The sequence below is a fragment of the Flavobacterium erigeronis genome (assembly GCF_054075165.1).
On the sequence record NZ_JBSKGP010000007.1, the window covers coordinates 115,343 to 173,013 of the forward strand.

Genomic DNA, 57,671 nt, shown 5'->3' on the forward strand with positions numbered 1-57,671 from the left:
TCGAACTTTCGAGAATAATCGGCATTTTGGCTTTTAAATGATAACCATAATTTAGTCCATAAACAAAACTATATTCCCAGCCCGCATTGGCATTCAAAATATGTTTTTCTTCACTTTTCAAATTTTCCCAATTAATGGTTTGCGATTGTAAAATGTTAGAGTAAAGAAGTGAAAAGAGAAATGTGATTATTGCTAGTATTGCTTTCATGTCAGTTATTTTAGATTATTCAAATAATTCAATACCAAAGGCTCGACATTTTCCCATTTGAAATAAATCATTTCGTGGCCAGTTCCTTTCACTTCTTCAATTTCAGAAAGAGGAAAATAAGCGGCTTCTTTTTGTGCAAAACTCAATCCGTAAGATTCATTTAATTCGCCATATAAAAACAAAACATTAGTCTGATATTGATCGAGATTTGTAGTAAAATCAAAACCTTCATTTTCTGAAATATCTATAAAGCTTTCTAAAACCGTGGTTCCGATTCTCCAAAACGGAGAAGGTCCTGGAATTCCCTCTGTATTTCCTTTTGCATAAGAAAAACTCGATGAGATTCCGTATTTATAATCTAAAATAGCATGCTGGTTTTCTTTCCCAGTTATAAATTGATCGACATACAAAAGATTGCTCGTCACCTCAGAAAAAAAATTGATTTTGCGGCTCATTTCGCCATATTCGTCTAGTAGATTTTTGTTGAGTCCGCCTGGTTCTGCCAAGATTAAGCCACCAATTTTATCAGGATATGAATTCACATACGCTGTTCCGAGCATGGCGCCCCAAGAATGTCCAAACAGAAATACTTTTTGATTGGGAGAAGTTCTATAATATTCAATAACCGATGTTAAATCATCTAAAACCAGTTGAATCGAATAGCTTTTTTTGTCATGACGTTTGGATAATCCCGAACCACGCTGATCGTAAAAAATGACGTAATAACCGTCATCGGCAAGTTCTTGTACGTTTAATCCGTTTCGGTAATCAGAACCTGGACCGCCGTGTAAAAATACAAGCATCGGATCGTTTGGATTCCCAAAGGTTTCAGCATGCAGTTGTGTTCCGTTTACAAAAATCGAAGGAAGTGATGAATCTTCATCGACGGTTTTCGGAACTAAATATCCAGATTCATTAATGTTATTTTCATTTTCACATCCAATAAAAAAGAAAATTAAAACAGCTGTTACGGCTGAGTAAAGTAAGTTGGTTTTCATTGCAAGAATTGATTAAAATTTCTGCAAAGATGCGCTCCAGTACTATGCTGGTCGCCCCAACTTGTAAGGTGGGGCTTTTTTTAAGTGCAGAAAATTGCCACAAAGGCGCGAAGGCACAAAGATTTTTTGTTTCAAGCAGATTGAGCAGATTTAAACAGATTTTTTTAATCTTTTTTCTAGGAGTGTTAGAAAAAAAACTTTGCACCTTCGTGCCTTTGTGGCATTAAAAAACTTATTTTAAATATTCAGAAGGAGAAAGTCCAGTTACTTTTTTGAAGTTTCGGTTAAAAGCTGTTTTTGAATTGAAGCCACATTCAAAAGCAACCGAAAGTAGAGTATATTTTTCGTTTTCAGGAAGAAGTATTAATTTTTTAAATTCTTCAACTCGTTGTGAATTGATGTAATCATAAAAGTTTTTTCCCTCCGCCGAATTGATAACCTGTGACAAAATGTTAGGGTGAATGTCTAGTTTTTGAGATAATTCCGCTAAAGTCAGATCAGGGTTTTTATAGAGTTTTTCATCCTTCATAATCTGCGTTAATTTTTGATGAATGGATTGAAGTTCAACGTTGCTTAAACCTGACCTCTCGTATTTTATTTTTTCTGAAACAGTTTCAATTTCGATATTTTCATTAAAAGAAACATTCAAAACTAAATTTTGGGCGATTGTTTGATTGGTAAAAATCCCAACCTGTTTGATTCCGAAATAGCCAATAAACATCAGATAAAAAACGACGAAAGAAAAGATATATTCGTCTTCAAAAAAAATGACGACGCACCAAATAATACTCGAACCTAAAATTAAGTACTGTAACCAGCGAAGATTGATTTTTTCGCTTGACGAAAATTGATCAGAAATATTTTTCTGGTGTTTGGAAAGTTTTCTTAGCGAGAGCAAAGCATACGTTATTCCAGAAAGTAGAATGAAACCGTATAAAACCAAAATCAGATTTTCGTAGCCTTTGCCTTCATTTTCGAAGACCTTTAATTTTTCAGAAAAGGGAAGTGAAAAAAACGGCATCAGAAATAAAACCGCAATTATAAAAGGCAGAAAATGCAAAAGATTGTATTTTTTGTACTGATTCTGATTCGTTAAAGCAGAAGTATACAAATACAAAAATGGGCCTTGTAGCAACGGCATTGGAAGTTCAAAACCTAAAAGAAAAGGAAACGAAGCAAAATCTTTTTGATAATGCAGGTAATACAAAAACAAATGAAAACCGGTGCAAAATAACCAAAGCGCCAAAATTTTATCGGCTTGACTTTTGTTTCGTTTGCTTGCGAGAATAACAACCAGAAAAAAGGTAATTATAATGCCCGTTAAATACAACATATTGGTTTTTGATTTTAGTTAAATCGGTTGTTGGAAATACGGAGCAAGATAAAATATTTCTTGCAAATATTTGAAGATGAAATGTTTTGGATTTGTTATTTTAGAAATCTTGGTAGAATCAAGATAAAAATGCTTCGGAGAAGCAAAATATTTATAGAAATGAAATCATCTAACACAAAAAAGCTCCAGCGGAGCGACATATTTACATTTTTACAAGATTTAGCCGTCGCTCCGCGGGAGCTCTTATACATCTGAATGATTAACATTTCTATAAATATTTTGCTCCGCTGGAGCTCTCTTTCGTTTACGTAATTAATTTCTATAAACATTTAACCCCGTTGGGGTTTTATTCGTTCTCAGAATTTTCTTTTTCTTCCGATTTCTGAGAATGCTCTTTTTTAAAACTTTCGTACCATTTTTCAATCGACGGATAAACAAAAGCGGCCACTTTTTTCACGGGATTATAAAAAACGTATGAATCCAGGGTTTCCTTTTTGGCAAAAGTGTTATTGAAGTTTATTTTTTCGAATAAAGCAATGAAAATACTCAAGATCAGAATCGTTTTTAAAACCCTGAAAAATCCGCCTCCAAGTTTGTTCATCCAGCCTAACATGGCAAAATCGGCTATTCCGGTTAAGATTTTGGCTAAAAAATAAACGCCGATCACGACCAGAATAAAAGTCAGGATAAATGCTGTGATTTGAATATTAGTCGGATTCCAAGACACGTGTTTTGAAATCATTTCCGTCATTAAAGAAGAAAATTTAATGGCAAGGTAAATTCCTAAAAGCAACGAAATAAAAGAAGCGACTTCTACAAAAAGTCCGTTTTTGATGCCTTTATATAAACTATAACATAAAAGAACGGCAACGATAATATCAAAAAAACTCATGTTCTGGTTTGGTGTTTAATGTGGTGCAAAGATAGATTTTTTTAGTGACAGAGGTTCATAGGTGCAAAGTGACAAAGGTTTTCTTTGGGATGGAATTTTAAACACATAGCTATGTTTGTTTAAAATAAGTGAAACGCCTTTTTGTGTATGCTAAATCCTATGATTCTATGTGTTTAAAAACAACTACAACGCATATATATGCATTATATGTAAAGAGTATGTATCTTTGCGACTTCATATTTTAGAGTTCAGATTGCAGTTTCGATATTTTTAGAAATATTCAAATCACTTCGCAATTTAAAATCTACAATCATAAATCATAAATTAAAATGTCCAGAGATACACAATTAAAAGAGCGATGGGAAAAGCTCGTTGATATACTTTCTAATCAATTTTCGCAAGGCGAAGATTTAGATTTAGATGCCATAATTTACCTAATCGGCGTTCAGGAATACGGAAAAGTACACCGTGAATACAAAAAAGACGAAAAACTGAATTTAATGCACATCGCAATCTGTCGATTATTAGAGCCATACGGATTTTACGAATTCGAATATTTTGACGAAGAAGGATGGCCACATTATAAAGTTAAAGAAGAATTACCGCCTTTAAAAGCGGGAGAACAATCGGTTTTGATGAAAGAAGCGATTGTAAATTATTTTTTAGAAAGAAAATTGATAGAATAGAATTATAGATTTTAGATTTCAGAGTGTAGATTTTAGATTTTGGGTTGAAGTTTCAAAATACTTATTACTTCTAGCTTTTCACATCTCACTTTTTTATTTAAATTTGTATTCTCAAGCATTGGAGGAAAATGATAGACAAGATAAAACAACACATAGAGGAAGCAAAAGCCTTTAATGAAAAAAACAAAGAATCTTTAGAGAAGTTCCGTATTAAATATTTAGGAAGTAAAGGTTTAGTAAAAGAACTTTTCAATGAGTTTAAAAATATTCCGAACGACCAGAAAAAAGATTTTGGACAAGTAATGAATACTTTGAAAGCGGTTGCTGAAGAAAGAGTAAAATCGATTCAGGAAGAGCTTGAAAGTAAAGAAGAATCAAAAGGAATTTTTGGTGATTTAACACGTGCGGCAGAACCAGTAATTATTGGTTCTCGTCACCCAATTTCAATTGTTAAAAATCAGATTATTGATATTTTTGCGAATATCGGATTCAACGTTTCTGAAGGTCCAGAAATAGAAGACGACTGGCATAACTTTACGGCATTAAACTTACCAGAATATCACCCAGCGCGTGATATGCAGGATACGTTTTTTATTCAGACAAACCCAGATGTGTTGTTGCGTACGCATACATCCTCTGTTCAGGTGCGTTATATGGAAAATCACAAACCGCCGATTCGTACCATTTCTCCAGGACGTGTTTTCCGTAACGAAGCGATTTCGTCTCGTTCGCACTGTATTTTCCATCAAGTGGAAGGATTGTACATTGACAAAGATGTTTCTTTCGCAGATTTGAAACAAACGTTGCTTTATTTCACTAAAGAAATGTTCGGAAAATCTAAGATTCGTCTTCGTCCGTCTTATTTCCCGTTTACAGAACCAAGTGCCGAAATTGATATTTATTGGGGACTAAAAACAGAAACCGATTATAGAATCACTAAAGGAACGGGCTGGTTGGAAATTGGAGGTTGCGGAATGGTAGATCCAAACGTTTTGAAAAACTGTGACATTAATCCAGACGAATACAACGGATTTGCTTTCGGAATGGGTGTAGAGCGTATCGCAATGCTTTTATACCAAATTGGCGATATCCGTATGTTCTACGAAAATGATGTTCGTTTCTTAGAGCAGTTTAAAGCCAACATATAATTTTAGATTTCTGATTTTAGATTTTAGATTATTCTAAATCTTTAATCATTTATAATAACAAACCTTTGTTGAAGTCTAGGCTTTGACAAAGGTTTTTAAAATTTAATAAAAATGAAAAAAGATATAATTATTCCAGAAGTTGAAAACGTATTTCTTGCAGCAGTGCAGGAATGGAGCGACGATTTTATGGAAAAAGTGTGGTATGCATATTTAGTAAACGACAGCGACTTTAATCTAGACAGCGTAATGGTGGTTTCGAAAGCTTTTGGAACTATCGACGGCGAAATGAAAAAAACATCGATTCTGCGTCACGCTTTTGTTGAGGTTCCGTCTGTTTCGGTTGTAAAAATCGAACTGGTGGAGAAAAGCCTTTTAGCATTAAATAACGAATTCATGGTGACTTTCTTTATCGGAAATACTTTGTACGACAAGAAGTTTACTTTTAAAGCCAATTCGCTTGACGAAAACAATACAGAAGAAGTGCCGATTTTGTTTGTTGAAGGAGTGATGGTTAAGTAGTGTTCAGTGTTCAGATTTTTAGTGTTCAGCTGTAACTTGAAATAAAAAAAAGTCAGAAATAAGATTATTTCTGACTTTTTTTATTATTATTTTAGAGATAACTGATCACTAAAAATCTGAACACTGAATACTAATCTAGAGACTCCGTTAATTTTCTAAAGACAGACTTAGCATCTTTTCCTTCGTATAAAACGGCATAAACAGCATCGATAATTGGCGTTTTGGCACCGTAACCCTGATTTAGTTTATAAGCACTTTTTGTTGCATAATAACCTTCGGCAACCATGCTCATCTCCATCATTGCAGATTTTACGGTGTAGCCTTTTCCAATCATATTTCCGAACATTCTGTTTCTAGAGAAAACGGAATATCCTGTAACCAATAAATCTCCCAAATAAGCTGAATCATTGATGTTACGTTTCATTTTATGCACTTTTCTAATGAATTTCTTCATTTCGCGAATAGCATTACTCATCAAAACAGACTGAAAGTTATCTCCATAACCCAAACCGTGAGCAATTCCTGCCGCAATAGAGTAGATGTTTTTTAGCATTGCTGCATATTCAGTACCGATAATATCGTCTGAAATTTTAGCTTTAATGTAGTTTCCAGAAAGTGTTTTAGCGACCGTTTTAGCTTTGTCAGGATCACCGCAGGCAATTGTTAAGTACGATAGTCTCTCTAAAGCAACTTCCTCTGCATGACAAGGCCCTGTAATTACGCCAATATTGTAATAAGGAATGTCGTATTGAATGTGGAAATGTTCGCCGACAATTAAACTTGTTTCAGGAACAATTCCTTTAATAGCAGAAAAAATGATTTTATCAGCCAAAGAAACCGTCATGTTTTTTAATTCGGCATCAAGGAAAGCTGACGGAATTGCAAAGATGATATAATCTGCATATTCTATCGCCTCGTTTATATTGTTGGTTAATTTGAGTTTTTTAGTATCAAATTCAACAGAACTTAAGTAGTTTGGATTGTGTTTGTACTTCTGAAGGTGCTCTATAGCAGCATCATTGCGCATGTACCACGAAATTTCGGAAAGATTTACACACAACATTTTCGCAATTGCCGTTGCCCAACTTCCACCACCAATCACTGCAAATTTTAAATTTTCGCTCATTATTTTAATAATTTAAAACAAAAGTACTTAATAATGTGCTAATAAAGCAAAATCTGTTTTAAGAAATTTTGAAAAATGGCTTTAATTGCAATGACTTTCAAGAAGTTTAAGAATAAAATATTTTTTTTGAATAGCCAACAATAAAATCATTTAGCTGACGTTATAAAAGATTATTAATTAGAATTTTAATGAATTTAAAAAAAATTGAGTTAGTTAGTTTTGTTTTAGTATTTTGAAAAGGCGTTCCTAAACTTGTTAAGAACGCCTTTTTTATTGAAATTCCAATTTTGAAATTCCAAATACCAATTTGAAATCCCAAGTTTATTCAAAATAAAAAAATCCCAAATTCCATAATGTAGATAGTCTTGGAATTTGGAATTTCTAAAATTTGGAATTTATCTTTTAGTAGCTAAGCTCCACAATAGATCTTACTTTATCTAAAGTCACCAATTGATTTTCTCCTAAACCTTTCCAGCCTCTTTCTTCAAAACGATTTACGATAAAATCTGCTGTTTTAGAGTAATCTTCTGTGTATTGAGAAAGTTTAGTGTCCATTCCCATTGTGTGGAAAAATTCTACGGTTTTATTGATCGCTTCTTTTGCAACTTCTTCGTCAGAACCTGTTAGATTAAAAATTCGTCTTCCGTACTGCGCTAATTTCGCTTTTTTAGTTTCGAACATTACGTGATATAAACTAGGCCCGATAATCGCTAAAGTTCTTGCGTGATCAATTTCATAAAGTGCAGTCAATTCGTGGCCAATCATGTGTGTTGCCCAGTCACTTGGAACCCCTTTCTGAATTAATCCGTTTAAAGCCATCGTACAGCTCCACATAAAGTTGGAAGCTAAAGTATAATCGGTTGGATTTTCTACAACACCTGGACCAACTTCAATTAAAGTCTGTAAAATTCCTTCGGCGATTCTGTCTTGAAGAAAAGCATCAGTTGGATACGTTAAATATTGTTCCAGAACGTGTGTATAAGCATCTACAACACCATTTTGAATTTGTCTTTTTGGTAAAGAAGCAATTACGTTTGGATCACAAATTGAAAATTGTGGAAACAAAGCGCTTCCGCCAGAAGATAATTTTTCCTGAGTCGCTTCGATTGTTACCACATATCCAGAATTCATTTCGCTTCCCGTTGCCGGAAGTGTCAGAACAGTTCCGAATGGCATGGCATTTTCTTTAATCAAGATTCTTTTTTGAAGAATATCAATCGGATTTCCTTCAAAGTTAACAGCGCCAGAAATAAATTTCACACCATCAATTACAGATCCGCCTCCAACGGCCAAAATAAAGTCGATTTTTTCTGCTTTAATTACATCAACAGCTTTCATTAAAGTTTCAAATCTTGGGTTTGGTTCAATTCCACCAAATTCCACAATTTCAAAACCTTTTAAGTTCGAGATAACCTGATCGTAAATTCCGTTTTTAAAAATACTTCCGCCGCCATAAGCCAAAAGCACTTTTGCGCTTTTTGGAACTAAAGTCGAAAGTTTTTCTATTTGTCCTTTTCCGAAAACTAAATTTGTCGGATTGTATAATTCAAAGTTGAGCATTTTTTTTAAGGTTCTAAGCTGCTAAGTTTCTGAGGTTCTAAGTTTTTTTCACTTTGAACTTAGCAGTTTGTTGTTAAATCTTTTAATTTTTAAGATGCTAAGGTTCCGAGAAGAAAGCTTAGAAGCTTAGCAACTCAGAACCTTAGTACCTTTTATTTATTCAATTTAGCGAGCAATTTTCCAGCTACTAATTTTGAAGATGCTGGATTTTGACCTGTAATTAAAAGTCCGTCTTCAACAGCGTATGGCGCCCAGTTTGGTCCTTTTGAGAAAATTCCTCCGTTTGAAGCTAAAGCATCTTCTAATAAAAACGGAACTACTTTGGTTAAACCGACTGCTTCTTCTTCGTCGTTTGTAAATCCGGTTATTTTTTTGCCTTTTACTAAATATTCACCGTTTACTTTTACGTTTTTCAAAACTGCTGGTGCGTGACAAACAAAAGCAACAGGTTTATTATGCGTGTAAAAAGATTCAATTAAATTGATTGAATTTCTGTCTTCAACCAAATCCCAAAGCGGACCGTGGCCTCCTGGATAAAAAACAGCATCATAATCTTTTTGATCTACTGTAGAAAGCTTTAAAGTGTTTTTTAGTTTTTCCTGCAAAACTTTATCAGCGTCAAAACGTTTGGTGTCTTCGGTAGCAGATGCTGGATCTGCACTTTTTGGATCAATCGGTGGTTGTCCTCCAAGCGGAGAAGCAATGGTAATTTCGACTCCTTGATCTAATAATTCGTAATAAGGTGCAGCAAATTCTTCTGACCAAAATCCTGTTTTTTCTCCTGTATTGCCCAGTTTATCATTGCTGGTAACAACAAATAATACTTTTTTCATACTCTTCTTTTTTGATTTTTGAGCCTCTGCCGAAATGCTTACGGCTGTAAATGCAGTTATTGCGAATAGCGCTAATTTTTTCATGAATATTAAATTTTGAACAAATTTACGGCTATTGTGATATTAGTAAAAATAAATTAAACTATGTTTGTTATAAATATATTTATATCATGGTAAATCTAGAATGGTACAGAACTTTTAAAGCAGTTTACAAAAACGGTAATTTTTCAGTGGCTGCGAAGGAATTATTTATGAGTCAGCCTGCGGTTAGTCAGCAGATTTCAATGCTTGAAGCGCACGTTGGTAATAAATTATTTAATCGGAAATCAAAAGGCGTTGAACCAACGGAGTACGCTAAGTTACTGAATAATTTGATAATAGATGCACTCGATCGTCTTGAAAGTGTCGAAACTGGTTTTCGTGCAAAAGCAGAAGATGCGAACCGATTAATTTCGGTTGGAATTTCAAAACATCTTTTTGATTGTGTGGGGAATCTGCTGATTTCAAAGTTTGATATGATCGATTTTACTTTTGCAGAAAACGATGAACTTTTTGCCTTGGTCGATTCGAAAAAATTGGATTTTGCCATAACGACTAAAAGGTTTGATACTTTTGATACGACTTATGAAATAGTGGGAAAGATTAAACTTATTATGGTTGCTCCATCAAGTTTAGACATTACAGAATTCCGCAATCGCTTAAAAGCAGATAATTATACTGGAATTGAACAATGGCTCAACGAGCAAAAATGGTACAGTCATGACGCAAGAATTCCGCATATCAAATTATTCTGGCTGCATGCATTTAATAAAAAGAGACCTTCAATGGTGCCTAATTATATTATTCCTTCAGAATCTGAAATGCTTAGGCTTTTAGCAAAAAATACTGGCGTTGCAGTAACCTGGAATTGTAACGCGAGAAATTACATAAAAGAAAATAAACTCCAGTTAGTATGGAACAGCTTTCACGTTCCCGAAGAATTTGTGTATTTGTTAGCGCCAAAAAATAATAATGTGAAATCAATATTCGATACAATAGAGAAAGAACTCAAATTGTTTTTTGGGAATCGATTATAATTTTTTTAGCCACAAATTCACGAATTTTTTCTTTAGAGTGTATAAAGTTTAATTCGTGAATTCGTGGCGAACTCCCTTTTACATATATAGTTATGGAAAATCTACAAAATATTAGAGTTGCAGTTGATGCTATTGTTTTTGGGTATCAAAATAGTCAATTGTACGTACTTTTGATTCAGCAGAAATTTGGTTCGGCAGAGTCGTATTGGGCGTTGCCAGGCGGATTAGTGAAAAATGATGAATCACTGAACGATGCCGTAAGACGTGAACTCAAAGAAGAAACAAATGTCGAAGTAAATTACTTTGAACAATTGTTTACGTTTGGCGATGATATAACGCGGGATCCAAGAAACCGTGTGATTTCCGTTGCTTATTTTGCATTGGTAGATCCTTCAAAATTAGAAATAAAAGCCGATTCAGATGTGGATAAAGTGCAATGGTTTCAAATCAATGAAATTCCGAAACTGGCTTTTGATCATAATTTAATCCTTAAAAAAGCGATTGAAAGATTGAAAGCAAAATTAAGTTACGAGGCAATTGGTTTCGATTTGCTTCCAAAAGAGTTCCTTTTTTCAGAACTCGAAAATCTTTATTGCACCATTTTAGAAAAAGAAATTGAGCGTAGAAACTTCAGAAAAAAAATCCTCAGTTTCGGAATCGTGGAAGAAACAGAAAATTATTCTCCAATAAAAACAGGCCGTCCAGCAAAATTATTTCGATTTAATAAACTGAAATATAAAGAGTTAATTAAAGAAGGTATTCACTTCGAAATAAAGTTTGCGTAATTTTTACACAAAATAAATTGTTTATTTAAAATTAAATTCTACATTTGCGTATAATTAACGCAAACTATAAAACTATGATACTAAATCTCGACCCAAAATTCGCTCCTTTTCAAAATCAGGAACAAATCAAATTTCAAAGTTTTACTTTTTCTGGAGGAGAACCGCACATCAAAATTGCTCCAGATTTTGATCCAAATAGAAAAGTTACTATTACACATAGATTAAATTCATTCAACGATTTAGGATTACTGTGTGTTACTGTTGATGCACTAAGAAGAATGGATGTCAAGATCATCGATCTTTTTATTCCATATTTTCCAGCAGCAAGACAAGATCGTGTTATGATTCCAGGCGAACCTTTATCTGTAAAAGTTTATGCAGATATCATCAATGCGATGCAGTTAAATAAAGTTTTTGTTTTTGATGCACATTCAGAAGTTACTCCAGCACTTTTAAATAATAGCACTGTAATTCCAAATTATACTTTTATCAAAGAAGTTTTAAATAGAATTGGCGACAACGTTAAACTGATTTCTCCAGACGGTGGCGCATTAAAGAAAATCTATAAAGTTTCTGAATTTTTAGGCGGAGTTGAAGTTGTAGAATGTAGTAAAAGCCGTGATGTGAAAACGGGAAAATTATCTGGTTTTAAAGTTTACAATGATGATTTAGAAGGAATGGATTGTTTAATCGTAGATGACATTTGCGACGGAGGAGGGACCTTCGTAGGATTAGCCGAAGAACTAAAAAAGAAAAATGCCGGAAAATTATACTTAGCGGTAAGCCACGGAATTTTCAATAAAGGTTTTGAAGTTTTAAACTGCTTCGACGGAATTTTCACAACGAATTCTTTTAAAGATTTTGAGGGAGAAAACGTCGGGGTTGTAAAATTAGAATTATGAATAAAAATTATAGAGTAGAAATAGCAAATAAAACCTTAGAAATCATTAAAAATGGTTTTTATGAATACAAAGAAAAAAAGATAGTCATAGAGCGAGAGCTCGAAGAATCTAAAAAAAATACGTTCACTATTGCACCAAACGATTGGAATGCAATCTTAAAAATACCGATTGAAAATACGTTTGAAACAGAAATTGTAACCAAAAACTGTTCAACTATTGAAGCGATTGTTGAAGAAGAAAATGGTAAAATCGGAGTTTTAAATTTCGCTTCAGCGAAAAATCCAGGAGGAGGATTTCTTGGCGGTGCTTCGGCTCAGGAAGAAAGTCTGGCAAGATCATCTAATCTTTATGAAACGCAGATTAAAGACAAGACAATGTATGACTTTAATAGAAATCAATCTTCGTTTTTATATTCAGATTACATGATTTACAGTCCAAATGTTTTGTTTTGGAATGATGATAACGGAAGTTATTTTGAAAAACCATTTGTTGTAGACATGATTACTGCACCAGCACCAAACAAAGGTGCAATGTTGCAGCATAACAGAAAAGAAGAAATTGCAGCAATAGGAGAGGTTTTCAAAAGTAGAATGGATAAAGTATTGGCAATTGCTGCAAAACAAAATATAGATACCTTGATTTTGGGAGCTTGGGGATGCGGGGTTTTTAGAAATGAGACCAAAGATGTAGCGGAGATGTTCAAAGAAATCATTGCAGAAAAATATGCAGGTGCTTTTAAAAAGATCGTTTTTGCAGTATTTGATAGTTCTGAAAAGAAAGAAAACTTTAAACAGTTTCAAAAAGTGTTTAATTAATTTAAAGTTTCAAGTTAAATGCCGATTCTAAAAAAACAAATCTATTAACCGTTTCAAGTTTAAAACCAATTTCGAAGTCAAGTACACAACTTGAAACCTGAAACTTGAAACAAAATTTAAACAACCAAAAAGTTATGAGCGACGATTTAAAACCAAGATTTATTGAGTCTTTAAAAAGAAACAATGATCAGATTAGAGAAGACAGAGCCAAAGTAATTGGTGAAGATTCTGAATTAATTTACAGAAGAAGAGTCGAAGACATCGAATTGAAAATCAAAAGACTCGAAAGAGAACAAGAAGGACTGATAGATATTAGCCCGCTAGATAAAAACAGTTTGACATTTGCCGATTTTCAGCCGGAAGCCTTTGTTCAAAAAGACATGGAACTTTCGCTGACGATCAGAAATTTAAACATCCAGTTTGAAGTAACAAAAAAGAGATTTGAATATTTATTTGGTAAAAAATATTAGTTATGGGAGGTACAAGATATGATTTCGGTGCTCGCGAAAGCAGAGCAAAAAAAGTAGGTTATGCTAGTAAATCAGCTGCTGAAATTTTTACACAGAATGCGTTACACATGGCTCACGAATCGATGAATCCAAACGGAGTGCTTTTTAGAGAAGCCAGAGATTCTGATGTTCATCCAAATACAGTTCCAATCATTTTAGGTTTGGACGTTACAGGAAGTATGGGACATATTCCGCACGAACTGATCAAAGACGGATTGCCAAAATTAATGGGAGGAATCATCCAAGGTGGTGTTCCAGATCCAGCACTTTTATTCTTAGGAATCGGAGACCACGAATGCGACAGATTTCCGCTTCAAGTTGGACAGTTTGAGTCTGGCGACGAAGAATTGGATATGTGGTTAACGAGAACTTACATCGAAGGCGGAGGCGGAGGAAATGCTGGCGAAAGTTATCTTTTAGCATGGTATTTCGCAGCTTTTCATACCAAAACCGATGCATTCGAAAAAAGAGGTCAAAAAGGATTGCTGTTTACTGTTGGTGACGAACCAGGATTGAAAACGCTTCCAGCTTCTGCGATCAAAGAAATAATGGGGCAGGGACAACAGACGTATACGCATCTTGAATTATTAGCAGAAGCGCAAAAACGTTACGATGTATATCACATTAGCGTTTTGCACTCAGGACAAGCGATTAATGCCGATGTGGAATGGAAGGAATTGTTAGGTCAGAATTGTTTGTCAATTGAAGATCACAGAGAAATTCCAAACGTAATCAAAAAAATAATCTGTGATAAACATAAAAGTTCTGGATTAGGAACCATACCAGTTTCTGATTCAAATCATACAGGTTTAGATAATATACAAATGCTTTAAAAGCTTTGTGACTCTGCGTCTTTGCGAGATTAACAAATAAAGTTTTTTAGCGAAAGAAAATTTGCTCGCAAAGACGCGAAGTCGCAAAGATTATTAAAATAAAAACTTAAAAAATACTTTGCGCCTTCGTGCCTTTGCGGCATAAAAAAACAACAAAATGAAAACAGCACAAATAGTTATAGGTTTAGGATTTGGTGATGAAGGAAAAGGCATAACAACAGATTTTCTGGCAAAGCAAAACCCTGAATCTATAGTTATTCGCTTTTCGGGAGGACAGCAGGCCGCGCACACGGTTATGATCGACGATAGAAAACACGTGCATTCGAGTTTTGCAAGTGGAGCGCTTCGTGGTCTTCCATCTTATTACAGTGAGCATTGCACGATTCATCCGCTTTTTTTATTCAACGAAAGAGAAGAATTAAAGGAAAAAAATGCTAATCTGGATTTGTATATTCATCCACTAGCAAAAGTCACAACCCCTTTTGATGTTTGGCACAACAGAGGAAATGTGCGAAACCTCGAAAACGGAACCTGCGGAAAAGGCATCGGATCAACAATGAAGAGAAACGAAGGTCCGTACAAATTATTCGCCATCGATTTGATTGCGCCGCGCGAAATGCTTTTAGAAAAACTAAATCAAATCGCATATTATTATGGTTTTTTGAATGAAAGCGGAATTGATGAAGAAGTGGAACGTTATCTGGAAGCAATCGATAATTTACAATGGAATATCGAAGATTATACATTCTTAAATAAGTATGAAAATCTAATTTTTGAAGGAAGCCAGGGAATTCTATTAGACATGGATCACGGTGTTTTTCCGAATGTGACGTATGCGAATACCACTTCAAAAAATGCCATTGAAATTTGTAATAAACTGAAGATTGAAGATATCGATATTTATTACGCAACCAGAAGTTACACCACGCGACACGGAAATGGCTGGATGCCGAATGAAGGAGAAATACAATTAAAAAACAACGAAGAAGAAACTTGTGTTTTTAACGAATTCCAAAAGGATTTGCGTTTTGGAGCTTTGGATTATAAACTGTTGAATTACGCTCTTCAACTCGATGCAGCTTACAGCCCAATGGCAAAACGAAATTTGGTTGTAACCTGTATGGATCAGCTGGAAGAGCAAAATTATGAGTTCGAAAGCCTCACAACAGAGTTTGCAGCAATCTACGGATCATTTTCACCCGATTCAAAAGATTTCAAAAACATCACTTCTTTGTATCAATAAATAGAAAATATGAAATACAATATAGATAACATAATTCCAGAAAGTAAGTTTTTATTTTTCTGGGGACATCAGCCCAATAAAGACGGAAGCATTTCTAAGACCTGTTTTAGCCAATGGTGGTTAAGTTCTTTTGAAGTAGAGAATGTGGTTTACAAAACAGCCGAACATTGGATGATGGCAAAGAAAGCGGAACTGTTTAACGATCAGGAAATTTTAGCTAAAATAATAGATTGTAAATCTCCAGCTGAAGCTAAAAAACTAGGTAGAAAAGTGAGAAATTACGATGATAAAGTTTGGTTAGAAAATCGATTTGAAATCGTAAAACTAGGAAATTATCATAAATTCAGTCAAAACAAAGATTTAAGAGAATTTCTAATTAATACAAATGAAAGAGTTATTGTAGAAGCTAGTCCCGTAGATCCAATTTGGGGAATCGGAATGGCAAGCGATCATACTGATGCTAGTTATCCTGAAAAATGGAAAGGATTGAATTTGCTAGGTTTCGCTTTGATGGAGGTTAGGGATGAATTGAAATAATTTGATTCGGATTCATTAAGGTTGTTCCGTTAGGAACAATTCATCGGTAGAAAAGAAATATTGATAAATTGGATTAACGTTCCATCGGAACGTTTGATTAAAATGAATAAAAAATGCATTGTAAGGTTTATTTGAAAAATTATCGATAAAATTTAAAATAGAATAACTAGCAAAACAATAAACCATAGAGTTTACTTTATAGTTTTTGAGTTTTTCTCATTGCAACACACTAAAAAAAGAAATAAAAATTAAACGAATTATAGAATCTCAAAGATGTTTCATTGGAACATTTGATTGGTAAGAAGAGAAAAGATGAATGAAAAAATAGCAAAAAGCGTCAGCAAGTTTTTGAGCCTGGTGCTGCGACATTCTCCTGAAACTATCGGATTAAAATTAGACGAAAATGGATGGGCAGATGTCGATGAATTAATTGTAAAATGTAATAAAAAAGGGAATCAACTTGATGTAGAACTTTTGGATTACGTTGTAGAAAATAATGACAAAAAGCGTTTCGCTTTTAACGAAGATAAAACCAAAATCCGTGCAAGTCAGGGGCATTCGATTTCTATCGAATTAAATTTGTCAGAAGCAGAACCTTTACAATATCTATATCACGGAACAGTTGGTAAATTCATGGAAAACATTCGAAAAGAAGGTTTGAAAAAAATGAGCCGTCAGCACGTGCATTTGAGCAAAGACAAAGAGACGGCGACAAAAGTAGGAAGCCGAAGAGGAGTGCCACAAATCTTAACCATAAGAAGTGGAGCAATGCATAAAGATGGATTTATATTTTATTTATCCGAGAATAATGTCTGGTTGACGGATGAGATTCCTGCGAAATATATTGAATTTTAAAAATGAAAATTAAAATACAATCAGGTTTACTTGGAGTTGCAATTGGCGATGCTTTAGGAGTTCCGGTTGAGTTTAAATCTAGAGCTTATTTAAAAGAAAAACCAGTTACTGAAATGTTTGGTTTTGGAACGCATCATCAGCCGTTAGGAACTTGGAGTGATGACAGTTCACTTTCTTTTTGTTTAGCCGAAAGTTTAAGTAAAGGTTTTGATTTAAATGACATCGCTAAAAACTTTGTGAGATGGTTTAATGCAGATTTATGGACACCGCATGGAAAAGTTTTTGATATCGGAATAGTCACAACGCATGCCATTCTTAATATTTCGAAAGGCCATCAGCCCGATTTATGCGGTGGTTTTTCTGAACAAGACAACGGGAATGGTTCGTTAATGCGTATTTTGCCTTTGGTTTTTTATCTTCAAAACGAAAAAGATGTTGAAGTAATTTACCAAAAAGTCAAAGCGGTTTCTTCGATAACTCATGCGCATTTTAGATCAGTATTTGCTTGTTTTATTTACTTGATTTATTGCTTGGAAATTCTAAAAGAAAAAGATAAGTTCGATGCTTATAAAGGCATGCAGAATGTTCTTTCGAAATTTTTAGAAAATAAAAGTTTTAATCCTCAAGAAATTCAGTTATTTGATAAAGTTTTAAAAACTGATATTTCGAAATATGACGAAAGTGAAATACAATCTTCGGGTTATGTTTTACATAGTTTAGAAGCCAGTATTTGGTGTTTTTTAAATTCAGATTCTTACGAAGAAACAGTTTTAAAAGCAGTAAACTTAGGAGAAGATACAGATACGACAGGAGCAATTGCTGGAGGTTTGGCAGGAATTTATTATGGAATCGATGGAATTCCGAAAAAATGGATAGAAAATTTAGTCAGAGTTGACGATATAAAAGATTTGGCAGAAAGATTGGCGAAAAAATTAATGTAGAAAACAGAGTTATACGAACATTTAAAATAATACCACAAATATATGAACCCACTATTATTAACCGACGGTTACAAAGTTGACCACAGAAGACAATATCCAGACGGAACTACAATTGTATATTCTAACTGGACACCAAGAAAATCAAGAATTGAAACCGTTGATGAAGTCGTTTTCTTCGGATTGCAGTATTTTATCAAAAAATATATTATTCATGATTTCGAAGAGTATTTTTTCAAAAAGCCAAAAGAAGAAGTGGTTCAGAAATATGCTCGCAGAATCAATAATTATTTGGGTGAAAACCAAGTAGGAACCAAGCATATAGAAGATTTACACGACTTAGGATACATTCCGATGGTTTTTAAAGCATTGCCAGAAGGAGCGAGCGTTCCGTTGAGAGTGCCAATGTTTACGATGTATAATACGATTCCAGAGTTTTTCTGGCTGACGAATTATTTCGAAACTTTACTTTCTGCTGTAGTTTGGCTGCCATGCAACTCAGCTACAATTGCAAAAGAATATAGAAAAGTATTAGATAAATATGCAGCAGAAACTTCTTCTGTACCAGAATTTGTAGATTGGCAGGCGCACGATTTCTCTATGAGAGGAATGGGCGGAATCGAAGCAGCTTTAACTTCTGCAGCAGGACATTTATTAAGTTTTACAGGATCAGATACGATTCCAGTAATTGACTTTTTAGAAGAATATTACAATGCAAATTCAGACCTAGAATTGGTTGCAGGATCAGTTGCGGCTACAGAACATTCTGTAATGTGTATGGGAACAACAGAAGGCGAGTACGAAACTTTCAAAAGATTAATTACAGAGGTTTATCCAAGAGGAATCGTTTCTATAGTTTCTGACACTTGGGATTTATGGAAAGTTTTAACGGATTATCTTCCAAGGTTAAAAAATGAAATTGTTTCTAGGGAAGGAAAAGTAGTAATTCGTCCTGATAGCGGTGACCCAGTAGATATCATCTGTGGAAATCCAAACGGAAAAACTGAACAAGAGAAAAAAGGTGTTATCGAATTGCTTTGGGATGTTTTTGGCGGAACCACAAACGATAAAGGATTTAAAGAATTGGTTCCGCAAATTGGAGCAATTTATGGAGACAGTATTACCGTGGCAAGAGCAACTCAAATCTGCGAAAGATTGAAAGAAAAAGGATTTTCCTCTACAAATGTGGTTTTAGGAATCGGTTCTTTTACATACCAATACAATACTAGAGATACTTTTGGTTTTGCCATGAAAGCAACTTACGGAGAAGTGAACGGAGAGGGAAGAGCCATCTTCAAAGATCCAATTACAGACGACGGAACTAAAAAATCGGCTAAAGGATTAATGAAAATTGATTTAATCGATGGCAAGTATAATCTAACGGATAATGTTTCTTGGGAAGAAGAAAAACAAGGAGAATTGAAGGAAGTTTTCAGAGATGGAAAACTTCTCGTTGATCAAACGCTGAGTGAGATTAGAACAAGAGTAAAAAGCGACGTGAGTATCGAAGCTTAATTATAAACGAAAGCCTGAATTTTTGGATTCAGGCTTTTTTGTTAGTTAGTTTTTGCGTAAAGTTATGGAAGAGCCATCGGCTCGAAGCATATTGTAGGGCCGGATTTTAATCCGGTCTAGATTCAGATCATTTTTTACAAGTGTAATTGCTGTGGAATATATTTCGTTCCTGCGGAACTCTAGATGGCGGCACTTCTAAATCGACGGATTAAAATCCGTCGATACAATATAAATCGTTTCTCCGAAACTTTTCTCGATAAAATCTATTGCTATATGTAATTTTTGATAAAGATTGATTCAAAAATCAATTGCCTCCAGCTTTAGCTGGAGGTGAATAAATGTATGGGCAAAAATGGCTTTAGCCAAAATTGCGAGTTTTTGGCTAAAGCCATGTATTGTTGAAAATAAAAACCTCCAGCTAAAGCTGGAGGCAATTGAAATCAAAAAAATGTTGTTTCTATTTTTTGTAAAAATTATTATGATCAATATATTCCCAAACCTTCGGCGGTAATAATGGCTGAATATTTTTACCTTCTTTAATATTATTTCGAATAAAAGTCGAAGAAATCTCTACAATTGGCGCATCGATGACATGAATTTTTGGATGCGATTTTAATTCGGTGTTTTCAGGCTCATCTGAAATTCTTGGATACACATAAATATCATGGTTTTCGAGAATCACCTCATAGTTTCTCCATTTATGAAGCGTTTTTAGATTGTCTTCACCCATAATCAAAGAAAACTCGTGATTTGGATATTTCTCTTGTAAATGTGCTAGAGTAATCACGGTATAGCTCGGTTGAGGTAATTTAAATTCGATATCAGACGGTTTTATTTTCGGATAATCTTCTGTTGCCAGAAAAACCATTTGCAAGCGCTGTTGATTGTCTAAAAGCGTTGATTTCTTTTTTAACGGATTATGTGGCGTAACCACCATCCAAATCTGATCTAAATCGGCATATTCTGCCATATGGTTGGCAATAATCAAATGCCCGACATGAATTGGGTTATATGTGCCGAAATAAAGACCTATTTTCATTTTTTGTTGTTTCGCAAAGAGTCGCTAAGATAACACAAAGATTCGCAAAGTTTTATTTCAACTTGGCGAATCTTTGCGTTTTTTCTTTGTGAATCTCTGTGGAATAAAATTACTTGCTTATGAAATCTTTTACCAGTTGATGCGCTTCTTCAAGAGCAACCTCTAAATCATAATTTTTGATGATTACATCAAACTGAGGAGCCGTTGCCAATTCTACAGAAGCTTTTGCAATTCGCATATTGATTTTATCTTCACTTTCTGTAGAGCGCTGTTTTAGTCGGCGTTTTAATTCGTCAACACTTGGAGGTTTCACGAAAACCGCTAAAGTTTCTTCTGGGAATTTATGTTTAATGCGAAGACCGCCAACTACGTCAATATCAAAAATCACATTTTTTCCTAAAGCCCAAATTCTTTCAATTTCCGATTTTAAAGTTCCGTAGAAGTTATCGCGATATACTTCTTCCCATTCTAAGAAATCTTCTGCTTTAATGTGTTTTTTAAATTCTTCTAAAGAAATAAAATAATAATCTTTTCCGTGCACTTCTTCACCGCGTGGTGCACGCGAAGCGGCCGAAATCGAAAATTCAAGATTTAAGTCTTCTTGCTCTAATAAGTGTTTTACGATCGTTGTTTTTCCTGATCCTGATGGTGCAGAAAAAACAATTAATTTTCCTTTGTTCATTGTGTGTTTATGTGTGATCTATCTTTAGAAAGAAAATTCTTTTTCCAAGACAGATAATAATTCATTGTATGATATTAACTCGTCAACTGTTGGATAATATTTTAAATAAGATTCTGGATTATCAAATGAAAAACTGTTTTTGTTTTTTCCATTTCTGACATAAACTTTATATCCAATTCCATCTAAAATATGTTTTTTGTTTCTAACTATTCCTCGTTCGCTTCTGTCAAAATCAATATGAGGTTTGTCGAATTTATATCTTATAGTTTCCATACTTGGAAGAAACTCAATGTTTGTTACAAGTAAATTGAGCCAAATTAATTCTGCATCTTTTGGTTTTAATTTTCCGATATTCTCTTTTGGAAAACGAAATTTATCAATTTTGGTTATTTGCTTTAAAGGAATATCGTAATATGAAATTTCTACAATCCAATTGTTCTCTTTTTCATTATACATTCTAAAGATTACAGTCTTGGCGTTAGTTGATTCTTTATAAATACGAATCTCTTGCTTATATTTTAAAGTATCTGAGATTTCTAATGTTTTGTTTATTTCAGATACTTCTTGTCCAAAGCAATTGAAAATTGTTATAAAGAAGAAAATGAAATAATACTTCATTTTTACAAAACATTCAAAACCTGCTCCTTAATTTTCTCCAATTCATCCTTCATCATCACCACCAATTTCTGCATTTGCGCATGATTCGATTTAGAACCCATGGTATTGATTTCGCGCCCCATTTCTTGAGTGATAAAACCCAGTTTTCGACCGTTAGCTTCAGAACCGTTTAAAGTTTCTAAAAAGTAATCCAAATGATTTCCTAAACGAACTTTCTCTTCGGTAATATCTAGTTTTTCTAAATAATAGATTAATTCTTGTTCAAAACGATTTTCGTCAACGTTCACTTGTAATTCTGAAATTGCAGTTTGCAAACGATCTTTGATTGCTTGTACGCGTTCTGGATCAAGTGCCAGTGTATCATTCATGTATTGACGGATATTTGAAATTCTAAAGTTGAATTCTTTTTCAAGTGAACCGCCTTCATCCTTTCTGAAGGTTAAGATGTTTTGAAGCGCCTCGTCAATAATTACCTGAATTTGTTCCCAGTCATTTTCGTCGATTTCCTCACGTTCTGTTTTCAATGTGTCTGGCATACGAACAGCCATTTTCATTAATTCAGTTTCGTCTGCATCAGGATTAACCTCTTTTAATTGTGCAATATAATTTTTTACAACAGGCACATTTACTTTAGTTGAAGTTTGCTCGGCAGTGCTTTCTACATAGATTGCAAAATCGATTTTTCCTCTTTCTAGTTTGGTCGAAATAAGAGTTCGTAATCCAAGTTCCATTTCGCGGTAAAGCGATGGCATTCTTACATTCAAATCTAAACCTTTACTGTTTAGGGATTTTACTTCAACGGTAATTTTTTTTGTAGGCAATTGCAAAGAAGCTTTGCCAAACCCTGTCATAGATTGTATCATATAATTGAGTATAAAGGCGCAAAGATACTAAAAAACTTTACAGCCTAATATTTTAAAAAGGTTTTGGGCGTTCCCTACGGTCGGGCTATCCGCTCCCAATCTTTTTTAGGGCAGAAAAAGCCCTAAAAAAGGATTTCCGCTTCTATCCCTAACGCATCAGAATTCAAGAAAACGTTCTGTGGAATTATTTTGCTAAAACCTTAATAACTTCAGCAACATTTTTCTGACTGTTACCTATGTAAATTTTGCCATCGATAATAAAAACTGGACGGCTTAAGAAAGTATAATGTTCTAAAATGTATTTTTTAAAATCGGCTTCTGTAAGCGATTTGTTTTTCAAGTCCATTGATTTGTACAATTGCGCTTTCTTACTGAATAACGCTTCGTAACTTCCTGCAAGTTTGTACATTTCTTCTAGCTGTTCTTCTGTAATTGGGTCTTGGCGAATGTCTTGAAAAACCAAATCGTTTTCTGGTAGACTTTTAATAATTTTTCGGCAGGTATCGCAAGAGGCTAAGTAATATATTTTGTTCATTGTTTTATGAATTTGTTAGAATGCAAAGAAAATCCATTTGAAACTTAAAAATGACTAATTTTAGAAAAAAAATAAAATTATGAGTTCAGTTTTTGATGTACAGAAAACAATTAGAGAAATTCTTTTAAAAATTTTAGATGGTCATTCGTTAGAACAATTAAACAAGATTCCAGATGGTTTTAGCAACAATATTATTTGGAATATTGGTCATTGTATTTCTTCTCAGCAAGTTTTGGTTTATAAATTATCAGGTCTTCCGACAGTAGTTTCTGAGGATTTTATTGCCAAATATAAAAAAGGAACCAAGCCAGAAGGCGACGTTTCTCAAGCTGAGGTAGACGAGATTAGAACATTGCTTTCGACAACATTAGAAAAAACAAAAAATGATTTTGAAAATGGTCTTTTTGTAGATTACCATGAGTATACTACAAGTGTAGGTTTCACGCTTCGCCATGTTCAAGGTGCTTTAGATTTTAATAATTATCATGAAGGGCTTCATACAGGAATAGCAATGGCCATCAGAAAATTGGTTTAAACGAAAAATCCCGCTTCAGCGGGATTTTTTATTCTATTATAGTTTCAATTGTAACTTTCATCGCTCCGGCACCTTTATGTTTGGTGATGTCCATAAAAGCTCTTTTAGACAAATCGATTTCGCGGGTTTTTACAAAAGGACCGCGGTCTGTAATTTTTACGATAACAAATTTGCCATTGGCTTCATTGGTTACCTTTACTCTCGTTCCAAAAGGAAGTTTTTTGTGAGCTGCTGTATAAGCGTTGTTGTTGAATCTGCTTCCGTTAGCGGTTCTTTTTCCATTAAAACGATCTGCATAGTAGGAGGCATGAGCGTTTTTTTTGTATGGTCTAAGTTTTAAACCCTTATCTGTAAAAACCGAATCTGGCAATGGAATGATAGTTGGTTTTAGATTTTTAACAGTATCTTGAATGATTTTAGGTTCTGTTGTAGGTTTGGTTTGGCTTATGACATAAGTAAAGCCGCTAATTAAAGTTAAAGCGATTGTGGCGAATAAAATATTTTTTTTATTTCTCATGGGTTATTTCTTTTCAGACTTGGGGGGAGTTTGTACAAATAATATGCCGAGATAAAAAAAGCCCTTGTAGGAGGGCTTTTAAATTGGTCTTTTTTTAGAACCAAAGATTCCAAGGAATTCTACTTAAAATAAGCAATAATCCTAATCCGTAAAAAATAGCAAAGGTTTTAAATTTAGCTTCACTATTGATTAATTTTTTATGTTTAGACCATCCTATAGTAATTAAGATGATAGCAATAATATTAATTAGAGGGTGTTCTAATGATGTTAATCTTAATTCTGCATTTGACATTTGTCCAAATGCTGCTTTTCCAAGAGGAGAAACAAAATATAAGATTAAACCAATCAATAATTGGGTGTGAGTTCCAATTAAAGCAAATAAAGCGATTTTACGATCTTTACCAGTAAACTCTTTTTTTGATGTTACTCCGATGATAGCGTTAACAACTGCAACAACTAAAAGAAGCAATGCTAAATACGCCCAGCCAGAGTGAAATTTTTGTAGAAAATTATACATAAAGGGTGTTTTTTGTTTAAAAACAAATATAACAAAAAAGGCTATAAAAAAACGGCATTAAACTTAAAAGTCAATGCCGTTTTTATTATTTATTAAGATTCTAAATTCTTAGAAATCGTAACGTAATGCGAAGTTCCAAGTTCTACCAAAACCGAAGAATACTTGGTTTGTAGTAGCAATACCTTTGTAGGTTGAAACAGTAGGAACGTCAGCAGCAAATATATTTGTTTTTGCTTCAGCAATGTAAGTGTAATCAAAAACGTTGTTTACGTTTAACCTGAAACCTACAGAATTGCTCTTAGTTTTACCAACTAACCATTTGTAAGATAAACCAGCATCAGCAGTACCGTAAGATGGTAATTGTAATGCACCTCTGTTATCTTCTTTAGTAAAGTTTCCTGCAGAAATCTGAGCATACAATTTATCAATATAGTTGTAATTTGCATCAACAGTAAAACGAGGCAAGATTTCGTAAGTTGCTCCTAAAGCAGCAGTTGTTTGAGCAGCATCTCCAACTCTTACACCATCAAGGTATAATGTTGAACCAGTTCCAATAGGATTGTTGGCTGAATCGTAACGGTTACTTGTACTTGTTCCTTCATATTGCCAATCTCCAAGAGATAACATTGCAGTAAGAGTAAGTTTGTCAAGTACTTTTGCAGTACCATCAATCTCGATACCTGAGTGAATTTCTGTGATTCCAGCGAAATCAAAGTAACCACCTGGGTTGTCTGTAGCATTATCAGTTTGTCTTTGGTATCTGTCTTTCCAAGAAGTTCTGTATAAGTTTACGTTTGCAGTATATTTACTTGAACGGAAACCGTATCCAGCTTCAACAGCAAAGATTTTTTCGTTTGTTAAGTTACCAGCTACAATAGAACTGTTGTTTGGGTAAACTGCATTAAAGAATGGCTGTTTTGAGTAGTATCCAGAGTTAACAAAAACGTTATGGTGCTCGTTGATGTTGTAGTTCACCCCACCTTTTACGTTACCACCTAAGATGTTTTCGTAATCTGTGCTTGCTAAAGGTGTTCCAGCTGGATATTTGAAGTAATCCACTCTTTTGAATCCTTGTTGAGAAAGTGCCCCTTGAACGAATGCAGTAAATTTGTCTGAAGTATACTCTAATTGAGTAAAACCACCATACCATCTTACGTCACCATCATTGTTGAAGTTGATTTTTTCTTCTTTGTCAGTATCTTTAAATACATTCCAAGAAGCGTAAGTAGAATAAGTTCCGTATAAAACTCTATTTGGGTTGTTTACGTCAAAGTTGTCAATATATGCATCTGCACCCAATCTGTTGTTTACGTTTTGGTAGTGAAGACCTTTGTATCCTCTTACGTCAACTCCGACATCCCAAGTTAAGTTGTCTGTGAATTTTTTGTTGAAGTTAACAATTGCTCCGTACCAGTTGTGAGAGTTAACAGAAGAAATTTGAGAAATACCTGAAGTATTATTGAAAACATAAGGAGAAGTTGGAGTTCCTGATCCAGTTCTTCCTGTGTTAGAACTATTTTGAAATTGTCCGCTTGTTCCGTTTGTTGCACGAACATTATCTGTTCCGTTATATCTGATAACTTGCTGTCCTGTATTCCAACGAACGATTTTGTCATAATCTACTAAACCGTCAGCTGTTCTAAACACATCACTAACATAGTTATTGTTTCCAGCACCACCTGCTCCTCTAGATCCACCTCCACGTCCGAAAGACGCATAAGCTACAGTAGATAATTTAGATGTTTCATTAATGTTCCAATCCCAGTTTAATGAAGTAACAGGTTTGTGGTAGTAGTTTCTTACCATGTTAAATTCTTGTCCATCTTTATAACCCCAATCAGAGTTGTATTTGATGTTTGGGTCAGATATTGTACCATATTTTTGGTACTGTGCTATCGTGATAAATGTCGATCTTTGATCGTGCCATTGTGGAGCTCCAGTAACTGTAAATTGGAAATCGTGTTTGTTATCTTTTGTAGCATAACCAAGAGCGATGTAGTAGTTGTCTCCGTTAAATTTAGTTCCATCTACGTATCCATCACCTTGAGTGTGGCTATATAAAACAGATGCAGAGAATCCGCTATCTAATTTTCCTGTGTTGTAAGCAACGTTAGATTTGAAGAAGTTATCGTTACCAAAAGAAGTACCAACTGTACCACCTTGTTTCAAATCTGAAGCTTTAGTTACGTAGTTCATAGTACCTCCAACAGAAGCAATTGCTAATTTAGAAGACCCTAAACCTCTTTGAACTTGAATGAAAGAAGTTACATCAGATAAACCAGCCCAGTTGCTCCAGTAAACAGCTCCGTTTTCCATGTCGTTTACCGGCATACCGTTAACCATTACCGCAACGTTGTTTTGGCTAAATCCACGAATCGTAATTCTAGAATCTCCAAATCCACCACCAGATTTAGTTACATAAACAGATGGAGTGCTTTTTAACATTTCAGGAATCTCTTGGTTTCCTAATTTTGCCTGAATTTCAGCAGCTTTAATTGTAGAAACAGCAACCGGAGTTTTTCTGTCCTTTGCAATATCTACTGTGCTACTTTTTACTACGATCTCGCTCAATTCGTTTGAGTTAGAAACCAAAGTAATAGTTCCTAAGTTTGTAGTTGCGCCATTTGACACATTAAATTTCACAGTTTGGTTGTCATAACCTAAAAAAGAGATAACAATCTCTCCTGTGCTTGATGGTGAAGTAAGAGTAAATTTACCATCAAAATCTGTTGAAGTTGCTGTAGTAGATCCTTTGATCACCACATTTGCTCCTGGTAATCCACCTGTTCCGTCGGTAATTTTACCAGTAACTTTTCCTTGAGAAAATACGGTTGAAACTATCATAAAGAATAGTCCGGTCAGTAACCAATTTTTCATTTTCTTCATTTTGTTATTGAGTTTATTGTTTTTGGCAAAATTATAACAAATAAATCAGTTAATGTTATCGAAATGTTAAGAAAAGTACGTTTTGTTTTTTCTGTTGTATATTAAAATGATTTTTTCTTTTTTTCTTAAATATTATATTGAATTTTTTAATTTACAGAGGTGTTTTTTGTTAAAAACGCAATAATTCTATTTGTTTTGTAAGTGAAAAGGTCTAGATAAATGCTTTTTTTGTGCTTTTTGTCGGTTTTTTATGTAAAAAACGCCTTAATTTGATGAAAATTAAGGCGTTTTATAGTGTTACGAAATTCTTAAATTTCGGGTTTCTTATTTATTCTTTAAGAAGTGATTTAGTAAAAATGAAGTCGAACTGTCGTGGTTTTTAACAGTCTTAGAATTGATTTCATCTAAGATAGAATTGGCCAATTGCTTACCTAATTCAACTCCCCATTGGTCAAAACTGAAAATGTTCCAAATAACTCCCTGAACAAAAATCTTGTGTTCGTATAAGGCAATTAAAGATCCTAAACTTTTCGGAGTCAGTTTTTGAATCAAAATAGTATTGGTTGGTTTGTTCCCTGTAAAAACTTTAAAAGGTTTTAAATACGCTGCTTTGTCCGCTGCAAGACCTTGTTTGTCAAATTCTGCTTGAACTTGTTCGTCAGTTTTTCCATTCATTAAAGCTTCTGTCTGTGCAAAAAAGTTTGACATCAATTTATCATGATGATCTTCATTACCATATAAAGGTTTAATAAATCCAACAAAATCTGTTGGAATTAATTTAGTCCCTTGGTGAATTAACTGGAAGAAAGCATGCTGTGAGTTTGTTCCTGGTTCTCCCCAGATAATTGTTCCCGTTTGATAGTTAACAGGTTTTCCATCACGACCAACACTTTTTCCGTTACTTTCCATAAATGCTTGCTGTAAATAAGGAGCAAGTTTGTGTAGATATTGAGTATACGGAATCAAAGCTTCGCTTTCTGCGCCATAAAAATTATTGTACCAAACGCTTAATAAAGCCAAAATTACCGGAATGTTTTCGTCAAATTCTGCCGATTTAAAGTGCTCATCCATTTCATGTGCCCCACTTAATAAATCATTATAATTCTCAAAACCAACAGCCAAAGCAATGCTTAAGCCAACAGCACTCCAAAGAGAAAATCTTCCTCCGACCCAGTCCCACATTGGGAATACGTTGGCAGGATTAATTCCGAACTCGGTTACCTTTTGAATGTTTGTAGAAACAGCAACGAAATGTTTTGCGATATCTTCGTTAGAAGCCGATTTCAAAAACCATTCTTTAATAGTTTCAGAATTTGAAAGTGTTTCTTGTGTAGTGAAAGTTTTAGAAACAATCACAAAAAGAGTTGTTTCTGGATTTAATTTTTTAATGATTTCATTTAGATGGTCGCCATCAACATTTGAAACGAAATGGGTATTTAAATGATTTTTGTAAAATTGTAAAGCTTCAACAGCCATAACAGGGCCAAGATCAGAGCCACCAATTCCAATATTTACGATATCAGTAAACGTTTTTCCTGTGTATCCTTTTCTTTGTCCAGAGATTACTTCTTCTGTAAAGTTTTTAATTTTATTTTTTACTTCGTAAACTTCTGGAATTACATTTTCTCCGTCAACTTTAATAACAGCCGATTCGGGAGCACGCAATGCAGTATGCAAAACAGCACGGTTTTCTGTCTGATTGATTAATGCACCGCCAAAATATTGTGCGATTGCATCTTTAAGTCCGATCGAATTTGCTAATTCTAATAAAAGAGAAACAGTTTCCTGACTGATATTATTTTTTGAATAATCTACTAAAAAGTCATTCCATTGCAAATTGAATTTTTCGGCACGTGCACTATCTTGTTGAAACAATTCTTGTATTGTGGTTTCGTGAATTGCGTTATAGTGGTTTTGTAGATTTTTCCACGCTTCAGTCCCAGTTGGGTTTGTTGTGTTTAAAGCCATTTTTATCTATAATTGAGTTTGTTCATTGAAACACAAAAATACTGAAATAACTTTTAAAAGGGTAGCGGTTTGAGATTATATAACAATTAGTTACGAAAACGTTTTATGGATTGAAAAACCAAATAACGTGTGTTTGTATTTAATTGCAAAAATCCCGAAGGGATTATATGTTTATAGAAAATTGTTGGTTAAATGTAGTACGACCCCGAAGGGGTCGAATAAATAACACGTAAAATATTTGGTTCTATAAATATTTGACTTCTCCGAAGTCATTTTTTTAAGATGAATATTTTTTTTGTTTTAATATAAACGAAATCTACCAAAACTTCCACCAAGGCTTCTTATTGATTTCTATAATTTTCTTAGACACATCAACATCAATTCTTTTTAAAGTTTCAGTTTTAATTTTAGAATCGTCAAAAAACAATTCGCCATTTTCACTCATTCCCAGAGGAAGTTTTGTTCTTTCTTTCCAGTTTTCGGTTTGCAATTCTGGAATTAAGTCAGCATCGACTTTTTCGCGAAAGCGTTTTTGAGCTTTTTCTGTAATTTCTTCTTCCAGATTTGAAGTTGAATTTTTAAAAAGTGAAATTGAATTGTCTGGAATATTCAAAAGAAAAACCTGTGTTTTGTTTCCAATTTTCTGAATGTCTAAAACTTTAAAATAGGCGATAGAGTCTAAAAGAAAATGACCAATTTTTCCTGAATCTGTATTAAATTTTGATAAATCTTTTGGATGAGCACTTGCAATCAAATATCTGAGATTTCCTGAAAGCCCTCCGCCAATCGAACTCATATCAGTAAAACCTTTTTCTTGGATAATTTGTCCGATTTTATAATTTGAAATTAAATTTTCGGCAAGATTGGTGTCTCTGTAAAACAATTTTAACCCAGAAAAAGTTTCATGATACATGGTTTTAAGACGTTCATTTTTCATGACTTTCAATTCTAAAAGGTTTAAAAAATAGGTTGTTTACAGATTTCCAATACTGTCCAATTCTCTTTTCAGAGGCTCAATTTGATTCATGAAACGAGTCCTGTCATTTCCAGTCAAAGATTCTCCTGTTGGAAGATTCAAGCGAAGCGCATCTACTTGAACTCCGTTTTTCCAGAAACGGTAACAAACATGCGGACCAGAAGCTAAACCGGTGCTTCCCACTAATCCAATTGTCTGGCCTTGTGTAACGCGCTGTCCGCGGCGAACCAAGATTTTAGACATGTGTAAATATTGCGTAGAGTAGGTTCCGTTGTGTTTTACTTTTACAAAGTTTCCGTTTCCTGCTGTATATCCTGTTGCTTCTACAACTCCAGAGGCGGTAGTCGAAATTGGTGTTCCTGTCGGAGCCGCATAATCGGTTCCTTTGTGTGCTTTCCAAGTATGTTGTACCGGATGGTATCTGTTCATGGTGAATCTAGAAGTGATTCGGCTGAATTTAATCGGAGTTTTTAAGAAAAAGTTTTTAAGCGTTTTTCCTTGATCGTCGTAATATTCAATTTTTCCAGAAGTCGTGTCTCTTTCAAAAGGAAAAGCATAGATGATTTTTCCTTTATACTCAAAAAATGCAGCTTCAAGATCTTCAACGCCATCGTAAGTTTTTCCGTTAATGAAGCGTTCTGTAAAAATTAATCCGTAACGATCTCCTTTTTTAAGTTTAAAGAAGTCAATAGACCAAGAAAATACTTTTGTAATTCTGCTAGCTAATGCTGTTTCGACGCTTTCGTTTCCTAAAGTTTCAGATAATGAACTTTTTAAAACGCCGCCAATCATTTTTCTTTTGAAAGTAACAGGTTTAATTTTTTTATAAGCTTTTGCAATGCTATCTCTCAAGTCAATAACATAGTAGCTAAGTGCGTCTGGTTGGTAAATAAAAACTTGAAGATTGTTGGTTTTATTTTTAGAACGAAGTAATGTAAAAGGTTTGCCGTAACGAATACTTCTTACATTGAAAGAATCTTTTACCTGCTCGACAATATCGTGTACTTTTTTGTCTCCAATATTTTGACCTTGTAGGATCGAGCCAAAAGAATCTCCTTTTGAAATAGTATCATTAACAATATTAAAATCTGCGTAATTAAAACCGAATTCTATTTTTTTGGTTGCTGGTTTAGTAATTTTTGCTTCTACTTTTTCTTCTGCTTTTTTACATGAAAAAATAGAAAACAAGACAATTAAAATTACGACTGCTTTTTTCAAACTTTTGGATTTTTGTGGAGAGATTATTCTTCGTTTTCATTTCCCCAATTGGACAATTCTTCTTCGGTCCACAATTTAGGAAAAAAGATGCGTCTTTGGTATTTTGGATGCATATATTTTTGCCAGTCACTTCCGCCCGTTGCTTCACCGTTACCTTTTCCGCTTTCCAAAATATATTTTCTAGCCGTATTAAGGTGCTGCATTACCCAAGTAATATTTACAGTTTTATCGTAATGACGCATAGCATCGATCAATTCTGCATTTTGCTGATCTTCAATAGGTAATTGCGTGAATTTCTGCCAGATATTTTTTGTTTTAAAGTCTGACATCTGTCTTAAAAACTGAACTTTATATTTTTTCTCAAACTCATTAAGCAAATATGATTTTTCGCCAGTGTGATAATCTTTTCCGGCAGCTTGCCAATATAAATGTTCGAATGAAGTTTCTAAATCGGTATTTTCGTCGAAGTTTGCTTTGTATCTGCGGTCTGTTAAATTGATAACGTCAGTCGAAGCAAATTCGATCATGCGATATTGCGCGCTCTGAAAACCACTCGCAGGAGTAAGCGTGTTTCTGAATTTCATGTATTGGTCAACCTCCATTCCGTTTTCCATGATGCTGAACGAATTGGTAAGCATGTCAAAATATCTTGTAATTCTTGATAATCTTTCGCTGAAAAAATCAACTTGAATGTTTTCTGTATCGGCAATCTGGTCAATTTCCCACAAAATCATTTTAAAGATTAATTCATTTACCTGATGGTACATAATAAAAACCATTTCGTCAGGAAGTGTGGTACGCTGAATTTGCAGGTTTAAAAGGGCATCGGTCTGGATGTAGTCCCAATAGGTAATAGGTTTAGACCAAAGCAATCCTTCTAATTGAACATCAGTTTTTTGATTTATGGCTTGAAATTTTAGATCAATTTCTTTTAAAATCGCTTCAGAATTATCTGTAGGGTTCATTATTTTTTTACTTTAAGTGGACTTTGTAATCCTTTATATTCGTCGAGATCAGCTTTAAGAGAACCTACGGCTAAATCTGCTTTTATTCTAATAGGAACTTTGTTTACATCATCTGTTATCCAGAGTGTTAAGCTCTCTTTTTCTTTAAATACTCTGCCTTTCTGTACCAATGGTTTAAAGACCATCGTAGAAACGGTTCCAAATTTAGTCGTAATATCTTGACGGCCTACATATTTTAACTTAAATTTTGTGATTTCATCATCAAAAAACATGTCGACTGTAATGGCTTCACCAGATTTAAGTTTGTCGATGTTTGGATGGTTTCTTAAAAAATAAAAAGCAGAAACAATATCTTGTACTTCTTCTGTTACAATAATCGTTTTTTCTGATTTGCGTTTATAGTCTTTTACTAAAACTCTATTTTCATTTTGATTGAAAAAACCTTCTTGATTTTTGGTGTAACCGCCTTCGTCAATTTTTCTAACATAACGATAGGGTTTACCCGTTTCTTTGTCAAAATAGCTCTCGTATAAATCTTCTACTTTAAAGAAAAATTTGGACATTCCGGTTGTGTAACCTTTTCCAACAGAGTGAAATACCTTTTTGTTGTTTATTGTCGCATCTTTAATTTCAAGAGTGGCGTAACCAGCATTTACAATTCCATAATGTATTCTAAATTTGAAATATTCTCCAGTATCGAAAGCAGTTTCCTTTTGCGGCGCAAAGGCAAGTGTTGTTAGTGCTAATATAGTGAGGATGAGCTTTTTCATAGTACATTCTTTACGTTTTATTATAAAGATAGATAAATGCAAATTCTATTCCAAATGTATGAAAACAAAAAAACTCAGTCAAAGATGACTGAGTTTTTATGCTATTAACTAACCAAAAAACTATAAATTATGAAATTTATATCAATTCGGAAGGAAACCACCCCTTCCTGATTTGCGAGTGCAAAGATAGATAGAAAGTTCAAAAAACAAATAGCCAAAGTCAAGTTTAACATAACATTTGCAAAAAAAGCATCGTTTTTTAAAGAATTATGCTGTTTTGTATGTGAAAATTAACATTTTACAGCGTTCCTCTCAATTCTTGCTCTCTTTCAATCGACTCAAAAAGAGCTTTAAAGTTACCTGCACCAAATCCTTTTGCACCCATTCTTTGAATAATTTCGAAGAAAAGTGTTGGTCTGTCTTGAACCGGCTTAGTAAAAATCTGTAATAAATAGCCATCTTCATCAGCGTCTACCATGATAGCAAGCTTCTCAATTTCGTTCAAATCTTCTTTCATCATATCCATATGAACACCCAATCTTTCTGGAATTGCTTCGTAATAAGTATGAGGAGGAGCAGATAAAAATTCAACACCACGTGCTCTTAATTGTGATACTGTCTTAATAATGTCATCTGTTGCAATGGCAATGTGCTGAATTCCAGGTCCACCGTAGAAATCTAAATATTCTTCGATCTGAGATTTTTTCTTTCCTTCTGCTGGTTCGTTGATTGGAAATTTAATTCTTCCGTTTCCGTTTGACATTACTTTACTCATCAAAGCAGAATATTCGGTAGTAATTTGTTTATCGTCAAAAGATAGGAAGTTTACAAATCCCATCACTTCTTCGTAGAATTTCACCCAAGTGTTCATTTCGTTCCAACCCACATTTCCAACCATGTGGTCAATGTATTTTAATCCAGTTGATTCTGGGTTAAAGTCAGATTTCCATTCTTTGTAACCTGGTAAGAAAACACCATTGTAATTTTTTCTTTCTACGAAAATGTGAACGGTTTCGCCGTAAGTATAAATTCCAGAACGAACCACTTGACCAAATTCATCTTCTTCTACAGTTGGTTCCATAAAAGAACGCGCGCCACGTTTCATGGTTTCTTCGTAAGATTTTGTAGCGTCTTCAACCCAAAGTGCCGCAACTTTTACTCCGTCACCATGTTTTTTCAAATGTTCATTTATCGGAGAATCTGCTGTTAAAGGCGTTGTCAGAACAATTCTAATTTTGTCTTGTTTTAAAACATAAGATGCTCTATCTCTAACTCCAGTTTCTAATCCGGCATACGCCAATGACTGATATCCAAATGCAGATTTATAATAATGAGCTGCTTGTTTCGCATTTCCTACATAAAATTCTACATAATCTGTTCCTAATAATGGAAGGAAATCTTGTGCTCCTTCAAATATTTTCTCTAATCCGTATTCTACTGATTTTACTTCTTTTGACATAATGTTTATTTTTTAAATCGATTTTTTGATGAATCGAAAGTGTTGTTTTTTTTGATTGTGTTTTTTTACCGCAAAGAGCGCAAAGCTTTGTTTGAGCTAGATTCTCTAAAATCGAAAAAGAACGCAAAGCTTTGCGGACTTAGTTTGATAAAACTTAACTAGAAAATCTTTGTGAACTTTGCGAAAATCCTTTGCGGACTTTGCGGTTAAATTCGGCTAGCTACTCCGTCCAAGACTTATAGTACTGACCATCATCCAATCCCATAGCTTCTTCAGTAACCATAAGAGGTCTGAAAGTATCCACCATTACAGCTAATTCCTGAGTTTCTTTGTGACCAATGCTTCGTTCCATTGCGCCTGGCGCTGGTCCGTGCGGAATTCCTTTTGGGTGTAAAGTAATATGGCCTTGCTCAATATTATTGCGGCTCATAAAATCGCCATCGACATAATATAGTACTTCGTCAGAATCTATATTGCTGTGATTGTATGGCGCTGGAATAGCTTTTGGGTGATAATCGTAAAGTCTTGGGCAGAATGAACAAACTACAAAAGCAGCTGTTTCAAAAGTTTGGTGCACCGGAGGCGGTTGGTGAACACGTCCCGTTATAGGCTCAAAGTTGTGAATTGAAAATCCGTATGGGAAATTGTAGCCGTCCCAGCCTACAACGTCAAACGGATGAGTGGCATAAACCACTTCATGGATCATTCCTTCTTTTTTGATTTTAATTAAAAAATCACCTTTTTCGTCGTGTGTTTCCAATTCGTTTGGCAAAATAAAATCGCGTTCACAAAATGGCGAATGCTCTAAATGCTGACCCGACTGGTTTTTATAACGTTTTGGAGTATAAAAAGGAGAGTACGATTCTACATAAAAAAGCCTGTTATCTTCCGTCTCAAAGTCTATTTGATAAATAATACCGCGCGGAATAATTAAGTAATCGCCATATTCAAACGGAATATTCCCTAACATGGTTCTTAATTTTCCTTTTCCTTTGTGAATGAAAAGCATTTCATCGGCATCGGCATTTTTGTAGAAATAATTTTTAAGCGATTCTTTAGGTGCAGCCAAACCAATAATGCAGTCTTTATTGACCAACATGGCTTTGCGGCTGTCTAAAAAGTCATTTTCAGGTTTTAATTCAAAACCTTTAAATAATAATGATTTTATGTTTTTTCCGATTGCAATTTTAGGTTCAACCGAATAAGAGTTCAAAATTTCTTTAACCTGTGTTGGTCTGTGTACATGATAAGACAATGACGAATGTCCGTGAAAACCCTCTGTTCCGAACAATTGTTCGTAGTAAAAACCTCCGTTTGGTTTTTCAAATTGGGTGTGTCGCTTTTGCGGAAAATCTCCGAGTTTATGATATAATGGCATGGCTTTTTCAATTAGATAATTTATAAATTAGATAATTAGAAAATGTAAATTGTGAACAGATAATCAGCTCATTTTCTAAGTTGGCTAATTATTCAATTCATAGTATTACTCAGGATTTCTCTTGATGAGGAATTGAAGATACTCTAATAAACCTGTCCATTTTGTTTTCATTATAACAAATGTCGTAATTTTTTCGAAGTAAAAATAAAAATTATATTATTTATAACTAAAAAATGTTCTGATTTTTTTGATTTAATTTTTACTAAGCAAAAAAATAGCTTGATTTTGTTGAAGTATTCTCTGTTATACTACTAAAATAAGAATCCGATGCTAAACCAAGTGAAACTTTTTGACATTTCTGGAGACCAAGATTGTTTTACTTCTATCGGGCCAATAATAGTTTCTAAACCATAACCAACTGCATAACCCGTATATTTTGGCATAGAAACCCAGTCAACGGTAGAAAAAATGTCGTTTCCGAGATTGGCAAAATTCGCAGATAAGTTGATATGGTTTTTTCTAAGAATTTCGTAATCCAGTGTAATTCCAGTTTTGATATAGCTGTTGCCAGCAATACTTAAAAAGTCATAACCGTAAAAATAGTTGAAGTTGTTGATTTTGTTATAGCCGTAACCGCCCAAAATAAAATCAAAAAACGGAACACTGCTATTTCCAAAAGTAAAACCTGCATCGGCATCAATTTTAAAAGTGGCTCTTTTAAATAAAGTATCTACAAAAGAAATTTCAGCTTTTGCAATCGAAAATGGTTTAAAAGTATTGGTGTAATCTGAAGATGCCATATACGTCTGCAGATCTGTAGAAAAATACAATCCAGAACTTGGGTAATATTTTTCGTCAAGCGAATCATATTTTAAATAAGCAAAGGCACTAAAATAACTGCTTTTGTCAATTATATTATCTTGATTGGAAAGTGTCGGCGAATTGATTTTTAGGTATTTGTATTCTAAACCTCCGCCCATTAAAAATTTCTGGACAAAAATAGTCTGAAAATAAGCTTGATTGTTGACATCCATAAAATCAACATTAATAAGGTTGACATTTGGAGTTTCGTTTAGAATGTTGCTCAAACTTGTCGTTACATTTCGATTAAACTGGCTTAGTCTAGAACGAAAACCAAAGCTGATATTAAAACCATTTTCGACATAATAATTAAAATCATATCTGAAATTATCTCCTAAAATAATATCTAGAGAAGTAACATCATTTTTTAAAAAGGTCTTTTTATGCGTAAGATTTAATAAAATTCCACTTTTATAAAGTCCGTCATAGTGAAGTCCAAGTTTTAAATACGTCTGCGTTGGATTTTCTTTTAAAACCAAATCAAGATCATCTTTGTCGCCATTTGGCTGAAGACAATACGAAATAGTGCTAAAGTTTTGTGTCGCATTCAGGTTATTAATTCCAGCCTTCAATCCATCATAAGTGATAGTGCTTCCCGGTTTGAAACGAAGTTTACCGCGAATGTATTCTTTGGTATAATTTTCTAATCTGTCGGTATTGATGTTTTGAATTTGAATGGTATCTGATGCAATTTTTAACTTTGGCTTTTTATAAAAGTTATTTTCATCGGTCAAAGATTTGATTTTTTCATAAACAGCAAAAGCGGCTTCTTCTCCTTTTCTGATAATTTCTTCTCCTCGGTCAAATGAAATAACACCAAAATCACGAATATCGGGTTTGATATAAATATCAGTTTCCTGTCTTTTGCCTTTCATTTTTTCAATCGACTGGAGATTCGTAATTTGGACCAAAATTCTGGTTGCGTTTTTTAAGCCTTTTCTATTTTGCAAATCATCTTGCACATCTACACCAATAATAATGTCTGCACCGAGATTTTTTACTTCTTGAATTGGGTAATTGTTTACTACACCACCATCGACCAAAAGTTTTCCGTCAATTTCAACGGGTGTAAATAAGGATGGAAAAGCAGCGCTCGCCATCATGGCCTGAACCAAATTGCCTTTATTGAGCAGTACTTCTTCGCCAGTTTCAATATTGGTTGCAATACATAAAAATGGAATTGGCAAATTGTTGAAATCTCTAACGTGACGTACGTTTCGAGTTAAACTGCTTAAAAGATTGTAATTGTACATTCCTTTTGAAAGCGCTTCTGGAATTCCGATTCTGAAATTGCTGAAAGGCAAAGAGATGGCATATAATTCGTCATTTTTTTTGCCGTAAAAGTTTTTTGACGAACGCGGAATATAATCGTTTATTAATTCGTCGAAATTGGTTTGTTTGAAAATTGAATCAATTTGTGAAGCATTATAACCAGAAGCATAAAGTCCGCCAATTACAGACCCCATACTGGTTCCGCCGATATAATCAATTTTGATTCCGGCTTCTTCCAAAACTTTCAAAACTCCTATATGCGCAAAACCTTTGGCGCCTCCGCCACTTAAAACTAATCCGATTTTGGGTCTTTTTACACTGTCTTTTTTAATTTCTTGAGCATTTATTTCCTGTGAAAGTAAAAATGTGCTGATGAAAAAGAGTGTTGACACGCCCCAGATGGAAATGGAAAACTGCGAGAGGCAAAAGGTTATTTTTTCCTGCCAAAAAAGAGCGACCCAAGAAGCTCCTTTTTTGGTATTGGAAAAAAAAGCTTTTGACCGAGTATTTGAAATGGACAGCTGGAATGGGCGCATACAAATTTTAATTGGTTTTGTAAAAGTCGACAATTTTTTTGGCTTTAGAAACCCCTATCACTGCTGAAATTTCCTTTTCTGTTGCTAATTTTAATCTTTTAACACTCTTGAAATGTTGAATTAACGTTGTCATGGTTTTTTCTCCGATTCCCGGAATGCTTTCGACAGAAGAATTAAGCGCGGCTTTACTTCTTTTATCACGGTGAAATGTGATTCCGAATCGGTGCGCTTCATTTCTTAACTGCTGAATGACTTTTAAAGTTTCTGATCTTTTATCTAAATAAAGCGGAATTGAATCGCCAGGATAGAAAAGTTCTTCGAGGCGTTTTGCGATACCGATAATAGTAACTTTTCCGCGAAGTCCAAGTTCGTCAATACTTTTTAAAGCTGCGGAAAGCTGCCCTTTTCCACCGTCAATAATTATTAATTGCGGTAAAGGTTCGTTTTCTTCTAATAATCTTTTATAACGTCGGCCGACAATTTCGGTCATCGAAGCAAAATCATCTGGGCCTTCTACAGTTTTAACATTAAAATGGCGATAATCTTTTTTGCTTGGTTTTCCGTCTTTAAAAACCACGCAGGCCGCAACGGGATTTGTTCCCTGAATGTTCGAGTTATCAAAACATTCTATATGTCGAGGCTCAACAGGAAGACGTAAATCTTTCTGCATCTGAGCCATAATTCGGTTTACGTGACGATCTGGATCAACAATTTGCAATTGTTTCAGCTGTTCGATTCGGTAGAATTTGGCATTACGAATGGATAAATCTAAAATCTGTTTTTTGTCGCCAAGCTGCGGAACGGTGATTTTGATATTTTCGCCCAAATCCAATTCAAAAGGAACAATAATTTCTTTGGATAATAACTGGAAACGTTCTCGAAGTTCTACAATGGCTAATTCTAACAATTCTTCATCGCTTTCGTCCAGCTTTTTCTTCATTTCTAAAGTATGCGAACGAATAATCGAACCGTGAGAAATCTGCAAAAAGTTAACATAAGCGGCACTTTCGTCAGAAACAATTGAAAAGACATCAATATTGGTAATCTTCGGATTTATGATCGTAGACTTGGACTGGTAATTCTCCAGAATATCAATTTTTTCTTTGATTTTTTGCGCTTCTTCAAACTGAAGATTTTGCGCATAATTCGTCATTAACTTCTTGAAATCTTTTAAACTTTCTTTAAAATTTCCTTTCAAGATTTCGCGAATCGCATTGACCTGTCTTTGATATTCTTCCAAAGGTTCTAAACCTTCGCAAGGACCCTTGCAATTGCCGATATGATATTCTAAACAAACTTTAAATTTTCCAGAATTAATATTCGATTCGCTTAAATCGTAAGTGCAAGTTCGAAGCGGATATAATTCTTTAATCAAATCTAAAATCGTGTATACCATTTTGAAATTGGTGTACGGGCCAAAATATTCTGAGCCATCTTTGACCATTCTTCTAGTTAAAAATATTCTAGAAAAAGGTTCTTTTTTAATGCAGATCCACGGATAACTTTTGTCATCACGCAGTAAAACATTGTATCGCGGCTGAAGTGTTTTAATTAAATTGTTTTCTAATAAAAGCGCATCGGTTTCTGTCGGAACTACGATGTGTTTTATAGTCACGATTTTTTTTACCAAAACGTTCGTTTTCGCAGTATCGTGAATTTTATTGAAATAGGATGAAACCCTTTTTTTTAAATTTTTGGCTTTGCCGACATACAAGATTTTCCCATCTTTATCGTAATATTGATAGACACCGGGATTATCGGGCAAAGTTAAAATTTGAAGATCTAAGGCTGGTTTTTGCATTCTATTTTGTTTCTGAAGATTGTTCGAGAAGCGTTTCAAAAATCATTCCGATTTCCAAAAGAAGCTTAACATTGAATTAGTTTCAAATTTACAAAATCAAAAGAATAATTTCTATATTTAGATTTTATAATTCTACATGAAAAATAGTACTCCATTGGTTATTTTTGGCGAATCGATTTTGCCGGGAGAACACCGAACGATAAACGTCGAAATTGCTCGGCTGCATACTACAACAAAGCTGAATATTCCTGTAATTGTGCGCCGTTCCAAACATGAAGGCCCGACCATTTTATTTTCAGCAGGAATTCATGGCGACGAAATTAATGGTGTTGAAGTTGTTCGTCAGATCATCAGTAAAAAAATAAACAGACCTGCTCGCGGTACAATAATCTGCATTCCGGTTATCAATATGTACGGTTTTGTCAATAAATCTCGAGAGTTTCCTGACGGTCGCGATTTAAATCGTGTTTTTCCAGGGAGCAAAAAAGGTTCTCTTGCCAGCCGTTTTGCGTATCATATTGTCGAAGAAATTTTGCCGATTTTAGATTACGCAGTCGATTTTCATGCGGGAGGAGCGAGCCGTTTTAACGCACCACAAATTCGAATCACAGAAAATAATCCTGAATTGAAAGTTCTGGCCGATATTTTTAACGCGCCTTTTACGCTTTATTCTAAAAATATAAATGGTTCTTTTAGAAAAACTTCTGAAAGTGCCAATGTAAAAATGCTTCTTTTTGAAGGCGGAAAATCTTTAGACATCAATAATGAAATTGCCAATCAAGGTGTTTTAGGCACAAAACGTCTGCTTCATTATTTAGAAATGCTAGATTCTAAACAAATTATGGAACCTGCACTAACGCCAACTATTTATATTAAACAATCGGTTTGGCTTCGAGCAAAATGTTCTGGTTTGCTGCATGATTTTAATCTAGTTGGGAAATTTGTGACCAAAGGAACTATCTTGGCCATTATTACAGATCCGTTTGGGAAATTTGAGCAAAAAGTAAAAGCGCCTCATGATGGATATGTAATTAATGCCAACCATTCGCCAATTGTTTATGAAGGCGATGCTATTTATCATTTATCTAAAACACCCGACAATGCCGACGAGTAAAAAAGAACTTCGAATAGAATATAAAAATTTCCGTAAAGCGCTTTCTTTTGATGAGATAGAGGAGAAGAGTCTGGCAATTGCGAATCAATTAATTCAAATGCCGATTTGGGATAAAATCTATTATCATGTTTTTCTTCCAATTGAAGAGCAAAAAGAAATAAATACCGAATATATTCTGCATCTGCTTTCTGGAAAAGACAAAGAAATCTTGATCTCAAAAAGTGATTTCGATACCAGAAAAATGACTCATTTTCTTTTAACCGATAATACGAAAATCAAAAAGAACGAATATAATATCCCTGAACCTGTTGACGGAATTGAAGTTCCTTCATCTAAAGTGGAAGTGGTTTTCGTACCGCTTTTGGCTTTTGATGTTTTCGGAAACCGTATTGGTTATGGAAAAGGTTTCTACGATAAATTCTTAGCCGAATGTAAACCTGAAACGATTAAGATCGGACTTTCGTTTTTCGAATCGGTAAGCCAGATTGATGATGTTTTTGAATCGGATATCAAATTGGATTTCTGCGTAACTCCAGAGAAGATTTACGATTTCCGATAATTCTTTTCCGCCACGAATTATTTTTTTTCGCCACGAATTCACGAATTTATTTTGAAAGAATTAAATAAAAAATTCGTGCGAATTGGTGTAATTCGTGGCAAAAAAATCAACACAAAGATTTTCGGCAAAAAAATTAAAATAATTCGTGAATTCGTGGCGAAAAAAAAACGTTATCCCAAAAATAATTTTTCGCTAAATGCCTTGTAAAGTCTAGGTTTTTAAATTTTTGTTTCCTGTAAGAAAAACGTTTGTAATTTTTTGGCACGATTTTTAGCCTTCGAAAATTACAAATAATCGCCTCTAGTAAATCCGGAATGCTAGTCCTTATTTGAAGCCAATAACCCATTTATTAATTTTTAAAAATTTACTTTATGAGAAATCTTAATTTCTTTATGATGGCATTCCTCGTACTTACTATTTTCAGTTGTAAGAAAGCTTACGCTCCAGATGAGGCCGCAGAAGCAATGGACATGACAGTTGTTGCAACCGATGAAATTCCAGCAGAAAATTATATTGCCGATCCTAATACAGAAAGCTACGCAGCGTTAGAAGAAAATCCGTTTGAATCTCCGCTAAAAGAACCTCTTTCTACTTTTTCTATCGATGTTGATAATGCATCGTATACCAATATCCGCCGATTTATAAACGAAGGACAGAAAGTTCCAAAAGATGCTGTTCGTGTGGAGGAGATGATTAATTTTTTCAAATACAAATATCCACAGCCAGAAGGCGAACATCCGTTTGCTATAAATACCGAATACAGCGATTGCCCGTGGAATAAAAACAGCCGACTGCTAAAAATTGGTTTGCAGGGAAAAAACATTCCAATGGCAAATTTGCCGGCTACTAATCTGGTTTTTCTAGTTGACGTTTCAGGCTCAATGGACGAGCAGAATAAATTGCCATTGCTGAAAGAATCGATGAAGATTTTGGTAAAAGAACTTCGTCCGATTGATAAAGTTTCGATTGTAGTGTATGCAGGTTCTGCGGGCGTGGTTTTAGAACCGACTTCTGGTGATAATAAAGACGAAATTATAGATGCATTTGACGATTTGCATGCAGGTGGAAGCACAGCAGGAGGAGAAGGAATAGAATTAGCCTATAAACTGGCACAGCAGAATTTTATTAAGGAAGGAAACAATAGAGTGGTAATTGCTACTGATGGTGATTTTAATGTTGGCGCTTCTTCTGATGATGATATGCTGAAATTGATTGAACAAAAAAGAGAATCTGGGGTTTTCTTGACCGTTTTAGGTTTTGGAATGGGGAACTACAAAGACAGTAAAATGGAAATTCTTGCCGATAAAGGAAATGGAAATTATGCTTATATCGATAACATTCAAGAAGCGAATCGTTTCCTTGGAAAAGAATTCAAAGGGTCAATGTTTGCTATCGCAAAAGATGTAAAAATCCAAATCGAGTTCAATCCAAATCATGTTCAAGCGTATCGATTGATTGGTTATGAAAACCGAAAGCTAAATGCAGAAGATTTTAAAAATGATAAAATTGATGCAGGTGAATTAGGAAGCGGACATTCGGTTACGGCGCTTTATGAAATTGTTCCGACGGGTGTCGATAGCGATTATGTTCCTTCAGATTTAAAATATACAAAAACACAGAAAGCAACTGAAAATCATAGTGATGAGTTGGCTACGGTGAAATTTAGATATAAAAAACCTGATGGCAATAAAAGCAATGAAATAGTTAATGTAATCGCAGATAAGAAAACGGACCTAGAAAACAGTTCTCAAGATTTCAAATTCACAACAGCAGTTTCTTGGTTCGGATTAAAATTGCGCGAATCAAAATATATTGCCAACAGTTCAAGTTCTGATATTAAAAGATTGGCAAAATCGGGTTTGTCAAACGATGATGAGGGTTATAGATCTGAGTTTGTGAGATTGGTTGATGCGGTGAATTAATTATTAAATTCCAAAAAAGAAAAATTCCAAATTCCAAACGACAATTGGAATTTGGAATTTATTTTTTTGGACAATTATTGTAATTTAAAATATTTTAATTGTGTATTACCGCATACTAATTCTGATATTCCATTTTCATTTTCTTCTCCAATATAAGTAGCAATTAAACTTCCTGAAGTTTCTTCGATGTAATAATGCCAGACTTCTTTGTTTGAATAGACTATCAACAGTGGATCGGAAGTTAAATTTTCTTTATCTGAAAAAATGATTTTTTCTGTTTTGGTTAAATTCCATTTTTTTGCTTTATCATAAAGTTCATAAAACAATATTTGATCTGGATCAATAGCAATCATTTTCCCGACAATACTATCAGAAGGATCTCTCATTGCCCAAGACTCAGTAGTAAGCATTTTCCAATTACCGGTAATTTTTTGTCTTTGTTCTGTTCTTATTATGACTTTTAAAGAATCTGTTTTTTTTATCGATTTGCTTACGATTTCTTTGTTTGGCCCATAACCGTTTTGAGCTACCGAGAAAAAACTGTACGCGCGGTTAAAATTCCGTTCTTTTAGAGCTTTTTGTCCTTCTTCAAAAAAGTGTTTTTGACGCTGCTCAGGGCTTAATTTTTCTTCCTGAGCATAGATTGCGCAGGATAAAGTAAACAGCATAATTAAGAGTTGTTTTTGGATCATTTGAATGTAAATTTAAATTATTCCAATTCGCATTCTAATAAAAAAACTATTTCACCTCTTTGATGGTAGAAGAATCTATCCAACCTTGAGTTCCATCTGTCAATTCGATTTTTTTCCATCCTGCAATACTTTCCAGCACATACACTTTTGCTCCTTCGTGTAAAAGGATAATACCATTTCCAGATTTTTGAGGTTCGTTTCGAACTTGGCTTAGTTCAGAAAAAACAATGGCCACACGATCGTTTTCAAAATGGCTTTTCTCAGACATTCCAGCCGAAATGCTTAAAGCAAAAGCAATTAAAATAACAAACATTCCAACAAAATAAATTCTTTTTGCAAGTGTAGCGTCGGAGAAATAATAACCAATAAAACTCAATAAAAACACAAAACCGAGCACAACAGAAATCTTTGCCCAGGTATTATAATCAAAAATAGAAGTAAAGTTTTGGATCATTTTTGCAAAACCCACTTTCGGAACTTCTTTGATTTCGTCAATCGTCAGTTTTTTAGCAAATTTCAAGTTGTTTAATGTCTCTGGATCGTTTGGTTTAAGTACCAAAGCTTTTTCGTAATTATAAATCGAAGGCGCAACTTGATTTAATTTATAATAACAGTTTCCGAGATTAAAATACAATTCAGCAGAATGTAATTTATCTTCTTTTATGATGTTCTCATAAACTTGTGCAGCTTCTTTGTATTGCCCTTTTTGATACAATGCATTAGCCGATTCAAAGCGACCTTGCGCAAAGAAAACCTGCGAGATTAATAAAAAGAGATATAGTATGTTTTTCATTTTTTTATAATAAGATTTTCAACTTTGCGAACTTAAATTCGACTCAATCTAAATCAATTTTCTTAGCGAACTTTGCGGTAAAAAATTAAACAATCTGTTTTTCTAATTCAGAAATAATCATAACCGCCTTATCATAATCCTGCTGAATTGAAGCGCTCGATGCTGGTGCATAACGTGCAAATTCGCAGTTTTCAGTCAAAGTAATAAAATTCTGTACCGTTTCTGGATTTGCATTTCTAGACAATAGCAATTCTCTAATATTGTCTTTGCTCATTTCTGAGGTTTCAATATGCAGTTTTGCTTTCAAGAAATTATGCATTGCTTTCTCAAGTGCAATATAGAAAGGCTCTTTGTTGTTAAGATGTTTCTTCGCTTGCGATAAATATTTCTTCGCCAGCTTATTGTTCATTCTAATTCTATTTCCAGTAACATCACTATCCATAGCTTCTTTTTTCTTTCTAGCTAAAATGATAATCGGAATAATGATAAAAGGCGCAAATAGCAATCCTAAATACAATTTAGAATCATAAAAATCATTTTTAGCAATAGGAATTAATGCTGTTTTAGATTTTATGTTTTTGAATTGATCCGCTTTTTCTGCAATATTTTTAGAAGCAGATGCCCCTGTGTTAGCTTCTGCAGGAGTTGGCCCGTCCAAAACATCAATCATAATTTCTTTTGAAGTGATGGTTTTGTAAGTACCCGTACTCAAATCAAAGTACGAGAATTGCATTGGTTTTATCGCATATTTTCCTCTGTACTGTGGTACAATAGTATATTTGTCAGTGATTCTTCCAGACATACCGCTCAGCGAAGTCGTTACTTGTTCATCGTGAACAGGATCGTACATTTCTAATGCATTCGGAACAACTGGTTTTGGAAGCGTAAATAATTTCATGTTTCCAGTTCCTTGCGCACTTACGATTAAGTCTAGGCCTTCACCATTTTTTAGAGTTGTTTTTGATGGAGTAACCGTAAAATTCAATCTTCCGACACCGCCTGTAAATCCTTCTGGTTTACTGCTTTCAGGAAGCGGTCTTACATTAATAGTTTTGGCTCCAGCAGAAACTACTTTATTGTCTTCTGTAATAATCATTTGACCAAACATATCACGACGATTTGTTGGTAGCTGTACCCCAATATCTAGTGAAAGAGGTTCAATGGTAAGTTTTCCTGCTTTCTGAGGATATAAGATTGTCTTTTTCAGGATAACATAATAACATCTCTGACCTTGGAAACTTCCTTCCTCGATTGCCAATTGTTTGATTTCAATGTTCTGATTCCAGAAATCATTGTATTTAGGTTTTGCCAATTCTTTAAAACCTGTAACTCCAATATTATTAAAATACAATTTGTAAACAACAGTAATTGGTTCGTTTAAGTATGGATTAGTTTTTGAGATTTCGGCAACTAAAGTCAATAGTTCATTTCCAGATCCTTGTGGTCTGTCGTTAGGATCTCTTTCCTGTGCAACTGCATTGGTAACCGTAACTTTTATTGGAGAAGTTTTATAAACTTGACCATTGTATTCTATAGCAGCTTGTTTGATAGTAATCGCTCCTTTTCTTTGTGGCTGAAGAATATAAGAATATATTTTTTGAAAAGAACTGCGTCCATTTACCCATGACTGGCTGATTTGCTGGCTTGGCCCCGCAACCATACTGAATCCTTCAAAAGAAGGCTGTTCGAAATTGTCGCCGTCGACATTCATGATGAAATCGATGCGAAGTCTTTCGTTAACTCCAAGTGTGTTTTTGCTGACTCTGGCTTCAAATTGCACCTGAGCCATTAGTCCTTGAAAAGTGAGTAGAAATAGAATTAAATATCTTTTCATTACTTGTTTAGTCGTTGTTTATTTTAACTGTTTAATCGTTTAGCCGTTTTGAATATTTCTTTTAATAAACAATTAACGACTAAACGATTTAAATTATTTTACCAGTCTTTTTCTGTTTTCTTAGGATTACCTTTTACTTTTTGAGCGTTTACTTTGTCCTGAATTTTCTTCTCTTCATTATTTACCGCATCTAACAAATTCTGAACACGTTCTTTTGATATTCCTCCAGGCTGCGGTTTCGGCTCTCCTTTATTGTCAGACTTGTCGTCTTTTTTAGGATCGTTTTGACCATCTTTTTTGTCTTTGTCTTGGTCGCCTTTATCGTCTTTTTTATCCTTGTCCTTATCTTTATTTTTGTCTTTGTCCTTGTCTTTATTTTTATCCTTATCCTTGTCTTTGTCCTTATTTTTGTCTTTCTGATCGTTTTTAGGAGGATTCTCTTTTAGTTTTTGTTTTGCATAAGCATAGTTGTAACGCGTTTCATCATCAGTCGGATCATTGCGAAGCGCTTGTTTGTAAGCTTCAACCGCCTGAGTATAATCTTTCTCTTTCATGAAAACGTTTCCAAGATTATGATAGGCTTTATGCTTTTCAGGTCTTGTTTTGGCATTTTTTATTGCTTTCGCGTAAGCAAATTTAGCTTCCGAAATCTGATTTTGTCTGTAAATACTATTTCCTAAATTGTATGGAGCAGCGGCGCGTTTAGAAAATTTAGATTCCGAAATTCTATAGTTTGCTTCTGCATCAACAAATTTATTCTGTTTATATTCTTCGTTGGCTGCAGGCAATGTTTTGTCTTTCTCTTGAGCAGAAACTGCAAAAGAAACCGTTAGTAAAATATAAAGGAGAAAATTTTTCATTCTAATTTTGTTTTTTGTTTGCCACGAATTTGCTTCGCCTGTTCACTATCGTTCGGGTCACCAATTGGCACTAATTAATTTATTTTGTCTGAATTTCACAAAACTTTGTAATTTTCTTTCGTGTAAATTCGAGCAATTAGTGGCTAACTTTTTTATTTCTTTTCATTAAATAAATCCAACTCTTTGATCCAGCTTGTTTTTCTTTCTAATAAGAAAATATCTAGGAAAAGCAATAAAAATGCAAACCCGATAAACCATTGAAATTGCGATTGAAATTCAGCCATTTGTGTGGCTTCAAATTCTGTTTTCTGAATATTATTCAGTGCATTTTTTACGTAGTCTAAAACTTCTTTAGTGCTTCCGCCATAAACGTATCCGCCCTTTGTAGCTTTAGCAATAGTTTTTAAACCTTCCTGATTCAGTTTTGTTGTTACCGTTTCGCCATTTTGATCTTTCTGATAACCTCTTAAAACGCCATTTTCTTTTAACGGAATTGTTGCTCCTCTTTCTGTTCCAACTCCGATAGTAATGATTTTCATTCCAATTTTGTTGGCTTCTTCAGCAGCAGTAGAAGCTCCTTCAGAATGATCTTCTCCATCAGAAATTAAAATAAGCAATTTGCTTGTCTTGCTTTTTTCATCAAAATAAGTTGTCGATAATCGAATTGCTTCATCCAAAGAAGTTCCCTGAGAAGAAACCATATCGGGATTCATACTTTGCAAGTACATTTTTGCAACACCATAATCTGATGTTATAGGCAAAACTGGAAAAGCACTTCCGGCATACGCCACGATTCCAATTCGGTCGCTTCCAAGATTATTGATAATTTGAGAAACCAATTGTTTGCTCTTTGCCAAACGGCTTGGAGCAACGTCTTCTGCAAGCATACTTTTAGAAACATCGACTGCAAAAACAATATCAATACCTTCTCGTTTTACCGTTTCCATTTTGGTTCCAATCTTCGGATTTACCAAACCGATAATCAAACAAGTTAGCGCTAGAAGAATCACTACAATTTTTAAAACGGGTTTAAAAACCGATTTCTCTGGACTCAATCTTTTCACCATTTCAAGATCACCAAATTCGCGCTGCGTTCTTCTTTTCCAATACATATTGAAAAGGAAAATACAGACCACAATCGGGATCAGTAATAAGAGATATAAATATTTTTTTTCGTCTAATTCCATTTTAAATTTTAGATTTCTGAATTTAGATTTTAGATTTTTTTAATCTAAAATTAAATGAAGCTTCTATAAACTGTGTTTCTTAATCCAACTTCTAATAATAATAACAAGCCAGCAAATAAAACAAAACCTCTGTATTTCTCGTCATAATCATAGAATTTCAATTCCTGAATTTCTGTTGTCTCCAGTTTGTTAATTGCATTATATATTTCGGCTAATCTATCATTGCTTGTTGCTCTAAAATATGTTCCGTCGGTTTTGCGTGCAATACTTTTCATTAATCGCTCATCGATTTCCACTTTTTGCATTTTGAATAAAAATCCTCCGTTTGGTCCGTAAGCGTATGGTGATGAAGCCATACCATTTGTTCCTAAACCAATCGTATATACTTTTATTCCGTATTGTTTTGCAATGTCTGCGGCAGTTTCTGGTTCAATAAAACCGGCATTATTTACACCATCCGTCAAAAGAATGATAACTCGGCTTTTTGCTTTGCTGTCTTTCAAACGATTTACGGCAGTTGCCAATCCCATTCCAATTCCGGTTCCGTCTTGGAGTACATTATCGTATTTAATTTCTTTTATAGCTTCAAGAATAATCGCTTTATCACTTGTAACAGGAGTTTTGGTATAAGCTTCAGATGCGTATAAAACCAATCCGATACGGTCATTTGGTCTTTCTTCAACGAAATCGGCGGCAACTCTTTTTAAAGCTTCCATACGATTCGGTTTCAAATCTTTTGCGAGCATAGATCCAGAAACGTCAATTGCCATTACAATATCAATTCCTTTTGTGGTTTTAGTCTGATTGCTTATGTCTACAGTTCTTGGTCGAGCCAATGCGATAATTAATGAACTTAACGCCAAAACTCTAAACACATAAAGACAAGGTTTGAATTTTGTCCAAAAAGATTCGCTGTTTTTGAAACCCGCCGTAGAACTCATTTTTAAAGTAGCCGACTGCTGGTTGCGTTTCCAGAAAAACCAGATTACTGCAATCGGAATTAATAGAAACAACCAAAGAAACTCTGGATTTAAAAAAGTGATCTTATTCATTAGTTGCTTGCTCTTTGAAGTTCAACAGAATTTAATATTCGGGTCGTGATTTCATTTGCATACGTATCGCCTTCTTCGTGCAAAATCATAATTTGCTGTAAACCTTGATCTTGTTTGAAAAGAAGCAATTCATAATATGCTTTTGTACTCGATTTTGTTGTCGGGTTCAAAATTGTCATTGTTCCGTAACCTTTTACACCCTGAATGCCTTCATTAGTTTGAAAATCTTCTTGTTTTACGATAATATTTTGTCCGCCTTGAGCCTCAATAATTTTAATAGTGCCTTCTAAGGTTTTATTTAAATCAATCTCGGTTGGCTGTTTAAATTTAGATGTTGAAACGGTTACATAAAAATTGTCAATCATGCTTCCGTATGCGAAAAGTTGCATTTCTTTAATAAGTGCCATTGCTTCTTTTGGAAGTGTTTTTTGCGCGTCCATTCTTTTTAAAACCTTTGGAGTTTCAATAAGAACTGCAGGACTTCCGTAAGCGCTTTTTACCCATTCACCTTCTAATAATTCTTTCGAAGGATGTCCAATTATATTATCTTTTACATAATTGAATCCTTTGGTAACAACAAAGAAAGTCGTTGTAGCAAATAATAAAAGTATGGTAGCCGCAACAGCGTAGCCAATTCTAGCATTACGTTTTTTGCGAAGTTGTTCCTTAATTTGTTTTTGTCTTTGCGCTTCGTTCAATAACTGATCTTCAATTTCTTCTGGAACTTCAGTTGGAATAGCGTTATCAAGCGTTAAAATTACTTTCTGAATTTTATTTCTATCATCAGTAATTTCAAAATCAAGCGGTTTAGATTTCGCAAATTTTACCAAATCGGCCTGACGTAAAACGCGCTCTAGATTTTCAACTGTTTCTGGAGTTAACGTCATTTTCTTTTTGGTAGAAGCTTCTCTAATTGCAGTAATTAACTCAGAAGTTGTACTCTCCATTGCTGGAATGTGAATGGCTTCTTCGATATAATTTCTAGCAATATCTGTCAGTTCACTATAGTATTCTTTGATTTCGCCTTTTTGAACCAGTTCTTTCTGCTCTAGATTGTTTAATAAACTAGTCGCTTTTTCGATTGGCGTTTTATAAACCTCTTCTTCGATTTTTTTCAGCTGGCGTTTTTTAACGTACCAATAAACGAAAGCACCAATTCCTAGAATGGCTAAAACAATTAAAGCGTAAATCCACCAAGTTCCCATTCCTTCATCAGCGGAAGTAATATCTTTGATGTCGTACATTTTCTGCTGTAAAGTATCCACTTTTACATTAGCAACTTCCACTTTAAGTGAATCACTGTAAAAAGGCTTTTTGTCGATTAAAATTTTGATGCTTGGAATGGTGTAACGGCCAGAATCAAATTGCGTTAAACCATATTTTTTTACCAGCTCGTAAGTGTCATCTTTCTTAACTGTATCAATTGGATAAGATTGAATGACTTCTAACGGGCCAATATTTTTAAGTTTTGGAAATTCAACTTTAGATTTAGAGCTTACAACCGTTTTTAGCGTCAGCTTGAACTCAGCACCAATCTTATTTTTGGTGGTATCAATACTCGTTTCTACCTGTTTTTGCTGGGCAAAAGTCATAGTAGAAAAAAGCAATAAAAATATATAAAGTCTAAATTTCATTTGTTTTGAGCTTTCAGATTTTGGTCTAAAATGATGTTTAAAAAATAAATTTGCATCTACAGATTTAAACGTTTTTTTGTTTTTTGATAGAAGCAGAAATTACTTTTTTTCGATTTTCAAATCTAAAATGTAAAATCCACAATCTAAAATTATATTTATCTTGATTTGAAATAGCCTAATAATTTCGTTACGTAATTTTCGTCAACTCTGGTGTTGACAATTCCAGCGCCCGATTTACGAAAAGTATCTTTAAAGTAATTCAGTTTTTCCTGATAATGTTTTTCGTAATTCATGCGAACAGTTTTCGAACTTGTATCTACCAACTGTATTTGACCTGTTTCGGCATCCAGCATGTGCACCATTCCTAAATTTGGAATTTTTTCTTCGCGAATGTCATAGACACGAACGCCTGTAATGTCATGTTTTTTAGAAGCAATTTTTAAAGTATGCTCATAAGCATCAGACATAAAATCGGAAATCATGAAAATGATGGCTTTCTTTTTTTGAGTTCCAGACAGAAACTTTAAAGCTTGAGCGATATCGGTTTTGTGGCTTTTTGGTTCAAATTCAATCAATTCACGAATGATGCGAAGTACGTGCGAACGTCCTTTTTTTGGCGGAATATATAATTCTATAGTATCAGAAAATAAGATCAAACCAATTTTGTCATTATTCTGTGTAGCCGAAAAAGCCATCGTTGCCGCAATTTCGGTTACGATGTCTTTTTTGAATTGATTTTTAGAACCAAAGGATTCAGAACCCGAAATATCGACCATTAAAACCATGGTTAATTCGCGTTCTTCTTCAAATACTTTAACGTGAGCTTCGTTATAGCGTGCGGTCACATTCCAATCGATGTTACGAATATCATCTCCGTATTGGTATTGACGCACCTCGCTAAACGTCATTCCTCGTCCTTTAAATGAAGAGTGGTATTCTCCAGAAAAGATATGATTACTCAGTCTCTTCGTTTTGATTTCTATTTTCCGTACTTTTTTTAAAAGCTCTTTTGTATCCATTTTTTCGGATTGCAGATTTTAGATTTTAGATTTTAGATTCCAAGAATTTAAAAAATTCTTTTTTAAATTCTTTTTAGACTGCAGATTAATCTAAAATCTACAATCAAAAAAATCTAAAATTTATTAAGGTACCTCAATCTCGTTAACGATTTTGTTGATAATGTCTACAGAAGTAATGTTTTCTGCTTCTGCTTCATATGTGATTCCAACTCTGTGACGTAATACATCGTGAACAACGGCACGAACGTCTTCTGGAATTACATAACCGCGACGTTTGATAAAAGCGTAGCATTTTGCAGCATTAGCCAAATTGATACTTCCACGAGGAGAAGCTCCAAAGCTGATAAGCGGTTTTAAATCGGCTAATTTGTATTTTTCTGGGTAACGTGTAGCAAAAATAATATCAAGAATATATTTCTCGATTTTTTCATCCATATAAACTTCACGAACTGCTTCTTGCGCACGTAAAATCTGATCTACAGAAACTACAGGATTTACTTTTTCGTAAGATCCTTTTAGGTTTTGGCGAATTACAAAACGCTCTTCGTCAATTTTTGGATAATCAATTACAGTTTTTAGCATAAAACGGTCAACCTGCGCTTCTGGCAATTGGTATGTTCCTTCTTGCTCCACTGGGTTTTGAGTTGCTAATACTAAAAACGGACGATCTAATTTGAAAGTAGTGTCTCCAATAGTAACTTGTTTCTCCTGCATGGCCTCCAAAAGTGCAGATTGAACTTTTGCTGGAGCACGGTTAATCTCATCGGCAAGTACGAAATTGGCGAAAATTGGTCCTTTTTTAATAGAGAACTCGTTTGCTTTAATGTTGTAAATCATGGTTCCGATAACATCGGCAGGTAATAAATCTGGTGTAAACTGGATACGGCTGAAAGATCCTTGAACCGCTTGAGAAAGCGTGTTGATGGCTAAAGTTTTTGCCAAACCAGGAACTCCTTCCAATAAAATATGCCCTTGTCCAAGTAATCCGATCAATAGACGCTCGACCATATGTTTCTGACCCACAATAACTTTGTTCATTTCCATTGTAAGAAGGTCTATAAAAGCACTTTCTCTTTCAATTTTTTCATTTATCGCTCTAATGTCTAAAGTCGTTGTATTTTCTTCCATATAAATATTTTTAAAACCTTGATTTTTACGCCTAATTTTTGAGAGTGCAAATTGAATATTTTTTGAGAAGTAAGATGTTAAAGAATGGTTAAAACTTCGACCAATGACCTAATTTTAAGGACTAATTGTGAATCTATTTTTATATTTTTAAGAACTTTGATGAATATGTTTTTACAAAGCATATTTATTACCAAAAATAACGCATAATTATTATGAGCAAAACAGTCTTATCGCCTATAATTTCGGGCACTATGAATTGGGGAGTTTGGGATAAAAACCTTACAACCAAAGAAATGGAAAATATGATACAAGTAAGTATCGAAAACAAAATTACGACTTTTGATCACGCGGATATTTACGGTTCGTATACGACCGAAGCCGATTTTGGAAAAGCCTTTCACGCTAGTAAAATAGATCGTGAAAAATTACAATTAATTACCAAGTGCGGTATTCAGATGATTGCTGACAAGCGTCCTGAAAACAAAGTTAAACATTACGATTATTCTAAAGACTATATTATTAAGTCTGTAGAAAAATCTTTGAAAAATTTAAAAACAGATTATGTAGATGTTTTTCTTTTACATAGACCGAGTCCGTTAATGCAGGCTGATGAAATTGCAGAAGCGGTTGAGAAATTAAAAGGAGAAGGAAAAATTATTGATTTCGGACTTTCAAATTTTACAAGTTCTCAAACAGAATTAATCCGCAGTAAAACAGAAGTTAGCTACAATCAAGTGCAATTTTCTGCTACTCATTATGAAGCAATGACAGATGGAAGTTTGGATTATATGCAAACACACGGCATTCGTCCGTTGTCTTGGAATCCGCTTGGAACTGTTTTTAGAGAAGATACTAAAAAAACACGCCGTTTGAAAAAGCTGTTTTCGGAATTAGTAGAAAAATATCATTTAGGTTCTGATACTTTATTATTAGCATGGATTTTAAAACATCCGGCAAAAATAATTCCGATTGCGGGAACTGTTAATATTGCCAGAATTCAATCTTTGATGAAAGCTGTAGAATTGGATATGGATACTCAAGACTGGTTTGCCATCTGGACAGAAAGTATGGGCGACGATGTGCCTTAATTTTTAAGTGTTCAGAGTTCAGTTTTTAGTGATCAGTTTATCTAGATTTTATCATTCGCTTTAAGCAAAAAAAATGTTTGCCACTCCCGATAGCTATCGGGATAAAAGAATTAGCACAGATTATAAATCATTTTAATCCTTTAATCTGTGGCAAAAAATATAAACACATAGAAACATAGATTTTTTGAGTTTTTTAAAGAAGGTTTTAGCGTTTCACTTACACATAGCTATGTGTATTGATGTAAAATGAAATGCCTTCTGGGCAAAGAAAAACTATGTCTCTATGTGTTAAAAAAATAATCCAACAATGAAAAAAACAGCTTTAATTACTGGAGCAACCAGCGGAATCGGGAAGGCAACAGCACAGATTCTAGCCAAAAATAATTATAAAGTAGTGCTTTGCGGAAGACGTCAAGACCGTTTAGAAGAACTGCAAAAAGAACTATCCGCTTTTACAGAAGTTCATTCTTTACAATTTGATGTTCGTGATAAAGAAGAAGTTCTGAAAAAAATAAGTACTTTACCAACAGATTTTTCCGTTATAGATATATTGATTAATAATGCAGGGAATGCCCACGGTTTAGATCCGATCCAGAATGGAGATTTGGACGATTGGGATGCGATGATTGATATTAATGTGAAAGGACTGCTGTATGTTTCAAAAGCGATAATTCCGCAAATGGTCGAAAGACAATCGGGCCATATTATCAATATTGGTTCGACTGCTGCAAAAGAAGTTTATCCAAACGGAAATGTGTATTGCGGTTCTAAACATGCGGTTGATGCGATTACGGCTGGAATGCGAATCGATTTGAATCCGTTTGGAATTAGAGTCGGAGGTATTCATCCAGGAATGGTTGCAACAGAATTTAGCGAAGTTCGTTTTAAAGGAGACGCCGATCGCGCAGCAAATGTGTATAAAGGATTCACTCCTTTAATAGCAGAAGATATTGCCGATATCATTCATTTTGTGGTTTCGAGACCGTATCATGTAAATATTGCCGATTTGGTTGTAATGAGTACCGCGCAGGCTTCTTCGACGATTGTCAAGAAGAATGTCTAGTTGATGTTTCGCGCAAAGACGCAAAGGCGCAAAGTTTTTTAAACACATAGAAACATAGATTTTCTTTGTGTTGAAAGGCATTTCATTTAGCATGAATTCACATAGCTATGTTTGTTGTGATAAGTGAAACGCCTTTTTATAGATTTCAACAATCTATGATTCTATGTGTTTTAAAAAATAAAATTTGTGGAATTAGTGTAATTAGTGGCAAACAAAAAAAGAGAGAATGATCAATAAACGCCTTTTAATTAAAAATCTCCTCGCTCATAATGACGAGAGCAGTTTTTATGATAAAAAAAGGCAGTTGAATCTTCATTCACGAGAAGGAAAAGGCAAATTCTTAAAACACATTTGCGCATTATCTAATTCGAACCCAAATAATAATTCCTATATCGTTGTTGGAGTCGAAGATCAGGATAATGAAATTGTCGGCGATGATTTCTTTGATGATAGCCGAATCCAAAATCTTGTAAATGCTTTTCTAGAAAATCCTCCCAAAATTCAATACGAAAATGTCCCTTTTCCTAATCTTCCAAAAGATAAAGTAATTGGTTTGGTTACAATTAAACCCAAAAGCAAAATTTCTTATTTTAAAAAAGGAATTCATACCATTTTGGCCAATAGTATTTTTGTGAGACGTGGGAGTAATTCGATTCCGTTAGAAGAATATGAGGAAGTTGAAAAAAACAATCAGAATACAGAAACGGTAATTGGAATTGAAAATAGCTCTAGAAACAGTATTCAATATACTCTAGACGGTGTTATCGATTTTATGAATTTCAGACATAAAGATATGTCTCCGAAATATCGTGTTTTTAAAGAATTATTTGTCATTTGTTGGGCTGGAGTTCCTAAAAAATTACGGGATAAAACTTATTTATCAAGGGTTGACATTGAGTTGATAAACGAACAGATTAAACTTTTTTATTCGGCTCAAGATGTTGTTACTATTTTCTATAATGAAGATAGTTTTACCATTACCGAATATGTTCCTTTAGGATTAAATGACAAAACAAGCT

Annotated in this window: 54 protein-coding genes (2 of these 54 running past the window's edge); 21 read left to right on the forward strand and 33 right to left on the reverse strand. The window is 34.2% G+C overall.

Annotated elements, in window-relative coordinates; translation table 11 throughout:
- The 4 genes from ACWA1F_RS14710 to ACWA1F_RS14725 form a co-directional block, all read right to left on the reverse strand.
- Positions 1 to 208, reverse strand: partial view of a hypothetical protein gene (locus ACWA1F_RS14710; protein ID WP_456894598.1) — the start only. The gene continues 464 nt to the left of window position 1, outside the view; the window shows 208 of its 672 coding nt (coding positions 1-208); the start codon lies at positions 206 to 208; the stop codon falls past the left edge of the window.
- A gap of 5 nt (positions 209 to 213) precedes the next feature.
- Complete coding sequence (locus ACWA1F_RS14715) at positions 214 to 1,206, reverse strand: alpha/beta hydrolase (RefSeq protein WP_456894600.1); 993 nt, start codon at positions 1,204 to 1,206, stop codon at positions 214 to 216.
- A 232-nt stretch (positions 1,207 to 1,438) separates the two neighbouring features.
- On the reverse strand, positions 1,439 to 2,539 hold the full coding sequence (locus ACWA1F_RS14720) for a helix-turn-helix domain-containing protein (RefSeq protein WP_456894602.1): 1,101 nt from the start codon (positions 2,537 to 2,539) through the stop codon (positions 1,439 to 1,441).
- 346 nt (positions 2,540 to 2,885) lie between these two features.
- Entirely contained in the window at positions 2,886 to 3,431 is a 546-nt protein-coding gene (locus tag ACWA1F_RS14725) for a CvpA family protein (protein ID WP_456894604.1), read from the reverse strand.
- Between the two features lie 329 nt (positions 3,432 to 3,760).
- Between ACWA1F_RS14725 and ACWA1F_RS14730 the strand changes: the two genes are divergently transcribed.
- From ACWA1F_RS14730 to ACWA1F_RS14740, 3 genes are all read left to right on the forward strand, one after another.
- Positions 3,761 to 4,117, forward strand: a complete 357-nt coding sequence (locus tag ACWA1F_RS14730) for a hypothetical protein (RefSeq protein WP_456894606.1) — start codon at positions 3,761 to 3,763, stop codon at positions 4,115 to 4,117.
- Positions 4,118 to 4,245: 128 nt separating this feature from the next.
- Positions 4,246 to 5,265 carry a phenylalanine--tRNA ligase subunit alpha gene (gene pheS, locus ACWA1F_RS14735; RefSeq protein WP_125718092.1) on the forward strand — a complete coding sequence of 340 codons (1,020 nt, stop codon included), beginning with the start codon at positions 4,246 to 4,248 and terminating at the stop codon, positions 5,263 to 5,265.
- 111 nt (positions 5,266 to 5,376) lie between these two features.
- Positions 5,377 to 5,784: a hypothetical protein gene (locus ACWA1F_RS14740; protein WP_306153606.1), complete on the forward strand. Its 408-nt coding sequence runs from the start codon at positions 5,377 to 5,379 to the stop codon at positions 5,782 to 5,784.
- A gap of 130 nt (positions 5,785 to 5,914) precedes the next feature.
- Here ACWA1F_RS14740 and ACWA1F_RS14745 read toward each other — a convergent pair whose 3' ends face one another.
- The 3 genes from ACWA1F_RS14745 to ACWA1F_RS14755 form a co-directional block, all read right to left on the reverse strand.
- A complete protein-coding gene (locus ACWA1F_RS14745) occupies positions 5,915 to 6,910 on the reverse strand; it encodes an NAD(P)H-dependent glycerol-3-phosphate dehydrogenase (protein WP_306153604.1) in 996 nt (331 codons plus the stop codon).
- Positions 6,911 to 7,312: 402 nt separating this feature from the next.
- Positions 7,313 to 8,470 carry an iron-containing alcohol dehydrogenase gene (locus ACWA1F_RS14750; protein ID WP_456894609.1) on the reverse strand — a complete coding sequence of 386 codons (1,158 nt, stop codon included), beginning with the start codon at positions 8,468 to 8,470 and terminating at the stop codon, positions 7,313 to 7,315.
- A 152-nt stretch (positions 8,471 to 8,622) separates the two neighbouring features.
- Positions 8,623 to 9,387 carry a type 1 glutamine amidotransferase domain-containing protein gene (locus ACWA1F_RS14755; RefSeq protein WP_456894611.1) on the reverse strand — a complete coding sequence of 255 codons (765 nt, stop codon included), beginning with the start codon at positions 9,385 to 9,387 and terminating at the stop codon, positions 8,623 to 8,625.
- An 86-nt stretch (positions 9,388 to 9,473) separates the two neighbouring features.
- Between ACWA1F_RS14755 and ACWA1F_RS14760 the strand changes: the two genes are divergently transcribed.
- The 11 genes from ACWA1F_RS14760 to ACWA1F_RS14810 all read left to right on the forward strand — a co-directional run bounded on the left by ACWA1F_RS14760 (position 9,474) and on the right by ACWA1F_RS14810 (position 19,311).
- Positions 9,474 to 10,379 carry a LysR family transcriptional regulator gene (locus ACWA1F_RS14760; RefSeq protein WP_456894613.1) on the forward strand — a complete coding sequence of 302 codons (906 nt, stop codon included), beginning with the start codon at positions 9,474 to 9,476 and terminating at the stop codon, positions 10,377 to 10,379.
- A gap of 92 nt (positions 10,380 to 10,471) precedes the next feature.
- Positions 10,472 to 11,164 carry an NUDIX hydrolase gene (locus tag ACWA1F_RS14765; RefSeq protein ID WP_456894615.1) on the forward strand — a complete coding sequence of 231 codons (693 nt, stop codon included), beginning with the start codon at positions 10,472 to 10,474 and terminating at the stop codon, positions 11,162 to 11,164.
- Positions 11,165 to 11,238: 74 nt separating this feature from the next.
- Positions 11,239 to 12,066, forward strand: a complete 828-nt coding sequence (prs, locus tag ACWA1F_RS14770; protein ID WP_456894617.1) for a ribose-phosphate diphosphokinase — start codon at positions 11,239 to 11,241, stop codon at positions 12,064 to 12,066.
- Positions 12,063 to 12,881, forward strand: coding sequence for a TIGR02452 family protein (locus ACWA1F_RS14775; protein ID WP_306153593.1), 819 nt, complete (start codon positions 12,063 to 12,065; stop codon positions 12,879 to 12,881). The genes prs and ACWA1F_RS14775 overlap by 4 nt, the downstream gene beginning before the upstream one ends.
- A 134-nt stretch (positions 12,882 to 13,015) precedes the next feature.
- A complete protein-coding gene (locus tag ACWA1F_RS14780) occupies positions 13,016 to 13,351 on the forward strand; it encodes a hypothetical protein (protein ID WP_095928446.1) in 336 nt (111 codons plus the stop codon).
- Between the two features lie 2 nt (positions 13,352 to 13,353).
- Positions 13,354 to 14,223: a hypothetical protein gene (locus ACWA1F_RS14785; protein ID WP_456894620.1), complete on the forward strand. Its 870-nt coding sequence runs from the start codon at positions 13,354 to 13,356 to the stop codon at positions 14,221 to 14,223.
- Between the two features lie 157 nt (positions 14,224 to 14,380).
- Complete coding sequence (locus ACWA1F_RS14790) at positions 14,381 to 15,466, forward strand: adenylosuccinate synthetase (RefSeq protein ID WP_456894622.1); 1,086 nt, start codon at positions 14,381 to 14,383, stop codon at positions 15,464 to 15,466.
- 9 nt (positions 15,467 to 15,475) lie between these two features.
- Positions 15,476 to 16,003 (forward strand): NADAR family protein, encoded by a 528-nt coding sequence (locus ACWA1F_RS14795; RefSeq protein WP_456894624.1) that lies wholly within the window; start codon positions 15,476 to 15,478, stop codon positions 16,001 to 16,003.
- Between the two features lie 312 nt (positions 16,004 to 16,315).
- On the forward strand, positions 16,316 to 16,858 hold the full coding sequence (locus ACWA1F_RS14800) for an RNA 2'-phosphotransferase (protein ID WP_456894626.1): 543 nt from the start codon (positions 16,316 to 16,318) through the stop codon (positions 16,856 to 16,858).
- Positions 16,859 to 16,860: 2 nt separating this feature from the next.
- Positions 16,861 to 17,799: an ADP-ribosylglycohydrolase family protein gene (locus tag ACWA1F_RS14805; protein WP_456894628.1), complete on the forward strand. Its 939-nt coding sequence runs from the start codon at positions 16,861 to 16,863 to the stop codon at positions 17,797 to 17,799.
- A 42-nt stretch (positions 17,800 to 17,841) separates the two neighbouring features.
- Complete coding sequence (locus tag ACWA1F_RS14810; RefSeq protein ID WP_456894630.1) at positions 17,842 to 19,311, forward strand: nicotinate phosphoribosyltransferase; 1,470 nt, start codon at positions 17,842 to 17,844, stop codon at positions 19,309 to 19,311.
- Positions 19,312 to 19,768: 457 nt separating this feature from the next.
- Here the strand turns inward: ACWA1F_RS14810 and nadD are convergent, their stop codons facing one another.
- The 5 genes from nadD to ACWA1F_RS14835 form a co-directional block, all read right to left on the reverse strand.
- The gene (gene nadD, locus ACWA1F_RS14815; RefSeq protein ID WP_456894632.1) at positions 19,769 to 20,350 is read right to left on the reverse strand and encodes a nicotinate (nicotinamide) nucleotide adenylyltransferase; all 582 of its coding nucleotides are present in this window, start codon (positions 20,348 to 20,350) and stop codon (positions 19,769 to 19,771) included.
- Between the two features lie 109 nt (positions 20,351 to 20,459).
- Positions 20,460 to 21,032 carry a guanylate kinase gene (gene gmk, locus ACWA1F_RS14820; protein WP_456894634.1) on the reverse strand — a complete coding sequence of 191 codons (573 nt, stop codon included), beginning with the start codon at positions 21,030 to 21,032 and terminating at the stop codon, positions 20,460 to 20,462.
- 24 nt (positions 21,033 to 21,056) lie between these two features.
- On the reverse strand, positions 21,057 to 21,650 hold the full coding sequence (locus ACWA1F_RS14825; protein WP_456894636.1) for a hypothetical protein: 594 nt from the start codon (positions 21,648 to 21,650) through the stop codon (positions 21,057 to 21,059).
- A gap of 2 nt (positions 21,651 to 21,652) precedes the next feature.
- Positions 21,653 to 22,513 (reverse strand): YicC/YloC family endoribonuclease, encoded by an 861-nt coding sequence (locus ACWA1F_RS14830; protein ID WP_306153575.1) that lies wholly within the window; start codon positions 22,511 to 22,513, stop codon positions 21,653 to 21,655.
- Positions 22,514 to 22,697: 184 nt separating this feature from the next.
- Positions 22,698 to 23,048, reverse strand: a complete 351-nt coding sequence (locus ACWA1F_RS14835; protein ID WP_306153573.1) for an arsenate reductase family protein — start codon at positions 23,046 to 23,048, stop codon at positions 22,698 to 22,700.
- A gap of 79 nt (positions 23,049 to 23,127) precedes the next feature.
- Between ACWA1F_RS14835 and ACWA1F_RS14840 the strand changes: the two genes are divergently transcribed.
- On the forward strand, positions 23,128 to 23,583 hold the full coding sequence (locus ACWA1F_RS14840) for a DinB family protein (protein WP_456894639.1): 456 nt from the start codon (positions 23,128 to 23,130) through the stop codon (positions 23,581 to 23,583).
- Between the two features lie 28 nt (positions 23,584 to 23,611).
- On the opposite strand, the gene ACWA1F_RS14845 is transcribed toward ACWA1F_RS14840, so the two are convergent.
- The 12 genes from ACWA1F_RS14845 to uvrC all read right to left on the reverse strand — a co-directional run bounded on the left by ACWA1F_RS14845 (position 23,612) and on the right by uvrC (position 40,707).
- Complete coding sequence (locus ACWA1F_RS14845; protein ID WP_306153569.1) at positions 23,612 to 24,100, reverse strand: septal ring lytic transglycosylase RlpA family protein; 489 nt, start codon at positions 24,098 to 24,100, stop codon at positions 23,612 to 23,614.
- Between the two features lie 94 nt (positions 24,101 to 24,194).
- The gene (locus tag ACWA1F_RS14850) at positions 24,195 to 24,617 is read right to left on the reverse strand and encodes a hypothetical protein (RefSeq protein ID WP_306153567.1); all 423 of its coding nucleotides are present in this window, start codon (positions 24,615 to 24,617) and stop codon (positions 24,195 to 24,197) included.
- A gap of 108 nt (positions 24,618 to 24,725) precedes the next feature.
- The gene (locus tag ACWA1F_RS14855) at positions 24,726 to 27,503 is read right to left on the reverse strand and encodes a TonB-dependent receptor (RefSeq protein ID WP_456894642.1); all 2,778 of its coding nucleotides are present in this window, start codon (positions 27,501 to 27,503) and stop codon (positions 24,726 to 24,728) included.
- 324 nt (positions 27,504 to 27,827) lie between these two features.
- Positions 27,828 to 29,471: a glucose-6-phosphate isomerase gene (pgi, locus tag ACWA1F_RS14860; RefSeq protein ID WP_456894644.1), complete on the reverse strand. Its 1,644-nt coding sequence runs from the start codon at positions 29,469 to 29,471 to the stop codon at positions 27,828 to 27,830.
- A 316-nt stretch (positions 29,472 to 29,787) separates the two neighbouring features.
- Positions 29,788 to 30,408 (reverse strand): hypothetical protein, encoded by a 621-nt coding sequence (locus tag ACWA1F_RS14865; protein WP_456894645.1) that lies wholly within the window; start codon positions 30,406 to 30,408, stop codon positions 29,788 to 29,790.
- A gap of 36 nt (positions 30,409 to 30,444) precedes the next feature.
- Positions 30,445 to 31,665 (reverse strand): peptidoglycan DD-metalloendopeptidase family protein, encoded by a 1,221-nt coding sequence (locus ACWA1F_RS14870; protein ID WP_456894647.1) that lies wholly within the window; start codon positions 31,663 to 31,665, stop codon positions 30,445 to 30,447.
- Positions 31,666 to 31,688: 23 nt separating this feature from the next.
- On the reverse strand, positions 31,689 to 32,630 hold the full coding sequence (locus ACWA1F_RS14875) for a tryptophan 2,3-dioxygenase family protein (protein WP_456894649.1): 942 nt from the start codon (positions 32,628 to 32,630) through the stop codon (positions 31,689 to 31,691).
- Positions 32,630 to 33,400, reverse strand: a complete 771-nt coding sequence (locus ACWA1F_RS14880) for a DUF3108 domain-containing protein (RefSeq protein WP_306153555.1) — start codon at positions 33,398 to 33,400, stop codon at positions 32,630 to 32,632. Before ACWA1F_RS14880 ends, ACWA1F_RS14875 begins: the two co-directional genes overlap by 1 nt.
- 298 nt (positions 33,401 to 33,698) lie before the next feature.
- Positions 33,699 to 34,859, reverse strand: coding sequence for a 4-hydroxyphenylpyruvate dioxygenase (gene hppD / locus ACWA1F_RS14885; RefSeq protein WP_308068047.1), 1,161 nt, complete (start codon positions 34,857 to 34,859; stop codon positions 33,699 to 33,701).
- 220 nt (positions 34,860 to 35,079) lie between these two features.
- Positions 35,080 to 36,237, reverse strand: a complete 1,158-nt coding sequence (locus ACWA1F_RS14890) for a homogentisate 1,2-dioxygenase (RefSeq protein ID WP_456894652.1) — start codon at positions 36,235 to 36,237, stop codon at positions 35,080 to 35,082.
- 311 nt (positions 36,238 to 36,548) lie between these two features.
- A complete protein-coding gene (locus ACWA1F_RS14895) occupies positions 36,549 to 38,906 on the reverse strand; it encodes a patatin-like phospholipase family protein (RefSeq protein ID WP_456894654.1) in 2,358 nt (785 codons plus the stop codon).
- 7 nt (positions 38,907 to 38,913) lie between these two features.
- Positions 38,914 to 40,707, reverse strand: a complete 1,794-nt coding sequence (gene uvrC / locus ACWA1F_RS14900; protein WP_306153546.1) for an excinuclease ABC subunit UvrC — start codon at positions 40,705 to 40,707, stop codon at positions 38,914 to 38,916.
- A gap of 136 nt (positions 40,708 to 40,843) precedes the next feature.
- Here uvrC and ACWA1F_RS14905 point away from each other — a divergent pair, with 136 nt between their 5' ends.
- From ACWA1F_RS14905 to ACWA1F_RS14915, 3 genes are all read left to right on the forward strand, one after another.
- Positions 40,844 to 41,821 carry a succinylglutamate desuccinylase/aspartoacylase family protein gene (locus tag ACWA1F_RS14905; RefSeq protein WP_456894656.1) on the forward strand — a complete coding sequence of 326 codons (978 nt, stop codon included), beginning with the start codon at positions 40,844 to 40,846 and terminating at the stop codon, positions 41,819 to 41,821.
- Positions 41,808 to 42,380: a 5-formyltetrahydrofolate cyclo-ligase gene (locus tag ACWA1F_RS14910; protein ID WP_456894658.1), complete on the forward strand. Its 573-nt coding sequence runs from the start codon at positions 41,808 to 41,810 to the stop codon at positions 42,378 to 42,380. The genes ACWA1F_RS14905 and ACWA1F_RS14910 overlap by 14 nt, the downstream gene beginning before the upstream one ends.
- 371 nt (positions 42,381 to 42,751) lie before the next feature.
- Positions 42,752 to 44,302: a vWA domain-containing protein gene (locus ACWA1F_RS14915; protein WP_456894660.1), complete on the forward strand. Its 1,551-nt coding sequence runs from the start codon at positions 42,752 to 42,754 to the stop codon at positions 44,300 to 44,302.
- A gap of 74 nt (positions 44,303 to 44,376) precedes the next feature.
- Here the strand turns inward: ACWA1F_RS14915 and ACWA1F_RS14920 are convergent, their stop codons facing one another.
- The 9 genes from ACWA1F_RS14920 to ACWA1F_RS14960 form a co-directional block, all read right to left on the reverse strand.
- Complete coding sequence (locus tag ACWA1F_RS14920; protein ID WP_456894662.1) at positions 44,377 to 44,994, reverse strand: hypothetical protein; 618 nt, start codon at positions 44,992 to 44,994, stop codon at positions 44,377 to 44,379.
- 46 nt (positions 44,995 to 45,040) lie between these two features.
- Complete coding sequence (locus ACWA1F_RS14925; RefSeq protein WP_456894664.1) at positions 45,041 to 45,787, reverse strand: tetratricopeptide repeat protein; 747 nt, start codon at positions 45,785 to 45,787, stop codon at positions 45,041 to 45,043.
- Positions 45,788 to 45,872: 85 nt separating this feature from the next.
- The gene (locus ACWA1F_RS14930) at positions 45,873 to 47,621 is read right to left on the reverse strand and encodes a BatD family protein (RefSeq protein ID WP_456894666.1); all 1,749 of its coding nucleotides are present in this window, start codon (positions 47,619 to 47,621) and stop codon (positions 45,873 to 45,875) included.
- Positions 47,622 to 47,719: 98 nt separating this feature from the next.
- Positions 47,720 to 48,481 carry a tetratricopeptide repeat protein gene (locus tag ACWA1F_RS14935; protein ID WP_306153536.1) on the reverse strand — a complete coding sequence of 254 codons (762 nt, stop codon included), beginning with the start codon at positions 48,479 to 48,481 and terminating at the stop codon, positions 47,720 to 47,722.
- A gap of 152 nt (positions 48,482 to 48,633) precedes the next feature.
- Entirely contained in the window at positions 48,634 to 49,668 is a 1,035-nt protein-coding gene (locus ACWA1F_RS14940; RefSeq protein ID WP_306153535.1) for a vWA domain-containing protein, read from the reverse strand.
- Positions 49,669 to 49,718: 50 nt separating this feature from the next.
- Positions 49,719 to 50,720: a vWA domain-containing protein gene (locus ACWA1F_RS14945; RefSeq protein ID WP_306153533.1), complete on the reverse strand. Its 1,002-nt coding sequence runs from the start codon at positions 50,718 to 50,720 to the stop codon at positions 49,719 to 49,721.
- Positions 50,720 to 52,354 (reverse strand): phenylalanine--tRNA ligase subunit alpha, encoded by a 1,635-nt coding sequence (locus ACWA1F_RS14950; RefSeq protein WP_456894667.1) that lies wholly within the window; start codon positions 52,352 to 52,354, stop codon positions 50,720 to 50,722. Before ACWA1F_RS14950 ends, ACWA1F_RS14945 begins: the two co-directional genes overlap by 1 nt.
- 155 nt (positions 52,355 to 52,509) lie before the next feature.
- A complete protein-coding gene (locus ACWA1F_RS14955) occupies positions 52,510 to 53,373 on the reverse strand; it encodes a DUF58 domain-containing protein (protein WP_456894668.1) in 864 nt (287 codons plus the stop codon).
- A 123-nt stretch (positions 53,374 to 53,496) separates the two neighbouring features.
- Positions 53,497 to 54,501 (reverse strand): AAA family ATPase, encoded by a 1,005-nt coding sequence (locus ACWA1F_RS14960; RefSeq protein ID WP_142451507.1) that lies wholly within the window; start codon positions 54,499 to 54,501, stop codon positions 53,497 to 53,499.
- Between the two features lie 212 nt (positions 54,502 to 54,713).
- Between ACWA1F_RS14960 and ACWA1F_RS14965 the strand changes: the two genes are divergently transcribed.
- From ACWA1F_RS14965 to ACWA1F_RS14975, 3 genes are all read left to right on the forward strand, one after another.
- The gene (locus ACWA1F_RS14965) at positions 54,714 to 55,589 is read left to right on the forward strand and encodes an aldo/keto reductase (RefSeq protein WP_456894671.1); all 876 of its coding nucleotides are present in this window, start codon (positions 54,714 to 54,716) and stop codon (positions 55,587 to 55,589) included.
- 307 nt (positions 55,590 to 55,896) lie between these two features.
- Positions 55,897 to 56,652, forward strand: coding sequence for an SDR family NAD(P)-dependent oxidoreductase (locus ACWA1F_RS14970; protein ID WP_306153522.1), 756 nt, complete (start codon positions 55,897 to 55,899; stop codon positions 56,650 to 56,652).
- A gap of 226 nt (positions 56,653 to 56,878) precedes the next feature.
- Positions 56,879 to 57,671, forward strand: partial view of an ATP-binding protein gene (locus ACWA1F_RS14975; protein ID WP_306153520.1) — the 5' portion only. It continues 353 nt past the right edge of the window; only the first 793 of its 1,146 coding nucleotides appear in the window; the start codon lies at positions 56,879 to 56,881; the stop codon falls past the right edge of the window.

What these genes read in the sequence shown, in the direction of transcription:
- ACWA1F_RS14715 (WP_456894600.1), bottom strand. Translation starts at nt 1,206, where the DNA reads ATGAAAACCAACTTACTTTACTCAGCCGTAACAGCTGTTTTAATTTTC.
- ACWA1F_RS14720 (WP_456894602.1), bottom strand. Translation starts at nt 2,539, where the DNA reads ATGTTGTATTTAACGGGCATTATAATTACCTTTTTTCTGGTTGTTATT.
- ACWA1F_RS14725 (WP_456894604.1), bottom strand. Translation starts at nt 3,431, where the DNA reads ATGAGTTTTTTTGATATTATCGTTGCCGTTCTTTTATGTTATAGTTTA.
- ACWA1F_RS14730 (WP_456894606.1), top strand. Translation starts at nt 3,761, where the DNA reads ATGTCCAGAGATACACAATTAAAAGAGCGATGGGAAAAGCTCGTTGAT.
- pheS (WP_125718092.1), top strand. Translation starts at nt 4,246, where the DNA reads ATGATAGACAAGATAAAACAACACATAGAGGAAGCAAAAGCCTTTAAT.
- ACWA1F_RS14740 (WP_306153606.1), top strand. Translation starts at nt 5,377, where the DNA reads ATGAAAAAAGATATAATTATTCCAGAAGTTGAAAACGTATTTCTTGCA.
- ACWA1F_RS14745 (WP_306153604.1), bottom strand. Translation starts at nt 6,910, where the DNA reads ATGAGCGAAAATTTAAAATTTGCAGTGATTGGTGGTGGAAGTTGGGCA.
- ACWA1F_RS14750 (WP_456894609.1), bottom strand. Translation starts at nt 8,470, where the DNA reads ATGCTCAACTTTGAATTATACAATCCGACAAATTTAGTTTTCGGAAAA.
- ACWA1F_RS14755 (WP_456894611.1), bottom strand. Translation starts at nt 9,387, where the DNA reads ATGAAAAAATTAGCGCTATTCGCAATAACTGCATTTACAGCCGTAAGC.
- ACWA1F_RS14760 (WP_456894613.1), top strand. Translation starts at nt 9,474, where the DNA reads ATGGTAAATCTAGAATGGTACAGAACTTTTAAAGCAGTTTACAAAAAC.
- ACWA1F_RS14765 (WP_456894615.1), top strand. Translation starts at nt 10,472, where the DNA reads ATGGAAAATCTACAAAATATTAGAGTTGCAGTTGATGCTATTGTTTTT.
- prs (WP_456894617.1), top strand. Translation starts at nt 11,239, where the DNA reads ATGATACTAAATCTCGACCCAAAATTCGCTCCTTTTCAAAATCAGGAA.
- ACWA1F_RS14775 (WP_306153593.1), top strand. Translation starts at nt 12,063, where the DNA reads ATGAATAAAAATTATAGAGTAGAAATAGCAAATAAAACCTTAGAAATC.
- ACWA1F_RS14780 (WP_095928446.1), top strand. Translation starts at nt 13,016, where the DNA reads ATGAGCGACGATTTAAAACCAAGATTTATTGAGTCTTTAAAAAGAAAC.
- ACWA1F_RS14785 (WP_456894620.1), top strand. Translation starts at nt 13,354, where the DNA reads ATGGGAGGTACAAGATATGATTTCGGTGCTCGCGAAAGCAGAGCAAAA.
- ACWA1F_RS14790 (WP_456894622.1), top strand. Translation starts at nt 14,381, where the DNA reads ATGAAAACAGCACAAATAGTTATAGGTTTAGGATTTGGTGATGAAGGA.
- ACWA1F_RS14795 (WP_456894624.1), top strand. Translation starts at nt 15,476, where the DNA reads ATGAAATACAATATAGATAACATAATTCCAGAAAGTAAGTTTTTATTT.
- ACWA1F_RS14800 (WP_456894626.1), top strand. Translation starts at nt 16,316, where the DNA reads ATGAATGAAAAAATAGCAAAAAGCGTCAGCAAGTTTTTGAGCCTGGTG.
- ACWA1F_RS14805 (WP_456894628.1), top strand. Translation starts at nt 16,861, where the DNA reads ATGAAAATTAAAATACAATCAGGTTTACTTGGAGTTGCAATTGGCGAT.
- ACWA1F_RS14810 (WP_456894630.1), top strand. Translation starts at nt 17,842, where the DNA reads ATGAACCCACTATTATTAACCGACGGTTACAAAGTTGACCACAGAAGA.
- nadD (WP_456894632.1), bottom strand. Translation starts at nt 20,350, where the DNA reads ATGAAAATAGGTCTTTATTTCGGCACATATAACCCAATTCATGTCGGG.
- gmk (WP_456894634.1), bottom strand. Translation starts at nt 21,032, where the DNA reads ATGAACAAAGGAAAATTAATTGTTTTTTCTGCACCATCAGGATCAGGA.
- ACWA1F_RS14825 (WP_456894636.1), bottom strand. Translation starts at nt 21,650, where the DNA reads ATGAAGTATTATTTCATTTTCTTCTTTATAACAATTTTCAATTGCTTT.
- ACWA1F_RS14830 (WP_306153575.1), bottom strand. Translation starts at nt 22,513, where the DNA reads ATGATACAATCTATGACAGGGTTTGGCAAAGCTTCTTTGCAATTGCCT.
- ACWA1F_RS14835 (WP_306153573.1), bottom strand. Translation starts at nt 23,048, where the DNA reads ATGAACAAAATATATTACTTAGCCTCTTGCGATACCTGCCGAAAAATT.
- ACWA1F_RS14840 (WP_456894639.1), top strand. Translation starts at nt 23,128, where the DNA reads ATGAGTTCAGTTTTTGATGTACAGAAAACAATTAGAGAAATTCTTTTA.
- ACWA1F_RS14845 (WP_306153569.1), bottom strand. Translation starts at nt 24,100, where the DNA reads ATGAGAAATAAAAAAAATATTTTATTCGCCACAATCGCTTTAACTTTA.
- ACWA1F_RS14850 (WP_306153567.1), bottom strand. Translation starts at nt 24,617, where the DNA reads ATGTATAATTTTCTACAAAAATTTCACTCTGGCTGGGCGTATTTAGCA.
- ACWA1F_RS14855 (WP_456894642.1), bottom strand. Translation starts at nt 27,503, where the DNA reads ATGAAGAAAATGAAAAATTGGTTACTGACCGGACTATTCTTTATGATA.
- pgi (WP_456894644.1), bottom strand. Translation starts at nt 29,471, where the DNA reads ATGGCTTTAAACACAACAAACCCAACTGGGACTGAAGCGTGGAAAAAT.
- ACWA1F_RS14865 (WP_456894645.1), bottom strand. Translation starts at nt 30,408, where the DNA reads ATGAAAAATGAACGTCTTAAAACCATGTATCATGAAACTTTTTCTGGG.
- ACWA1F_RS14875 (WP_456894649.1), bottom strand. Translation starts at nt 32,630, where the DNA reads ATGAACCCTACAGATAATTCTGAAGCGATTTTAAAAGAAATTGATCTA.
- ACWA1F_RS14880 (WP_306153555.1), bottom strand. Translation starts at nt 33,400, where the DNA reads ATGAAAAAGCTCATCCTCACTATATTAGCACTAACAACACTTGCCTTT.
- hppD (WP_308068047.1), bottom strand. Translation starts at nt 34,859, where the DNA reads ATGTCAAAAGAAGTAAAATCAGTAGAATACGGATTAGAGAAAATATTT.
- ACWA1F_RS14890 (WP_456894652.1), bottom strand. Translation starts at nt 36,237, where the DNA reads ATGCCATTATATCATAAACTCGGAGATTTTCCGCAAAAGCGACACACC.
- ACWA1F_RS14895 (WP_456894654.1), bottom strand. Translation starts at nt 38,906, where the DNA reads ATGCGCCCATTCCAGCTGTCCATTTCAAATACTCGGTCAAAAGCTTTT.
- uvrC (WP_306153546.1), bottom strand. Translation starts at nt 40,707, where the DNA reads ATGCAAAAACCAGCCTTAGATCTTCAAATTTTAACTTTGCCCGATAAT.
- ACWA1F_RS14905 (WP_456894656.1), top strand. Translation starts at nt 40,844, where the DNA reads ATGAAAAATAGTACTCCATTGGTTATTTTTGGCGAATCGATTTTGCCG.
- ACWA1F_RS14910 (WP_456894658.1), top strand. Translation starts at nt 41,808, where the DNA reads ATGCCGACGAGTAAAAAAGAACTTCGAATAGAATATAAAAATTTCCGT.
- ACWA1F_RS14915 (WP_456894660.1), top strand. Translation starts at nt 42,752, where the DNA reads ATGAGAAATCTTAATTTCTTTATGATGGCATTCCTCGTACTTACTATT.
- ACWA1F_RS14920 (WP_456894662.1), bottom strand. Translation starts at nt 44,994, where the DNA reads ATGATCCAAAAACAACTCTTAATTATGCTGTTTACTTTATCCTGCGCA.
- ACWA1F_RS14925 (WP_456894664.1), bottom strand. Translation starts at nt 45,787, where the DNA reads ATGAAAAACATACTATATCTCTTTTTATTAATCTCGCAGGTTTTCTTT.
- ACWA1F_RS14930 (WP_456894666.1), bottom strand. Translation starts at nt 47,621, where the DNA reads ATGAAAAGATATTTAATTCTATTTCTACTCACTTTTCAAGGACTAATG.
- ACWA1F_RS14935 (WP_306153536.1), bottom strand. Translation starts at nt 48,481, where the DNA reads ATGAAAAATTTTCTCCTTTATATTTTACTAACGGTTTCTTTTGCAGTT.
- ACWA1F_RS14940 (WP_306153535.1), bottom strand. Translation starts at nt 49,668, where the DNA reads ATGGAATTAGACGAAAAAAAATATTTATATCTCTTATTACTGATCCCG.
- ACWA1F_RS14945 (WP_306153533.1), bottom strand. Translation starts at nt 50,720, where the DNA reads ATGAATAAGATCACTTTTTTAAATCCAGAGTTTCTTTGGTTGTTTCTA.
- ACWA1F_RS14950 (WP_456894667.1), bottom strand. Translation starts at nt 52,354, where the DNA reads ATGAAATTTAGACTTTATATATTTTTATTGCTTTTTTCTACTATGACT.
- ACWA1F_RS14955 (WP_456894668.1), bottom strand. Translation starts at nt 53,373, where the DNA reads ATGGATACAAAAGAGCTTTTAAAAAAAGTACGGAAAATAGAAATCAAA.
- ACWA1F_RS14960 (WP_142451507.1), bottom strand. Translation starts at nt 54,501, where the DNA reads ATGGAAGAAAATACAACGACTTTAGACATTAGAGCGATAAATGAAAAA.
- ACWA1F_RS14965 (WP_456894671.1), top strand. Translation starts at nt 54,714, where the DNA reads ATGAGCAAAACAGTCTTATCGCCTATAATTTCGGGCACTATGAATTGG.
- ACWA1F_RS14970 (WP_306153522.1), top strand. Translation starts at nt 55,897, where the DNA reads ATGAAAAAAACAGCTTTAATTACTGGAGCAACCAGCGGAATCGGGAAG.